The organism is Pseudonocardia ammonioxydans (assembly GCF_900115005.1).
GTDB lineage: Bacteria > Actinomycetota > Actinomycetes > Mycobacteriales > Pseudonocardiaceae > Pseudonocardia > Pseudonocardia ammonioxydans.
In genome coordinates this window covers 1-57,671 of record NZ_FOUY01000003.1, presented here as the reverse complement: position 1 = coordinate 57,671, position 57,671 = coordinate 1, and the positions used below count along the sequence as shown (strand labels likewise).

At 75.0% G+C, this 57,671-nt stretch carries 49 protein-coding genes and 1 pseudogene (1 of these 50 running past the window's edge); 35 read left to right on the top strand and 15 right to left on the bottom strand.

Translation table 11 applies throughout. The features are described 5' to 3' along the window. Nucleotides 1–102 carry the start of an IclR family transcriptional regulator gene (locus BM093_RS04610; RefSeq protein ID WP_093337683.1) on the bottom strand. 681 nt of this gene lie to the left of the window's left edge, so only the first 102 of its 783 coding nucleotides appear in the window; it begins with the start codon at nt 100–102; its stop codon lies beyond the left edge, outside the window. 392 nt (nt 103–494) lie between these two features. Between BM093_RS04610 and BM093_RS04605 the strand changes: the two genes are divergently transcribed. The 4 genes from BM093_RS04605 (at nt 495) to BM093_RS04590 (ending at nt 5,390) form a co-directional block, all read left to right on the top strand. Further along, entirely contained in the window at nt 495–1,445 is a 951-nt protein-coding gene (locus BM093_RS04605) for an MBL fold metallo-hydrolase (protein WP_218162658.1), read from the top strand. Between the two features lie 157 nt (nt 1,446–1,602). Further along, a complete protein-coding gene (locus BM093_RS04600; RefSeq protein WP_093337677.1) occupies nt 1,603–3,924 on the top strand; it encodes a xanthine dehydrogenase family protein molybdopterin-binding subunit in 2,322 nt (773 codons plus the stop codon). Nucleotides 3,925–3,993: 69 nt separating this feature from the next. Further along, nucleotides 3,994–4,572: a hemerythrin domain-containing protein gene (locus tag BM093_RS04595; protein ID WP_093337674.1), complete on the top strand. Its 579-nt coding sequence runs from the start codon at nt 3,994–3,996 to the stop codon at nt 4,570–4,572. 2 nt (nt 4,573–4,574) lie between these two features. After that, on the top strand, nt 4,575–5,390 hold the full coding sequence (locus BM093_RS04590) for a family 1 encapsulin nanocompartment shell protein (protein WP_093338084.1): 816 nt from the start codon (nt 4,575–4,577) through the stop codon (nt 5,388–5,390). Nucleotides 5,391–5,423: 33 nt separating this feature from the next. Here BM093_RS04590 and BM093_RS04585 read toward each other — a convergent pair whose 3' ends face one another. After that, the gene (locus BM093_RS04585; protein WP_093337671.1) at nt 5,424–6,545 is read right to left on the bottom strand and encodes a cytochrome P450 family protein; all 1,122 of its coding nucleotides are present in this window, start codon (nt 6,543–6,545) and stop codon (nt 5,424–5,426) included. Nucleotides 6,546–6,675: 130 nt separating this feature from the next. Beyond that, nucleotides 6,676–8,265, bottom strand: a complete 1,590-nt coding sequence (locus tag BM093_RS04580; protein WP_245773301.1) for a Na+/H+ antiporter — start codon at nt 8,263–8,265, stop codon at nt 6,676–6,678. Between the two features lie 91 nt (nt 8,266–8,356). Here BM093_RS04580 and BM093_RS04575 point away from each other — a divergent pair, with 91 nt between their 5' ends. The 3 genes from BM093_RS04575 to BM093_RS04565 all read left to right on the top strand — a co-directional run bounded on the left by BM093_RS04575 (nt 8,357) and on the right by BM093_RS04565 (nt 10,611). Next, a complete protein-coding gene (locus tag BM093_RS04575; RefSeq protein WP_093337668.1) occupies nt 8,357–8,890 on the top strand; it encodes a YbhB/YbcL family Raf kinase inhibitor-like protein in 534 nt (177 codons plus the stop codon). Between the two features lie 7 nt (nt 8,891–8,897). After that, on the top strand, nt 8,898–10,046 hold the full coding sequence (locus tag BM093_RS04570) for a hypothetical protein (protein WP_093337665.1): 1,149 nt from the start codon (nt 8,898–8,900) through the stop codon (nt 10,044–10,046). 100 nt (nt 10,047–10,146) lie between these two features. Further along, complete coding sequence (locus BM093_RS04565; protein ID WP_218162657.1) at nt 10,147–10,611, top strand: nitroreductase/quinone reductase family protein; 465 nt, start codon at nt 10,147–10,149, stop codon at nt 10,609–10,611. A gap of 25 nt (nt 10,612–10,636) precedes the next feature. On the opposite strand, the gene BM093_RS04560 is transcribed toward BM093_RS04565, so the two are convergent. Further along, nucleotides 10,637–12,328 carry a class I adenylate-forming enzyme family protein gene (locus BM093_RS04560; RefSeq protein ID WP_093337663.1) on the bottom strand — a complete coding sequence of 564 codons (1,692 nt, stop codon included), beginning with the start codon at nt 12,326–12,328 and terminating at the stop codon, nt 10,637–10,639. A gap of 135 nt (nt 12,329–12,463) precedes the next feature. Between BM093_RS04560 and BM093_RS04555 the strand changes: the two genes are divergently transcribed. From BM093_RS04555 to BM093_RS04530, 6 genes are all read left to right on the top strand, one after another. Continuing rightward, nucleotides 12,464–13,552 (top strand): AbrB family transcriptional regulator, encoded by a 1,089-nt coding sequence (locus BM093_RS04555; RefSeq protein WP_093337660.1) that lies wholly within the window; start codon nt 12,464–12,466, stop codon nt 13,550–13,552. A 120-nt stretch (nt 13,553–13,672) separates the two neighbouring features. After that, nucleotides 13,673–14,407 carry a 2OG-Fe(II) oxygenase gene (locus tag BM093_RS04550; RefSeq protein WP_093337657.1) on the top strand — a complete coding sequence of 245 codons (735 nt, stop codon included), beginning with the start codon at nt 13,673–13,675 and terminating at the stop codon, nt 14,405–14,407. Between the two features lie 5 nt (nt 14,408–14,412). Further along, entirely contained in the window at nt 14,413–15,066 is a 654-nt protein-coding gene (locus BM093_RS04545) for an RNA polymerase sigma factor (RefSeq protein ID WP_093337654.1), read from the top strand. Further along, nucleotides 15,063–15,920 carry a methylated-DNA--[protein]-cysteine S-methyltransferase gene (locus BM093_RS04540; RefSeq protein ID WP_093337650.1) on the top strand — a complete coding sequence of 286 codons (858 nt, stop codon included), beginning with the start codon at nt 15,063–15,065 and terminating at the stop codon, nt 15,918–15,920. Before BM093_RS04545 ends, BM093_RS04540 begins: the two co-directional genes overlap by 4 nt. A 254-nt stretch (nt 15,921–16,174) precedes the next feature. After that, entirely contained in the window at nt 16,175–16,846 is a 672-nt protein-coding gene (locus tag BM093_RS04535) for an alpha-ketoglutarate-dependent dioxygenase AlkB family protein (protein ID WP_093338075.1), read from the top strand. 78 nt (nt 16,847–16,924) lie between these two features. Next, complete coding sequence (locus tag BM093_RS04530) at nt 16,925–17,458, top strand: methylated-DNA--[protein]-cysteine S-methyltransferase (RefSeq protein WP_093337648.1); 534 nt, start codon at nt 16,925–16,927, stop codon at nt 17,456–17,458. A gap of 251 nt (nt 17,459–17,709) precedes the next feature. Here the strand turns inward: BM093_RS04530 and BM093_RS37830 are convergent, their stop codons facing one another. Further along, nucleotides 17,710–18,108 carry an amidohydrolase family protein gene (locus tag BM093_RS37830; RefSeq protein ID WP_093337646.1) on the bottom strand — a complete coding sequence of 133 codons (399 nt, stop codon included), beginning with the start codon at nt 18,106–18,108 and terminating at the stop codon, nt 17,710–17,712. 124 nt (nt 18,109–18,232) lie between these two features. Further along, nucleotides 18,233–18,934 (bottom strand): annotated as a pseudogene (locus BM093_RS38305) (amidohydrolase family protein); the annotation flags it as partial. 416 nt (nt 18,935–19,350) lie between these two features. On the opposite strand from BM093_RS38305, the gene BM093_RS37820 reads away from it, so the two are divergent. Continuing rightward, nucleotides 19,351–21,756 (top strand): HNH endonuclease signature motif containing protein, encoded by a 2,406-nt coding sequence (locus BM093_RS37820; RefSeq protein WP_093337643.1) that lies wholly within the window; start codon nt 19,351–19,353, stop codon nt 21,754–21,756. A gap of 165 nt (nt 21,757–21,921) precedes the next feature. Here the strand turns inward: BM093_RS37820 and BM093_RS04510 are convergent, their stop codons facing one another. Further along, the gene (locus BM093_RS04510; RefSeq protein ID WP_093337641.1) at nt 21,922–22,803 is read right to left on the bottom strand and encodes an ABC transporter substrate-binding protein; all 882 of its coding nucleotides are present in this window, start codon (nt 22,801–22,803) and stop codon (nt 21,922–21,924) included. Between the two features lie 151 nt (nt 22,804–22,954). Between BM093_RS04510 and pgm the strand changes: the two genes are divergently transcribed. From pgm to BM093_RS04495, 3 genes are read left to right on the top strand one after another with little or no spacing between them, the layout of a single operon-like run. Beyond that, nucleotides 22,955–24,598 (top strand): phosphoglucomutase (alpha-D-glucose-1,6-bisphosphate-dependent), encoded by a 1,644-nt coding sequence (gene pgm / locus BM093_RS04505; protein ID WP_093337638.1) that lies wholly within the window; start codon nt 22,955–22,957, stop codon nt 24,596–24,598. 13 nt (nt 24,599–24,611) lie between these two features. Beyond that, nucleotides 24,612–25,358 (top strand): polyphosphate--glucose phosphotransferase, encoded by a 747-nt coding sequence (ppgK, locus tag BM093_RS04500; RefSeq protein WP_093337636.1) that lies wholly within the window; start codon nt 24,612–24,614, stop codon nt 25,356–25,358. A 9-nt stretch (nt 25,359–25,367) separates the two neighbouring features. Next, entirely contained in the window at nt 25,368–26,111 is a 744-nt protein-coding gene (locus BM093_RS04495) for a hypothetical protein (protein ID WP_093337633.1), read from the top strand. A gap of 6 nt (nt 26,112–26,117) precedes the next feature. On the opposite strand, the gene BM093_RS04490 is transcribed toward BM093_RS04495, so the two are convergent. Continuing rightward, nucleotides 26,118–27,521 carry a carboxypeptidase regulatory-like domain-containing protein gene (locus BM093_RS04490; protein WP_143105256.1) on the bottom strand — a complete coding sequence of 468 codons (1,404 nt, stop codon included), beginning with the start codon at nt 27,519–27,521 and terminating at the stop codon, nt 26,118–26,120. A 136-nt stretch (nt 27,522–27,657) separates the two neighbouring features. Between BM093_RS04490 and BM093_RS04485 the strand changes: the two genes are divergently transcribed. Beyond that, nucleotides 27,658–28,323: a TetR/AcrR family transcriptional regulator gene (locus BM093_RS04485; RefSeq protein WP_177238260.1), complete on the top strand. Its 666-nt coding sequence runs from the start codon at nt 27,658–27,660 to the stop codon at nt 28,321–28,323. On the opposite strand, the gene BM093_RS04480 is transcribed toward BM093_RS04485, so the two are convergent. Further along, nucleotides 28,302–28,847 (bottom strand): dihydrofolate reductase family protein, encoded by a 546-nt coding sequence (locus BM093_RS04480; protein WP_093337626.1) that lies wholly within the window; start codon nt 28,845–28,847, stop codon nt 28,302–28,304. The two genes, BM093_RS04485 and BM093_RS04480, sit on opposite strands and share 22 nt — an antisense overlap. A 101-nt stretch (nt 28,848–28,948) precedes the next feature. Between BM093_RS04480 and BM093_RS04475 the strand changes: the two genes are divergently transcribed. Further along, a complete protein-coding gene (locus BM093_RS04475; protein ID WP_093338071.1) occupies nt 28,949–29,785 on the top strand; it encodes an MBL fold metallo-hydrolase in 837 nt (278 codons plus the stop codon). A 25-nt stretch (nt 29,786–29,810) separates the two neighbouring features. On the opposite strand, the gene BM093_RS04470 is transcribed toward BM093_RS04475, so the two are convergent. Next, nucleotides 29,811–31,280: a mannitol dehydrogenase family protein gene (locus tag BM093_RS04470; RefSeq protein ID WP_093337623.1), complete on the bottom strand. Its 1,470-nt coding sequence runs from the start codon at nt 31,278–31,280 to the stop codon at nt 29,811–29,813. A gap of 180 nt (nt 31,281–31,460) precedes the next feature. On the opposite strand from BM093_RS04470, the gene BM093_RS04465 reads away from it, so the two are divergent. The 9 genes from BM093_RS04465 (at nt 31,461) to BM093_RS04425 (ending at nt 41,098) form a co-directional block, all read left to right on the top strand. Then, nucleotides 31,461–32,372: a TetR/AcrR family transcriptional regulator gene (locus BM093_RS04465; RefSeq protein ID WP_093337619.1), complete on the top strand. Its 912-nt coding sequence runs from the start codon at nt 31,461–31,463 to the stop codon at nt 32,370–32,372. Continuing rightward, nucleotides 32,369–33,262, top strand: coding sequence for a beta-keto acid cleavage family enzyme (locus BM093_RS04460; RefSeq protein ID WP_093337616.1), 894 nt, complete (start codon nt 32,369–32,371; stop codon nt 33,260–33,262). Before BM093_RS04465 ends, BM093_RS04460 begins: the two co-directional genes overlap by 4 nt. Then, on the top strand, nt 33,255–34,235 hold the full coding sequence (locus tag BM093_RS04455) for a 3-hydroxyacyl-CoA dehydrogenase NAD-binding domain-containing protein (protein ID WP_177238259.1): 981 nt from the start codon (nt 33,255–33,257) through the stop codon (nt 34,233–34,235). Before BM093_RS04460 ends, BM093_RS04455 begins: the two co-directional genes overlap by 8 nt. A gap of 8 nt (nt 34,236–34,243) precedes the next feature. After that, nucleotides 34,244–34,759 (top strand): thioesterase family protein, encoded by a 516-nt coding sequence (locus BM093_RS04450; RefSeq protein WP_245773300.1) that lies wholly within the window; start codon nt 34,244–34,246, stop codon nt 34,757–34,759. Between the two features lie 50 nt (nt 34,760–34,809). Then, nucleotides 34,810–36,360 carry an ABC transporter substrate-binding protein gene (locus BM093_RS04445; RefSeq protein ID WP_093337612.1) on the top strand — a complete coding sequence of 517 codons (1,551 nt, stop codon included), beginning with the start codon at nt 34,810–34,812 and terminating at the stop codon, nt 36,358–36,360. Further along, nucleotides 36,357–37,337, top strand: coding sequence for an ABC transporter permease (locus tag BM093_RS04440; protein WP_093337609.1), 981 nt, complete (start codon nt 36,357–36,359; stop codon nt 37,335–37,337). The genes BM093_RS04445 and BM093_RS04440 overlap by 4 nt, the downstream gene beginning before the upstream one ends. A gap of 89 nt (nt 37,338–37,426) precedes the next feature. Next, complete coding sequence (locus tag BM093_RS04435; protein WP_093338065.1) at nt 37,427–38,263, top strand: ABC transporter permease; 837 nt, start codon at nt 37,427–37,429, stop codon at nt 38,261–38,263. Beyond that, nucleotides 38,260–39,846, top strand: coding sequence for an ATP-binding cassette domain-containing protein (locus BM093_RS04430; RefSeq protein ID WP_093337607.1), 1,587 nt, complete (start codon nt 38,260–38,262; stop codon nt 39,844–39,846). The genes BM093_RS04435 and BM093_RS04430 overlap by 4 nt, the downstream gene beginning before the upstream one ends. Nucleotides 39,847–39,994: 148 nt before the next feature. Further along, on the top strand, nt 39,995–41,098 hold the full coding sequence (locus BM093_RS04425; protein ID WP_245773299.1) for a serine hydrolase domain-containing protein: 1,104 nt from the start codon (nt 39,995–39,997) through the stop codon (nt 41,096–41,098). A 40-nt stretch (nt 41,099–41,138) separates the two neighbouring features. Here BM093_RS04425 and BM093_RS04420 read toward each other — a convergent pair whose 3' ends face one another. From BM093_RS04420 to BM093_RS04405, 4 genes are all read right to left on the bottom strand, one after another. Next, a complete protein-coding gene (locus BM093_RS04420) occupies nt 41,139–41,738 on the bottom strand; it encodes a malonic semialdehyde reductase (RefSeq protein WP_093337602.1) in 600 nt (199 codons plus the stop codon). Between the two features lie 101 nt (nt 41,739–41,839). After that, entirely contained in the window at nt 41,840–42,757 is a 918-nt protein-coding gene (locus tag BM093_RS04415; RefSeq protein WP_093337599.1) for an aldose epimerase family protein, read from the bottom strand. A gap of 26 nt (nt 42,758–42,783) precedes the next feature. Then, complete coding sequence (locus BM093_RS37815) at nt 42,784–46,542, bottom strand: AAA family ATPase (RefSeq protein WP_093337596.1); 3,759 nt, start codon at nt 46,540–46,542, stop codon at nt 42,784–42,786. After that, nucleotides 46,539–47,771 (bottom strand): metallophosphoesterase family protein, encoded by a 1,233-nt coding sequence (locus BM093_RS04405; RefSeq protein ID WP_093338062.1) that lies wholly within the window; start codon nt 47,769–47,771, stop codon nt 46,539–46,541. The genes BM093_RS37815 and BM093_RS04405 overlap by 4 nt, the downstream gene beginning before the upstream one ends. Before the next feature lie 238 nt (nt 47,772–48,009). Between BM093_RS04405 and BM093_RS04400 the strand changes: the two genes are divergently transcribed. The 5 genes from BM093_RS04400 to BM093_RS04380 all read left to right on the top strand — a co-directional run bounded on the left by BM093_RS04400 (nt 48,010) and on the right by BM093_RS04380 (nt 55,627). Beyond that, a complete protein-coding gene (locus BM093_RS04400; protein WP_093337595.1) occupies nt 48,010–48,198 on the top strand; it encodes a hypothetical protein in 189 nt (62 codons plus the stop codon). Beyond that, a complete protein-coding gene (locus tag BM093_RS04395) occupies nt 48,195–48,422 on the top strand; it encodes a hypothetical protein (RefSeq protein WP_143105255.1) in 228 nt (75 codons plus the stop codon). The genes BM093_RS04400 and BM093_RS04395 overlap by 4 nt, the downstream gene beginning before the upstream one ends. 72 nt (nt 48,423–48,494) lie before the next feature. Next, nucleotides 48,495–51,473: an AAA family ATPase gene (locus BM093_RS04390; RefSeq protein WP_177238258.1), complete on the top strand. Its 2,979-nt coding sequence runs from the start codon at nt 48,495–48,497 to the stop codon at nt 51,471–51,473. A gap of 157 nt (nt 51,474–51,630) precedes the next feature. After that, nucleotides 51,631–52,311 carry a hypothetical protein gene (locus BM093_RS04385; protein ID WP_093337587.1) on the top strand — a complete coding sequence of 227 codons (681 nt, stop codon included), beginning with the start codon at nt 51,631–51,633 and terminating at the stop codon, nt 52,309–52,311. 25 nt (nt 52,312–52,336) lie between these two features. After that, nucleotides 52,337–55,627, top strand: coding sequence for a bifunctional cytochrome P450/NADPH--P450 reductase (locus tag BM093_RS04380; RefSeq protein WP_093337584.1), 3,291 nt, complete (start codon nt 52,337–52,339; stop codon nt 55,625–55,627). A 13-nt stretch (nt 55,628–55,640) separates the two neighbouring features. On the opposite strand, the gene BM093_RS04375 is transcribed toward BM093_RS04380, so the two are convergent. After that, nucleotides 55,641–56,456 carry an IclR family transcriptional regulator domain-containing protein gene (locus BM093_RS04375; protein WP_093337581.1) on the bottom strand — a complete coding sequence of 272 codons (816 nt, stop codon included), beginning with the start codon at nt 56,454–56,456 and terminating at the stop codon, nt 55,641–55,643. 175 nt (nt 56,457–56,631) lie between these two features. On the opposite strand from BM093_RS04375, the gene BM093_RS04370 reads away from it, so the two are divergent. After that, nucleotides 56,632–57,183 (top strand): flavin reductase family protein, encoded by a 552-nt coding sequence (locus tag BM093_RS04370; RefSeq protein ID WP_093337579.1) that lies wholly within the window; start codon nt 56,632–56,634, stop codon nt 57,181–57,183. A 129-nt stretch (nt 57,184–57,312) separates the two neighbouring features. Further along, on the top strand, nt 57,313–57,671 hold a 359-nt coding region (locus tag BM093_RS04365), incomplete at its 3' end, for a 4-hydroxyphenylacetate 3-hydroxylase N-terminal domain-containing protein (RefSeq protein ID WP_281248689.1).

Genomic DNA, 57,671 nt, shown 5'->3' with positions numbered 1-57,671 from the left:
CTCGGTGACGCCAAGCTCCTCGGACTCCTCGAAACACTCGAGCACCGCCAGAGCACGGGTGACCGAGGCCACGTCTCCGCCGGACGGTCGAGCCGAGGTCATCGCAGCATCCTCCCCGGGGTCCGGCCGGCGGGCCCCTCGCCGAGCAGACGACCTGCACAGCGATAGCACATCTCGTCCTCCACGACACTGCCGTTGCGCGATGGCGAACAGAACTCCCCGGGCGCCTGCCCCGCGCCTACGGTCCCCAGCGTCGATCTCGTAACGGTCGATCTCGTCAAGGGTCGATCTCGTGAGGGGAAGTCCGTATGTGCACGTTGTGTGGGTCGAACGAGCGGGTCCCAGGCAGCCGGGGAGTCACTCGGCGCTCCGTGCTCGGGGCGTTGGGGGGCCTGACCGCGCTCGGCGGGCTCGTGGGGTGTTCGGGGAGCTCGATCGCGGCCGGCACCGCGACCTCGACAGCGGCCGCTCCGGAACGGAGCAGGTTGTCGGTCGTGCTCCTCGGTACCCAGGCGGGGCCGCCGGTCGACCCGGGCCGGGCCGGTATCGCCACCGCGCTCGTCGTCGACGACGCGACCTACGTCATCGACTGCGGCAGGGCCGCGACGACCCGTTACGTCGAGGCCGGACTCCGCCTCGACTCGCTGCGCGGGATCTTCCTCACCCATCTGCACGCCGACCACATCGCCGACTACTACAACTTCTTCCTGCTCGGTGGGCACATCAAGAACATCCTGGGCGACACCCTCGCCGGACCGGTCCCGGTGTACGGCCCCGGTCCCGCCGGCGGTCTGCCGCCCAAGTTCGGGGGCGGGACCGCGCCGACCGTCGCACCGGAATCGCCTGCACCCGGCACCGCGGAGATGACGGCGCGCCTCCACGAGGCGTACGCCTACAGCGACAACATCTTTCTGCGCGACATGACCATCCGCGACATTCGCGCACTCGCCGAGGTCCACGAGATCGCGCTCCCCCCGGTGGGTGCGGGGCATCGGAACACCTCGCCGCCCACACCACCGTTCCCCGTCATGGAGGACGACCGGGTGAAGGTCACGGCAACTCTGGTCCCGCACGGGCCGGTCTTCCCCTCGTTCGCGTTCCGGTTCGACACCGACCACGGTTCGGTGACGTTCTCCGGCGACACCCGGACGACCGACAACCTCACGACCCTTGCCCGAGGCACCGACATGCTCGTCCACGAGGCGATCAACGTCCGTGACGTCGAGCTACCACCGGCCGACCTCACGCACATGCTCGAGTCCCACGTCGAGGTACAGGAGGTGGGCGCCGTCGCACAGCAGGCGGACGCCGGCAGGCTCGTGCTCTCCCACATCTCGAATCTCGGTTCCCCGGTCGACCCGGCACGGTGGGAGCAGATGGCCGCTGTGGGCTACGACCGCCCGGTGATCGTCGGCGCCGATCTGCAACGACTGGTCATCGCCTGACCGCGATCGTCGGCCGGCCGCCCCTCGACGGCGGGATCACGATCACCTGAGCGGCTGCGGGGAGGGTTGGTCGGCGGTGCACCACCCGCTAGCGTGATCGTCGACACCCCTCCCCCGCCCCACGCGCCGACGCCGTCGCGTGAGAGGAGCCGCCACGATGTCGATCTCCACCCAGGGCTCGTACCTCGGCAACCGGGTACTGCGCACCGAGGACCACGAGCTGATCACCGGATCCGGTGACTACACCGCGGACCTGCCGCACCCCGACGCCTTCCACGTGGCCTTCGTCCGGTCCCCGATCGCGCACGGCACGCTCGGTGCCGTCGACGTCGCCGAGGCCCGGTCGCTGCCGGGTGTCGAGGCCGTCCACACCGTCGACACGCTCGGGCTGCCGCCGCGGCCCGGGCTGCCCGGGGTCGTCCCGGACGCGATGGCCCGCCCGCACCTGGCCTCGGGCAAGGTCCGCTTCGTCGGCGACATCATCGCCGTCGTGGTCGCGCGGACCGCAGCCCAGGCCCAGGACGCGGCGGAGGCCGTCGTCCCCGACATCGAGCCGCTCCCCGCGGTCACCGGCTACGAGCAGCCGCTCGCCGACGGCGCCGTCCTGCTGTTCGACGAGCTCGGGTCCAATGTGGCCGCCGCGGACGGCACCGGGCCGGTCGAGGGCCTGTTCGACGACGCCGACCACGTCGTGCGGGCCACGTTCGACAACCAGCGCATCGCCGGCGTCCCGATGGAGCCGAACGGCTGCGTCGCGGTCCCCGGCGGGCCCGGCGGCGGTGGCACCGACGGGATCACCCTGTGGCTGCCGACCCAGACCCCGCACGGGGCACAGGCCGCACTCGCCGGGGACCTCGGCCTCGAGCCGGAGCAGGTCCGGGTGATCGCCCCGCGGGTCGGTGGCGGGTTCGGGCCGAAGGCCTTCGAGTACATCGAGTGGTCGATCGTCGCCCGGGCGGCGCTGCTGCTCGGCCATCCCGTGCGCTGGACCGAGACCCGCTCGGAGAACATGCTCTCGATGGTCCACGGCCGGGCCCAGCGCCAGCACGTCGAGCTCGGGCTCACCCGGGAGGGCCGGATCGTCGGGCTGCGGGCCGACGTGACCGCCGACGTCGGGGCCTACCCGATGATCGGCACCATCCTGCCCAGCCTGACCCAGCTCATGGCGCAGGGCGTCTACGCGATCCCGCGGATCGAGTTCTCGTGGCGTTCGGTCGCCACCACCACGACCCCGGTCGGTGCCTACCGGGGCGCCGGTCGCCCCGAGGCCACCCAGATGCTCGAGCGCGTGCTCGACATCGCCGCCGACGAGCTCGACCTCGACCCGGCCGAGCTGCGCCGGATCAACTTCATCCCGCCGGAGTCGTTCCCCCTGACCACGCTGACCGGCGCCCCCTACGACAACGGCGAGTACGCCCGGACGCTCGACGCGGCGATCGAGGCCGCCGGCTACCGGGAGCTGCGCGAGCAGCAGCGCGCCCGGCGCTCGGCCGGGGACCGCACCCTGCTCGGCATCGGCGTCGGCTGCTACGTCGAGGTCACCGCCCCGCTCGGGCTCGACGGCGAGTGGGGCTCGGCACAGGCCCACCCGGACGGCACGTTCACCGTCATGGCGGGCACCAGCGCGCACGGCCAGGGCCACGAGACCGCGTTCGCCCAGGTCGCCTCGGCCGTGCTGCAGGTGCCGATGGACCGGATCCGGCTCGTCCAGTCCGACACCGCGCAGGTCCCGCGCGGCGCCGGGACCCTGGGGTCGCGCTCGTTGCAGACCGGCGGCAGCGCGATCCACTCCGCGTCCGGCGAGCTGGTCACCCGGGCCCGGGAGATCGCCGCGCACCTGCTCGAGGCCTCGGTCGACGACATCGAGCTCACCGAGCAGGGCCTGGGCGTGCGCGGTGTCGCCGACCGGGTCGTGACCTGGGCCCGGGCCGCGGCCGCCGCGGAGGACGGCAGCGGCCGGCCGGACGGCGACGGCGCGCCGCTGCGCGAGGAGCTGGACTTCTCCCAGGGCCAGTCCAGCTTCCCGTTCGGCTCGCACATCGCCGTCGTCGAGGTCGACGCCGACACCGGCCGGGTCACGCTGCTGCGCCACGTCGCCGTCGACGACTGCGGGAAGATCCTCAACCCGATGCTGGTCGAGGGCCAGCAGCACGGCGGCATCGCGCAGGGGATCTCCCAGGCCCTCTACGAGAGCGTCGCCTACGACGAGGACGGCAACCCCACCACCGGCAACCTGGCCTCCTACACGATCCCGTCCGCGGCGGACCTGTGCGGGTTCGAGGCGTCGAACACCGAGACGCCGACGCACCTCAACCCGCTGGGGGCCAAGGGGATCGGCGAGTCCGGGACGATCGGGTCGACGCCCGCGGTGCACAACGCCGTCGTCGACGCGCTGTCCCACCTGGGTGTCCGGCACGTGGACATGCCGCTGACCCCGCAGAACGTGTGGCGGGCGCTGTCCGCCGCGCCGGCCGGCTGAGACCCCGCAGCCCCCGCCCGGTGCGTGTTCGCCGTGCCGCGCGGGCGGAGCGGTCCTACGCTGCGGACCGTGCCCGACATCACGACGCTGATCCTCGACGACCACGCCTGGTTCCGGAGACGGTTCGCGGACCTCGACGAGCTCCAGGCCCGCGCGGACACCGACCCGCGGGAGCTGTCCCGGCTGTGGGACCCGCTCGCCGCCCGGCTCGACGTGCACGCGATCGCCGAGGAGAAGATCTTCTACCCGCAGCTGCTGGAGCACGGCGAGGATCCCGAGGAGGAGACGCTCGACGCGATCGGCGACCACAACGAGATCCGGGACGGGGTCGCGCGGGCCGAGCGCAACCCGGTCGGCTCCCAGGAGTGGTGGGCCGGGGTCTGGGACGCGCGCCGGGCCAACGACGAGCACATGGCCGAGGAGGAGAACGAGGGCCTGGCGAACTTCCGCCAGCACGCCGCCTCCGGGCTGCGCGACGCGCTCGGTCAGCAGTTCCAGGAGTTCCTCGACGCCCACCCCACCACCGCGGGCCTCGACAACACCGACAAGGACCCCGAGACCTACGTCGAGCGGATCGAGGAACGCCTCGACCCGTCCGGCCCGGCGGCCGGCCTCGGTATCGGCAGTCTGAAGGGACAGGACCAGTGACCGTGCAGGACCATCTCCTCCGCGACAAGGCGCCGATCCCGGTCACCGCCTGGAAGGCGATCGACGACGAGGCCCGCGAGCGGCTCACCCCGCTGCTGGCCGGACGCCGGCTCGCCGACTGGGGCGGTGCCGCGGGCTGGGAGACCTCCTCGGTCCCGCTCGGCCGCTCCACCCGGCTGGCCGGCCCCCCGCCGGGGGTCGACTCGGCGGGGGCCCGGGCCCGGCTGCGCCGGGTCCAGCCGCTGGCCGAGTTCCGGGTGCCGTTCACGGTGTCCCGCGACGAGATCGACGACCTCGAGCGCGGCTCCCAGGACCCCGAGTTCGACGACCTGGCCCGGGCGGCCCGGGAGGCCGCCGAGATCGAGAACCGGGCGATGTTCCACGGCTGGCCGGACGCGCTGATCGAGGGCGTCGTCGCCTCCTCCCCGTACGACGCGTTCTCCCTCGGTGAGGACACCGACCGCTACCCCGCGGTCGTCGCGTGCGCGGTGGACGCGCTGCGCCGCAACGGCATCGAGGGTCCCTACGCGCTCGCCGTGGCACCGGAGGGCTTCACCCGGATCGCCGAGACCGCCGAGCACGGCGGCTATCCGCTGTTCGACCACCTCACCCGGATCCTGGGCGGGCAGATCCTGCGCGCGCCGGGACTGGAGGGCGCGCTGGTGCTGTCCCAGCGGGGCGGGGACTTCGTGCTCGACGTCGGCCAGGACCTCGCGATCGGCTACTCCGACCACGATGCCGACACCGTCTCGCTCTACCTGGAGGAGTCGTTCACCTTCCGGGTCACCGAGCCGGACGCGGCGGTCGTGCTGCGCTGACCCACGTCCCGGCGACGATCGTCCCGGCGAGGATCACCGCAGGACCACCGGGAGTGCGGTCAGGCGCCCACCGACCGGGCCGGGCGGGTACGCCTCGACCAGATCGCCGGGCCGCACCGCGAGCCGCGCCTGCGGGAAGCTCGTCCGCAGCACCGTCAGGACGGCATGCAGTTCGAGGCGGGCGAGGTGGGCACCGGCGCAGAAGTGCGAGCCGTACCCGAACGACAGGCCGGGGCCGCCCTCGCCCGTTCCGGTCCCCCGGATGTCGATCAGGACCGGCGCTCCGGCGGGCAGCCGCACCCCGCCGAGGTCGACCGGCTCGGTCGCGAAGCGCCACAGCGTGAACGGCGCCGGCGGGTGCCGGCGGAGGACGTCGTGGACCAGCGTGTCCAGGTCGGCGTCGGAGGTGCCCGTGAGGCCACGCTCCAGTGCCGTGGCCAGCAGTGAGCCGAGTGCCGCGTCCGTGGTGAGCTGGCCGGCGAAGACGAGCCCGAAGACCAGGTAGCCGATCTCGTCGTCGTCGAGGTCGCCGAGGCGGTCCCGCAGCTCGCTCGCGAGCCCGGGCCGGCCGACCGCTGCGCGGCTCGTCCGCAGCAGTTCCGCGAACGCGCGGCCGTGCTCGGCCGGGTCGGGGCTCCACATCGCCCGGCACGCCTCGGCCGTCCGGTCGAGCAGCTCGGGTGGGGCACCCACCAGGTCGAGTACCACGGTCAGGGGGTAGCGGGTGGTGAAGTCGGCCATCAGATCGACCTCACCGGGACCGAGCGCGGTGAGCAGTGTCCGGGCGGTCGCCGCGGTCCGCTCCTCCCGGCCGGCGAGGGCGCGCTGCGACAGCAGCGGCGCGTGCGCGCGCCGGAGCCGGGTGTGCGCCGCGCCCTCGGCGGTGGTCAGGGACGGCCGCTCGGCGGCAGGCGGTTCGAGCCCGGGGATCCCGTGCGGTGCGTGGGCGGTGTCCTTGCTGAACCGCGGATCGGTGAGCACCCGGCGGGCCGCCGCCTCCTCGGTCACCACCCAGGCGGTCGCCCCGCCGGGCAGCTCGGCGCGGACCAGGGGGCCGGCGGCGCGGAGCGCGGCCCGCTCCGGGTCCGGGTCCTGTAGCCGGCGCCTGCCGCCCTCGAACGGCCTGACCGGAGGGATCGTCGTCGAGTCCGTCATGCCCCGAGACTGCCGGAGATCGCGGACAGCCCCGGTCCGCATCAGGACCGGGCGGCGTGGATCGGGCGGCGGTGGATCGGGCGGCGGTGGATCGGGTGGCGTGGAGCACGCGCGAGCGGCCACCTCGCGGTCAGTCCAGCAGCACCGTCCGCAGGTCCAGCCGGCGCAGCACCCGGTCGACCGCGTGCGGGTCCACCCCCGGCTCCCGGCGCGCGGCGAGCACCTCCTCCCGGGCCGCGGCGAGCGCGGCGGCCTGCATCTCGGCCACCTGCCCGCGCACGGCCTGCACCGCGGCGATCCGGTGCCGCTCCTCCTCGGAGTGCGTCTCGCCGGTCAGCACGGCGTCGAGGCGTTCCACCCGCTCGCGCACCCGGGACCCGACCTCGTCGGGCAGCTCCCGGATCCGCCGCTCGAACTCCACGGTCGCCCGCGCGGCGCGCCGGGCCCGCTGCACGATCTCCCGCTCGGCGCGCTGCTCGGCCTCCGCCTCGTCGTCCACCCCCAGCGCGTGCACGAGCACCGGCAGCGTGAACCCGGGCACGAGCAGCGTCACCACCAGCACCGAGACCGCGATGAGCACCAGTTCGGAGCGGTACGGCAGCGGGGCACCGGAGTCCAGTGTGGTCGGCAGGGACAGCGCCAGCGCCAGCGTGGCGAGCCCGCGCATGCCGCACCAGGCCAGCAGCACGGCCTCGCGCCCGGTCCGGGGCGCGGTGCCCGCGTCGTCGCCGCGGCGCACCACCCGCCGGGCCGCGAGCATCCACAGTGTCCGGACGACGATCACGACCAGGCACACGACGGCGGCGTGCCCGAGCATCCGGGGCAGGTCGTCCCCGGCGGCCACCACGACCTGACGCAGGTCGAGCCCGATCAGTCCGAACGCGACTCCGGTGACCAGCAGCTCGACCACGTTCCACAGGGACGACTGGGTGATCCGCTCGGCGGCCTCGTCGGCGTCGGCGGTGGCCCGCAGCTGCAGCGCCAGCACCACGACCGCGATCACCCCGGAGGCGTGCACCTCCTCGGCGGCCAGGTAGGTCGCGAACGGCAGCACCAGGGTGAGCGCGCTGCGGCCGGTGGTGTCGGTGAGCCGGCCCAGCACGGTGCGGGCGAGCCAGGCCACGACCAGCCCGATCGCGACCGCACCGACCGCGCCCGCGACGAACCGCAGGGCCAGCCCGAGCGGGCTCAGCTCCGCCCCGGACACCGTCGCCAGCACCGCCATCTGGAAGATCACCAGCGCGGTGGCGTCGTTGAACAGCCCCTCGCTCTGCAACACCGAGATCATCCGCCGCGGGATCGGGACCTGCCCGGCGACGGCCTCGACCGCGACCGGGTCCGGCGGCGCCACCATCGCCCCGAGCGCGACGGCAGCGGTCAGCGCGATGCCCGGGATCAGCGCCCAGGCCACCCCCGCGACGGCGGTCACGGTGACCAGCACGAGCGCGACCGCGAGCAGCGCGATCGTCCGCCAGCGGGCCCGGAACAACGCCCACGACGTGCGCTGGGCGGTCGCGAACAGCAGCGGCGGCAGGAACAGCGGCAGGATGAGGTCCGGGTCCACGGCGAACCCGTCGGGCAGCCCGGGGACCAGGGCGACGACCGCGCCCAGCACCACCATCAGGGCGGGCCAGGGCAGCCGTACCCGTTCCCCGACCCCGACCAGCACGACGGCGGCCAGCATCAGTCCCACGACGATCAGGAGCATCTGCACGATCATCAGCCTGCACGCTCACCGGCCGGACGGAACGCGACGCGCCGTGCCAGGATCTCCGGGAGATCCGTAACCGACACGAGGAGGTCGTCCACGCATGCCCCGCAACCCCTACGACGAGCTGCCCCCGGTCCCGTCGTTCACCGTGACCAGCGAGGACGTCCAGGACGGCGGCACGCTCGCCACCGCCCAGCTCTCCGGCATCTTCGGAGCCGGGGGCGAGGACGTCTCGCCGCAGCTGTCCTGGTCCGGCGCGCCCGAGGGCACCCAGTCCTATGTGGTCACCTGCTACGACCCGGACGCCCCGACCGGCTCCGGGTTCTGGCACTGGGCCGTGACCGGCATCCCGGCGTCGGTGACGTCGCTGCCGGCCGGCGCCGGTGACGACTCCGGCTCCGGGCTGCCCGCGGGCGCCGTGCAGCTGGCGAACGACGCGAGCCTGCGCCGCTACCTGGGCGCCGCGCCGCCGCCCGGGCACGGTCCGCACCGCTACTTCTTCGCGGTGCACGCGATCGACACCGCGTCGCTGGACCTGCCCGAGACCGCGACGCCGGCGTTCCTCGCGTTCAACCTGTTCGGTCGCACCCTGGGCCGCGCGGTGCTCGTCGGGACGCACGCCAACCTGAGCTGATCCCGTCGTGGACGCCGACGCCGTCGCCGAGCGGCTCTACCGGGTACCGCCCGGGGAGTTCGTCGCCGAGCGGGACGACGCCGCCGCCCGGGCCCGCGAGGCCGGGGACTCCGGCGCCGCCCGGGAGATCGCCGCGCTGCGGCGGCCCACCCGGGCGGCGTGGCTGACCAACCTGCTCGTCGACGCGGCGCCCGACGAGGTCGAGGGCCTGCTGGCGCTCGCCGGGCCGCTGGCCGAGGCGCAGCGCTCGCTGGACGGCCCGGCACTGCGTCAGGTGTCCGCCCAGCGGAACAAGCTGGTCGGGGCGCTGGCCCGGCGCGCGGCCCGGCTCGGCCGCGACGCCGGCCAGCGCGTCGACTCCGGTCTCGAGCGCGAGGTGCGCGGGGTGCTGGAGTCGGCGCTGGCCGACGACGAGCTGGCCGAGCGGGTGCGGTCGGGCCGGCTGGTGCGCTTCGAACGGCACAGCGGCTTCGGCACGATCGGGGGCGATCAGGACGGGCCTGCGTCCGGACGGGGTTCGCGCGCGACCACCGGAGCGACCGCGCGGGGATCGGCTACCGGCACCGGACGGGAGTCGGCCGCACCCGACGCCGCCGGGCAGGACCCGCGCGGGCAGGGCACGCGCCGGCAGGACACGCCCGGGCAGAAGACGCGCGGGCAGGAGACGCGCGGACAGGAGACGGCCGGGCCGGGATCCGCGGCGGAGCCGGGCGACGACACCGACCGGCCGGGCTCCGGCGAGCTGGACCGCAAGCGCCGCGAGGCGACGCGGCGCTCCCGCGAGCAGCGGGCGGCCGAACGGCGGGAACGGGAACGCGAGGCGGCCGAACAGCGCGAGCGCGAGCGCCGCGCGCAGGCACTCGCCGACGCCGAGGACCGCCTGGAGCAGGCCCGCCTGGCCGCCCACGACGCCGGCCGCGAACGTGACGATGCCCGCGAACGCGCGGACGCGGCCGCCGACCACCGCGACGCGGCCCACCGGCGCGTCGAGGACCTGCGGGCCGAGCTGGAGCAGGCCCGCACCGAGGCGACCGGGGCCGACCGCACGTACAAGGCCGCCGAGCGGGAGGCGGCCGACGCCGCCCGCCGCGCCCGGCAGGCCGACACCGAGGTCACCCGCGCCGAACAGGCCCTCGACGAGGCCCGCGACAGCTGAGCACCCCGGAAATCCGGTCGACCTGGCAGCTCGGCCCGTGGCACCCTGAAACTCCGTACGTTGTATCGAATACGCTGTACCGAGTAATGGGGGTCCACCCGTGACCGACGACCTGCGCAGCCGGATCCGCGCTCCGCACCACCTCAAGGAGATGAACGACGGCTTCCTGGCCCGCCGCGAACGCGGCGAGCTGCCGTTCGACCTGCCCGTCCTCACCGTCCCCGGCCGGCGCAGCGGCGCACCCCGCGCCACGCCGCTCACCGTCCACTCCGCCGGCGGTGCACGGTTCGTCGTCGGCGGTTTCCCGGGCGCCGACTGGATCGGGAACGTCCGGGCCGCGCGCGGCCGGGGGACGCTGAGCAGCACCAACGGCGCCGAACCCGAACCCGTGATCCTCACCGAGCTGTCCGCCGCCCAGGCCCGGCCGGTGCTGGAGGCGTGGCCGGAGATCGCCCCCGACGGTGTCGCGATCATGGTCGCGGCCGGCGTCGCCGCCGAGCCGACGCCGGCCGCACTGGGCGCGCTCGCCGGGGTCTGCCCGGTGTTCCGCATCGACCCGGCCTGACCCGGCCTGACCCGGCCGGCAGCGGTCAGGTGCCGGGGAAGGCCGCGCGCAGCTCCCGCTTGCGGATCTTCCCGGTCGCCGTGCGCGGCAGCGGCTCGTCGCTCCAGCGCACGTGGGCGGGGGCCGCGAACGCACCGACCCGCTCGGCGACGGCGGCGCGGACGGCGTCGTCGTCGCGGGGGGTGCCGGGGGTCGCCCGCACCAGTGCCGCCACCTCCTCGCCGAGCCGCGGGTGGGGCACCCCGAGCACCGCGACCTCGACCACCCCCGGCACCGCGTGGATCGCGGCCTCGACCTGCGCGGAGTAGATGTTCTCGCCGCCGCGCAGCACCACGTCCTTGAGCCGGTCGACGACGTACACCCAGCCGTCGGTCACGTGGCCCAGGTCCCCGGAGCGGAACCAGCCGTCGACGAACGCCGCGGCGTCGGCCTCCGGGTCGTTCCAGTAGCCGCGCACGACGTTCGGCCCGCGGAACCACAGCTCACCGACCTCGCCGTCACCGAGCGGTTCGCCCGCCGGGCCCGCGACCCGCAGCTCGGCCCCCGGCGCCGGGCGCCCGACACTGTCCGGGCGGGCCGCGTAGTCCGGGCCCGCGTTCGCGCAGATCGCCGAGGTCGTCTCGGTCAGGCCGTAGCCGTTCGCCGCGCCCGCGCCGAGCTCCCGCCCGATCCGGGTCACCAGCTCCGGCGGGATCGGCGCCCCGCCCATGCCGAACGTCCGCAGCGACGCCAGGTCCGCCCGGTCGGCGCCGTCGAGCAGCTCCGCCGTCGTCGACGGGACGCCGTTGGAGCGGGTCAGCCGCTCCTCGCGCACCACGGCGCGGGCCGCCTCCGGGTCCCACCGGTACAGCGTCGCCAGCTTCGACCCGACCAGCACCGCGCCGACCAGGCCGTTCAGCCCGGCGATGTGGAACATCGGGTACATCAGCAGCGTCCCGGGCTGCCCCGGCGGCGGTTCGGCACCGCTGAGCAGCGCCCCGGCCCTGGCCTGCAACGCCACGTTCAGCAGGTTCGTCACGTGGTTGCGGTGCGTGCCGACCGCGCCCTTGGGGCGGCCGGTCGTCCCGGAGGTGTAGAGGATCGTCGCCACGTCCCCGGGCGCCGGGGCGGGCAGGTCGTCGAGCGTGCCGGGGCCATCGGTGCGCAGACCGAGCGCGGACCACTCCACGACGCCGGGCGCCGCGTCCCGGCCCTCGCCGCGCACGCGCACCAGCGGCACCGCGGCGGACGGGTCGCCGGCCCGGGCCGACGCGAGTGCCGCGGTCCGCTCGGGGTCGGCGACGACCACCCGGGCGCCCGAGTCGGCGACGGCCCACGCCAGCTCGGTCGCGCTCCACCACGCGTTGAGCGGCACGACCACGAGCCCCGCGACCTGCGCGGCGAAGAAGGTCGTCGGCCACTCCGGCAGGTTGCGCATCGCGATCGCGACCCGGTCACCCGGGCGCAGGCCGAACCGGTCGCGCAGGCACCGCGCCAGGTCCGCGACCAGCGAGCGGTGCTCACCATAGGTACGCCGGTCACCGGGGTACACCGTGAACGTCCGCTCCGGCCACTGCGCGGTCGTCTCCCACAGCTCGCGCAGCGTGTGCGGACCGCGACGGTAGAGCCGCATCGGCACCCCGCCGACCTCGGCGGTCTCCAGCGCGAACTCCCCGCCGGGCGCGGTCAGGCCGGCGATCACCGGCCCCAGTCCGACCTCGTCGGCGTGCTCCCCCATCGGCGCACCTCCTCCCCGTCCGTCCTACCCGCTCCCGCACCCGTCCGGAAGTAGTTGGGCCGGGACAACGATCGTGGGCGGTTTCACCGGGACACGACGTGACCGCCCGCCTACCCTCGTGCGGGTGATCACACGGTGACGGCGGTCCGGCGCCTGCGGAACGTCCGCTGGTGGCGGTGGCTGCTGCTCGCCGCCCTCACCGTGGTGGGCACGGTCGCGCTGGACGCGATCGCGGTGCCCTCCCCCGCGCTGTTCGCCGGACTGTTCGCCGCGACCGTGGTGGCGCTCGCCGGGGCCGGGCCGGCCCGGGTCGCACGGCCCGCGACGTCCGGGGCCCAGGCCGTGATCGGCATCGTCATCGGGTTGCTGGCCCGGCCGGAGACGCTCGCGTCGGTGGCGTCCCAGTGGCTCCCGGTCCTGCTGATCAGCCTCGGGACCCTGCTGGTCAGCATGGCCGCCGGGCTGCTGATGGGCCTGCAGCGCGGGGTCACGCCGCTCACCGGGATGCTCGCGCAGACCGCGGGCGGTGCGTCCGGACTGGTCGCCATCAGCCGGGAGCTGGGCGGCGACGAACGCATGGTCGCGGTGATCCAGTACCTGCGGGTGGGGCTGGTGACGGCGACGATGCCGGTCGTCGCCGCGCTCGTCTACGGCGCACCGCACGCGGCGCCCACGGGCACCGCCCCCGCGGGACCGGCCGCGCCGTGGTGGGTCGGGCTGCTCGTGGCCGCGGTGTGCACGGCGGCCGGCATCCCGCTCGCGCGCCTCGCCCGGGTCCCCGCACCGTCGCTGCTGGGTCCGATGCTGGTCGCGCTCGTGATCAGCCTGGCCGGGTTCTCGGCCGACGCGACGGTGCCGGAGCCGCTGGTCGTCGTCGCCTACGCCGTGATCGGCTGGCAGGGCGGGCTCCGGTTCACCCGGGACGCGCTGGGCACCGTCGTCCGCGTGCTCCCGCTCGCGACCGGGCTGATCCTGGCCGTGGTCGCGGTGTGCGCGGGACTGGGGCTGGTGCTGTCCCGGTTCACCGGCATGACCCTGCTGGAGGGCTATCTGGCGACCACGCCCGGCGGGGTGTACGCGGTGCTGGCGACCGCGATCTCCTCCGGGGTGGACGTGACCTCGGTGATGGCCGTGCAGGTGCTGCGGGTGATCCTGATGCTGCTGGTGGCGCCGTGGATCGCCCGGCTGGTGGGACGACGGCTGGGCGCCGGGTCACCCACGTAGCCACTGTCCCCTGGACGGTGTGCAACCGGATCCCGCACGGTGGTGTTGGGAGTGCCGGGTGTGCTGTGCACCCTCGTCCCGGTGCGGCCGGGGCGTCGCCGTGGGAGAAGGAGACCGCCGATGGCACCCACCCCCCTCGACACCGGGCACGACACCGCGGGCCCGGACCTCGACGTCCTCGACTGGCCGCAGCTGTCGGCCCGGCTGGACACCGACGGCGTCGCGGTGACGCCACCGCTGCTCGGCCCGGAGCAGTGCGACGCGATCACCGCGATGTTCGACGAGCACGACCGGTTCCGGTCGACCGTCCGGATGGACCGGTACTCGTTCGGGGAGGGCAGCTACCGGTACTTCGCCGACCCGCTGCCGCCGCTGGTGCAGACCCTGCGCACCGCGCTGTACCCGCCGCTGGCCACGGTCGCGAACGGCTGGGCCCGCCGGCTCGGTGAGGACCCGTGGCCGGAGACCCTCGACGGGCTGCTGGCCGCCTGCGCCGAACAGGGCCAGACACGGCCGACGCCGCTGGTGCTGCGCTACGGCGAGTCCGGCTACAACTGCCTGCACCAGGACGTCTACGGCGACCTGACGTTCCCGCTGCAGTTCCTGGTGATGCTGTCCCGCCCGGACGTCGACTTCACCGGCGGCGAGAGCGTCTTCGTCGAGCAGCGGCCCCGCCGCCAGTCCCGGCCGATCGTGCTGCGCCCGGCCCAGGGCCAGGCGGTGATCTTTCCCGTGCGCAACCGGCCGCACCGCGGCACCCGCGGCGATCACCGCGTGCAGATGCGGCACGGCGTCAGCGCCGTGCACAGCGGCGACCGGCACGTGCTGGGGATCATCTTCCACAACGCCCGCTGACCGGCATGACCCACGACGCCGGATGGGGTGCGACGCCCGGGCCCGACCCGGTCCCCGGGCTGCTCGCGCGCGATCTCGACCGCGGTTTCGCCGAGGTCGTCCGGAGGCACCGGGACCTGCTGTACTCGGTGTCACGCACCTTCACGCCCTCCCCCGCCGACGCCGAGGACCTCGCCGCGGAGGCACTGCTGCGCGCCTACCGGGCGCTGTGCGGGTACTCCGCGCAGCGGATCGAGGCGCTGGCCGTGCGGCCGTGGCTGCTGACGATCCTGCGCAACACCGCCCGGAACCGGGCCCGGGACGCGGCCCGCCGTCCGGCCCCGCCACCCCGGTTCGAGCCCGTCGTCGACGACCCGAGCCACGAGCCGGGCCCGGCCGAACAGGCCGAGCGCGGCGACCTGCAACGCACCCTGCGGGCTGCGCTCGCCGCGCTGCCCGAGGTCCAGCGCATCGCAGTCGTCCTGCGGCACGTGCAGGGCCTGCCCACCTCCGAGGTCGCCCACGTCCTCGGGTGCAAGGAGGGCACCGCCAAGTCGCACGTCTCGCGCGGGCTCGCCCGGCTGCGCGACGTGCTCGGTGATCAGGCGGAACCGGTGCCCCGTGCACCCGGCCCGCTCGTCCCCGCACACCCGAACGCCCCCGGAGGGAGACACCGATGAGCACTCCGCCGACCGGCACCCGGCTGACCGGCGCACTTGAGAACACCGCCGACGCCCACAACACCGCCACCGCCGCCTCGCACACCTCCGGCGCCTCCGCCGGTGCCGGCCTCCCGGCGCTGCTCGCCGGCCTCGCCGACCCGGCCCCTCGCGGGCTCGACGACCGCGTGTTCACCCGGTGGGCGATCGCCCCCAGCCGGGTCGGCGAGGTCCGGGTCGCGTTCACCACCGCCGGGGCCCAGTTCGTCCGGCCGGTCGCCGACCTCGACGACGACGCGTTCGTCGCCGCCTACCGCCGGCGGTTCGCCCGGCCGCTGCGCCCGGCCGCGCGGGTGCCCGCCGGTGTCGCGCCGTCGCTGCGCGGACGCGCCGGCGCCCGTCCGGCACTCGACCTGGACGCCGGCACCGCCTTCGAACGCGACGTGCTCGCCGCGGCCCGGCGGATCCCACCGGGGCAGGTCCGGCCGTACGGCTGGGTCGCCCGGGAGGCGGGCCGCCCGGGCGCGGTCCGCGCCGCCGGCAGCGTCCTGGCCCGCAATCCGCTCCCGCTGCTGGTGCCCTGCCACCGCGTCGTCCGGGCCGACGGTGACCTCGGGGCCTACCTGTTCGGCACCGACCGCAAGGCCGACCTGCTGCGCGCCGAGGGGGCCGACCCGGAGCGTCTCGCGGAGCTGGCCCGGGCCGGCGTGCACTACCTGGCCAGCGACACGACCGGCATCGTCTGCTTTCCGACCTGCCGCGACGCCCGTCGCATCACCCCGGCGCACCGGCACGGTTTCGCCAGCGTCGCGGACGCCCGCAACGCCGGCTACCGACCGTGCCGCACCTGCCGGCCCGCCGTCGACGCCGCCTGATGCCACCGCCTGACGTCACCTGATCACACCACCTGACGACGCCGCCTGATCACACCGCCTGAGCCCACCTGATCCCGCCTGATCCCGCCTGATGACGCCGGCGACCCGGCCGATCGTCCGCGGCCGGCACCGCCCGCACCGCGATAGTGTTCGCCGACGAGCCGATACGCAGGCACCGCACCGCACCGCACTGCCCCGCACCGGGCGGGAGCCGTGGGGCCGCACACCACCCGTCCGGAGCAGACCGCGTGACCCTGGAGCTGATCCCCCGCGAGCGCCGCGAGCTCGCACCCGGCGCCGTCCACCTGCCCGGCCTGCTCGACCGGCCCCGGCAGCGTTTCCTGGTCGAACAGTGCCGGCGCTGGGCGGTCGAGGGCCCCGGCATCCGTGCTGCAGCGCTGCCGGGTGGCGCCCGGATGAGCGTGCGGACCGTCTGCCTGGGATGGCACTGGATCCCCTACCGCTACTCGCGTACCCGCGACGACCAGGACGGCTCCCCGGTCACGGAGTTCCCGGCCTGGCTGGGCGACCTGGGCCGCGAGGCCGTCGCGGACGCCTACGCCGACCCCGCCCGCGGCCTCCGCTACAGGCCCGACATCGCAGTGATCAACCACTACGGCGACGGTGCCCGGATGGGCATGCACCGCGACGGCGACGAGCTCGCCGCCGACCCGGTCGTGTCGATCTCCCTCGGTGCGCCCTGCCTGTTCCGGCTCGGCAACCCGCAGACGCGGGGACGCCCGTGGACCGACGTCGAACTGCGCTCGGGCGACGTGATCGTCTTCGGCGACCGGAGCAGGCTCGCCTACCACGGCGTACCGAAGCTGCTCCCCGACACCGATCACGACGGGCCCGGGATCGGCCTGGCCGGCGGCCGCCTGAACATCACCCTGCGGGTCTCGGGGTTCCCGGACGACCACGGCTGAACCCGCACCGCTGCAACCGGCTCCGCCCGGACGGTGTTCGGCCAGGTGACCGTCCCGCTCGCGAGAGGAACGCAGCCGATGACCACGACCGCAGGCATCCGTCCCACCCTCGTCCACGACACGACCCTGGGACCGGTGACGCTGTCGGCGTCACCACAGGGCCTCACCCGGCTCCGGTTCGGACACCCGTCCGACCCGGCCCGTACGTCCGCCCCGGTCGCCGGGTCACCCGAGCAGCGGCTGCTCGACCGGGCCGTCGAGGAGCTCGACGAGTACCTGCTCGGCCTGCGCACGGACCTCGAGGTCCCGGTCGACCTGTCCGGTGTCGGGCCACCGCACCGCGCCGTGCTCGACGCACTCCGCCAGGTCGGCTACGGCCGGACCGCCGCGTACGCCGAGCTCGCCCGCACCGCCGGGCTCGTCACCGACGGGCCCCGCCGAGCCGGTGCGGCCTGTGCGCGCAACCCGGTGCTCGTGGTCATCCCGTGCCACCGCATCGTCGCCTCCGACGGCGCACTCACCGGCTACGCCGGCGGGTTACCGATCAAGAGGGCGCTCCTCGCGCTCGAACGCGGGCAGTTCAGCCTCGACACCGCTGTCCCGGCCGGCTGACCGACCTGGCCGACGACCGGACAGTTCCGGGCGCCGCGACCTGCCCTCGGCGGAGCACGGACGAGCGCGGTCAGACCGACGTAGGCGTGCCCGGCCCGGGACCTCCGAACCCGGCTCGGTAGCGGGACGGGACGGCGGTGGGGATCGCGGGACTCGGACCACCCTCGGAGCGCTGCGCCGGCGCCGCTCCGATGTGGCGGGCGGCCCGTCGGCGCGAGCGTGGCGGGGCGCCGACCGCTGCCCGGGCGCTGCTACGCCACCGGCCCGGTGGCTGCGCCGGCGGGCGCGAGGTCTGCCTGCGAGTAGCTGCGGCCGCGCACGATCACGTGGCTCGGGCGGTGCAGGACATCGAGGTCGTCGAGAGGGTTGCCGTCGACGACGAGCAGGTCGGCATCCAGATCCTCGCGAACCGCGCCGGTGCTCGCGCCGAGCCCCAGCCGGCGTGCGGCTCCGGTCGTCGCAGTCTCGATGATCCGGGCGCGGTCGAAGCCCAGGTCCTCGTAGAGCTCCAGGCTCGTGCGGAACTCGTCGAACACGGCGTTGGGCATTCCGGAGTCGGTCCCGATGACATGAGCGACTCCGCGGTCGGCCATCCAGCTGATCTGGTCGCCGAATCGGGACCCGTCGGGGAAGGTGATCCGCTCGACCATGCGGCGCCACTGCGGGGGCGTGGTGGCCGGCGATCGTGCCCTGGGCGGCCATGCGGCGGACGGCGTCGTCGGGCCGGTCGCGTTGCTGCGGCCCGGAACGCCAGCCGCAGTGCTCGATCGTCGCGACGCCCGCCTCGATGCAGTCGAGGATCGGCGCGGTGCCGTGGGCGTGGGCGGCGACCGTGAGCCCGTGCGTGGCGGCGTGCTCGACGACGAGCCGGAGCTGCGCGACGGTGTACTGCGACTGGAACTCGCTCGGCCCGCCTGGTGTCATCTGGCCGCCGCCGGCCATCACCTTGATCAGGTCGGAGGACACGGCACATGAGTCGATGGCTGCGCGGATCTCGGCGTCGGTATCGGCGATGCCGCCCAGGAACCAGCAGTGCCCGCCGGAGACGGTGAGCGGGGTACCGGCCGCAAGGATGCGGGGAGTCGGGGCCGAGGAAACGGCCCGGTCGTGGTCGCGGACCTCTGCGACCACGCCGTGGGCGTCGCCCAGGTCCCGCACCGTGGTGCAGCCCGAACGCAGACACGCCTGCGCGTTCGCTCGCACCAGGGCGAGGACCTCGTCGCGGGACCCTCGTCGGACCGTGCCGAACGGTTCAGGGCTGAGGTCGGCTGCCAGATGCACGTGGCTGTTGACCAGGCCGGGCATGATGCTCGCCCCGGGGAAGCTCAGTCGCTCGGCGCCCGGGCAGCGCGCCGCCAGCTCGTCCGCGGGGCCGACCCCGGCGATCCGGTCGCCGCGCACGAGTACGGCGGCGCGGTCGCGGACCTCACCCACGGGACCGACGAGGACCCGGTCGGCTTCGACGATGCGGTCCATGGACAGTGCGCCTCTCCCCGTACTGAGCTACACGACTGTGGGCGGCGGCCGCGCGGTACTGCGCGAGCAGCTCGTCGTCCTGGTACTACGCGGATCACGCTACGTTCAGAACTCGCTTCATGATCGCTGGGGCCTGCACGATCCCGGTCAGCCGCCGGAACCGTCGCGGGAGCGTTGCAGCCGCGACCGACACTCTGCCTCGACCCGCATTCGCCGGATTCTCCGCGCCTCCCGGTCGTGAGCACGATCTCCCGCCGACACCGCACGGTCCGCGACCCGTCCCGCCGCCTGCGACCTGCTCAGGGTTGCGGCCGAACGGGTGATTTCACGCTCGCCGGGCGCACTGAGGTGTCTCTCGGTCGCTCCTGGCCGGTCGAGGCGCCGAAACTGTCAGGGGTCGAGCGTATGTTCGAACCATGGAGTTGGGGCAGGCGATCCCGGAGGGGCTGGCGGCGATGCCGCCGGGCCCCGGCCTGGGCGCTGTCCTGGCCGGGATCGACCTGACCCAGGTGTGCAACGACGACATCGACGAGGTCATGCTCGCCCACTCCCGGCAGCTGTCCCACCACCAGGCCCACATGTTCGCCGCCATCTCCGAGGTCGTGCACCGCCGCCCGTTCGCCGGGAAGATGGAGATCCGCCGCGGTGCCCTGCCCGATCAGTACGGCTCGGACGAGATCCGCTTCGCGCTGGCCTGGAACCGCCGCGCCGCCGAGTACGAGATGAGCCTCGCCGTCACCCTGGTGTCCGACCTTCCGCAGGTGCAGGCCGCCCTGTGTCAGGGCCGGATCGACCGCACCAAGGCCCGGGTGTTCGCCCAGCACCTCGCCGACCTGCCCGCAGCCCAGCGCGCCGCGATCTGCGAGGCGGTCCTGCCGCACGCACCGAAGCTCACCACCGGGCAGATCGGGGAACGGATCAAGCGACTGATCCTGGAACTCGATCCGGCCTACTACGAGCGGCGCTATCGCAAGGCGATCCGGGACCGGCTGGTCGTGGCGTATCTGACCGAGACCGGCACCGCCGTCATCTCCGCCGAAGGACTGCCCGCCGACGAGGCCGCCGCCGCGTGGGAACGCCTCGACGCCCTGGCCAAGGCCGCCCGGCGGGACGGGCACCCGGGAACCATCGACCAGATCCGCGCCGACCTCGTCCTCGGCCTGCTCGACGGGACACTGCACGGGCTCGACCGCGCCGGGATCCTGCGCGCGCTGATGGCCCGTTTCGCCGGGCACGCCGACGGGCCCACTGCCGGGAATGACATCGACAAGCCCGCCGCCGGTAGCCCGGCCGCGGGCCGCGCCGCCGCCGACAGCGCCACCCCCGGCAGCCCCGCCCCCGGCGGCACCGGCTCCGACAGCGCCACCCCCGGCGGCTCCACAACCGACACTCCGGCGCCCGACGCTCCCGAACCCGATGCACCAGCCCCGGCTACACCCACGCCGGACGGACCCGCGCCCGACGGACCCGCGCCCGACGGTCCTACGCCCGACGGACCCGACACCGGTGGGCCCACACCGAACGGCTCGGAGTGCGACAGCACCGCTACCGGGGCACCCGCAACCCGCGACTCGGACGCCCCCGCCCCGAACAACTCCGGCACACACAGCCCCGTTGCCGACGATGTCGAACCCTCCACGCCGAACGCGGGCTCGAGCGGCGCTGGCTCCGAGTCTGACTCGGACTCGGACTCGGACTCGGACTCGGACTCGGACGATCCTGACACCGACGACCAGGGGCCGAGCGGCCCCGGGCACGGCCCAGGCCCTGGCCCCACAGATCCCGGGCCCGGCGACCCGAACGGCGGCGCAGCCGCCACCCCTGAGCCCGACCCCTCAACACCGACTGCCGCTGCCCCACCACCGAGCGCGAGCGGCAACCACACCAGGGCCCGGAACACCGCCGGCATCGGGACCGAGGTCCGCGTCCCCTTGAGCACCCTGCTCGGCCTCGACCAGCGCGCCGGCGAACTCCCCGGCTGGGGACCCATCCCCGCCAGCGCCGCGCGACGCCTCGTCGCCCGCCAGCACCGCGCCCAATGGCGCTGGGTCGTCGTCGACGACCACGGTCACCTGCTCGCCGAAGGCATCACCCGACACCGCCCCGTGCCGCGCAACCGCAACGGGCCACCCGGCGGGATCGTCGAACTCCACATCCCGGAAGATCAACTCGCTGCCCTGGCTGCCGAGGCCGCCGAGCACGGCGGGTGGGCGAAAGTGATCACCGACATCGCCGAGCAGTACCGGCACCACACCGCACAGGACGACCCCGGCGCCGCCCTCGACAACCGCCCCGACGCCCGGTTCCCGCACGCCGCGCTACGCCGCCATACCGAGGTGCGTGATCGCACCTGTGTCGGGCCCGGCTGCCGGACCTCGTCGCGGCGCTGCGACCAGGACCACACGATCGACCACCACCACGGCGGCCCGACCGTGCGGGCCGGGTTGGGGCCGCTGTGCCGCCACGATCATCTGTTGAAGACCGAGGGCCACTGGCGCCTCGAACAACCGGAGCCGGGGCGGTTCGTCTGGACCAGCCCGTTGAAACGCCGGTACCGGGTCGAACCGGAACCGATCCTGCCCCCACCGATCACACAGGCGCCGCGCGCGGACGACCCCCGCTTCGACGAGCCCGCACCCGGCCCGGTCTACGCCGAGGACGAACAGCCCAACCTACGCCGCCCGGATCGCGGCCCGCCCGAACGCGACGATGCACTGCCCTCCGAAGGCACACGCCGCAACGGTGTGCCGAAGAAGAACGGTGTGCCGAACACGGACACCGGGACCGGCAACGGCCTGGATGAGGACCCGCCCCCGTTCTGACCCTCGACACCGCCTGCCGGCACCGGTGGTGTTCCGGGCCCCGTGTCGTCACCGCGTCACGGCGGCGGTCGACGAGGCTTCTCCCCCGGTGCCGGAGTGACATCTGGCCTCGGCGTGCGGACGGTGGCCGAAACCGGGGAGCACGGCCGGTTCTTCTGCGCCCGGCTACCGGACCCGGACGATCCGGCCGGCAGGCGGTTCCGGGACCGCGTCCGGATGCAGCGCCGACGCGATCGCCTCGACCCCGTCCACCAGCCGCGGCCCGGCGCGCACGACGAACGACGCCGAGTCGACGGCGTGCACCGGCACCCCGGACGGCAGCCGGTCCAGTACCGCGCGGGCCTGGGCCACCGCGTCGTCCAGACCGAACCCGCACGGCGCGACCAGCACCGCGTCACAGTCGCCGAGGTCCGCCCAGTCCGCGGCGACGCTCCGGCCGCCCGGATCGGCGGCGACCGGCGTCGCCCCGGCCGCGGTGACCAGGTCGGGCACCCAGTGCCCCGGCAGGAACGGCGGGTCGGTCCACTCCAGGACCAGCACCCGCGGCGCCGGCCGTCCCCGGACCGCCGCGGCGACGGCGTCCAACCGGCCGGACAGGTCCTCGACCAGCGTCGCAGCCACCTGCGGCACACCGGCCGCGGCGCCGACGTCGGTGATCATCTGCAGCACGTCCGGGAGCCGCTGCGGGTTGAGCGAGAGCACTTCGGCCCGGGTGCCGATCGTCTCCTGCGCCTGGGCGACCGTCGCCCCAGGCAGGGCGCAGACCGCGCACAGGTCCTGGGTGAGGATGAGGTCGGGGTCGCCGGCGGCGAGGGTCGCCCGGTCGAGCTCGTACATCGGGAGCCCGTCGGCGGCCCGCCGGCGCACGATCGCGTCGATCTCGGCGGGCGTCGCGCCGGACGGCAGGGCGGTGTCGACGACCACCGGCACCCGGTCCCGGACCCCGGCCGGGTCGTCACACTCGAACGTCACCCCGACCAGCCGGTCGGCCAGCCCCAGCCTGCCGGCGATCTCGGTTCCCGCGGGCAGCAACGACGCGATGCGCACGGAGCCGAGCGTAGGCGGTACCCCCGGACCCGGGACGCTCACGCGAGCAGGGCGCGGCGAGGCAGGCCTCGCCAGCAGGTCGTGGCTGCGGCCGCACCCGCGGTGCGGCAGGGTGTGTGCAGGATCCGATCCACCACGGAAGGAACGCTGCATGTCCGTGCACGAGCGCGCCGGCACCCCGGCCCGCCCCGAGGACCTCGTCGACGTGGCCGCGCTGCTCGCGGCGTACCGGGACACCCGTCCCGATCCTTCGGTCGACGTCCAACGGGTCGCGTTCGGCACGTCCGGCCACCGCGGCTCGGCACTGACGGCCACGTTCAACGACGACCACATCGCCGCGACCAGCCAGGCCATCGTCGAGTACCGGGCCGCGCAGGGCACCGACGGGCCGCTGTTCCTGGGCCGCGACTCGCACGCGCTCTCCGAGCCGGCCTGGCGCACCGCCGCCGAGGTGTTCGCCGCCAACGACGTCGACGTCGTGATCGACTCCCGGGACGGGCTCACCCCCACCCCCGCGATCTCGCACGCCATCCTCGTCGCCAACGCGACCGGCCCGGCCCACCCGGCCGACGGCGTCGTCGTCACCCCCTCGCACAACCCGCCGGCCGACGGCGGCTTCAAGTACAACCCGCCGGACGGCGGCCCGGCCGGGACCGAGGCCACCTCCTGGATCGCGAACCGCGCGAACGAGCTGCTGGAGGCCGGGCTGCAGGGGGTGCGGCGCCGCGGGTTCGACGCCGCGGCCGCGCACCGCTACGACTACCTCGGCGAGTACGTCGCCCAGTTCGACCAGGTCCTCGACATGGCCGCCATCCGGGACGCCGGCGTCACCATCGGCGCGGACCCGCTCGGCGGCGCGTCGGTCGACTACTGGGGCGCGATCGCAGAGCGCTACGGCCTGGACCTGACCGTCGTGAACCCCGACGTCGACCCGGCCTTCGGCTTCATGCCACTGGACTGGGACGGCAAGATCCGGATGGACTGCTCATCGCCGCACGCTATGGCCCTGCTGCGCGAACGGATGAGCACCGTGCCGGCCCCCTTCCGCATCGCCACCGGCAACGACGCCGACGCGGACCGGCACGGCATCGTCACCGCCGACGGCGGGCTGATGAACCCGAACCACTACCTGGCCGTCGCGATCGGCTACCTCTACGCACACCGCCCCGGCTGGCCGGCCACCGCCGGCATCGGCAAGACCGCCGTCAGCTCGTCGATGATCGACCGGGTGGCCGCCGACCTCGGGCGGACGCTGGTCGAGGTGCCGGTCGGCTTCAAGTGGTTCGTGCCAGGCCTGCGCTCCGGTGAGATCGGGTTCGGCGGGGAGGAGAGCGCGGGCGCGTCGTTCCTGCGCCGTGACGGCTCGCCCTGGAGCACCGACAAGGACGGGCTGCTCCTGGCGCTGCTCGCCTCGGAGATCACCGCCGTGACCGGCCGGACACCGTCGGAGCACTACCGGGATCTGACCGGTCGTTTCGGCGAGCCCGCCTACGCCCGTACCGACGTCGCCTGCTCCCGCGAGGACAAGGCGGCCCTGTCGAAGCTGGACGCGTCCGCGGTCACCGCGACCGAGCTGGCCGGCGACCCGATCACCGCGAAGCTGACCCGGGCACCCGGCAACGACGCGCCCATCGGCGGGCTCAAGGTCGTCACCGAGGCGGGCTGGTTCGCGGCGCGCCCGTCCGGCACCGAGGACGTCTACAAGGTCTACGCCGAGAGCTTCCGCGGCGCCGACCACCTCACGCTGATCCAGTCGCAGGCGCGCGACGTGGTCGCCGCCGCACTCGGTTCCTGACAGGATCGGCGCCGTGAGCAGGAAACACGCACTCGGTTTCGGCATCGACATCGGCGGGTCGGGGATCAAGGGAGCCCCCGTCGACCTGGCCCGGGGGAAGCTGGCCGAGGACCGGGTGCGGATCCCGACCCCGCAGCCGTCGACCCCGGAGGCGGTCGCGGACACCGTCGCGCAGATCCTCGATCAGTTCGGCTGGAAGGGGTCGTTCGGCTGCACGTTCCCGGCCGTCGTCCAGCACGGGGTGACCCGCACCGCAGCGAACGTGGACCCCTCCTGGGTCGACTGCGACGCCGCCGCCGTGCTGCGCAAGATCACCGGCCGGGACGGTCTGGTGGTCAACGACGCCGACGCCGCCGGGGTCGCCGAGGCCGAGTTCGGTGCCGCAGGGGCCCGCGCCGGGGTGGTGCTGCTCGCGACCCTCGGCACCGGTATCGGGACCGCGCTGATCGTCGACGGGCACCTGGTGCCCAACACCGAGTTCGGGCACCTCGAGCTCGACGGCCACGACGCCGAGACCCGCGCCGCGGACTCCGCCCGCGACCGCGAGGACCTCGACTGGGCACAGTGGGGCGAGCGACTGACCCGCTACTTCACCCACGTCGAGAACCTGCTGTGGCCGGACCTGATCATCGTCGGCGGCGGGGTCAGCAAGAAGTTCGACAAGTGGTCCCCGCACGTGCACACCCGGACCCCGATGGTCCCGGCGAAACTGCTCAACGAGGCGGGGATCATCGGCGCCGCGCTGCTCGCGCACGGCTGACCGCGTGCGATGACCCTCGAGGCGACCGGCATCCGGCTGCTGCCGCTGTGGATGCTGGTCGCCTACCTGGTCACCTTCGTCGCGACCCGGCTGGTCACCCGCGCGATCCGGCTCGGGCGCGGGCCGTTCCGCGACACCAGTGTCGGCGGGGTGCACGTCCACCACCAAGTGTACGGGATCTTCCTGCTGCTGGTGGCCGGCGCGGCCGAGTTCACCTGGCGGCCGGGACCACCCGCCGACGTCGTGCTCGCCGTCCTGTTCGGCATCGGCGCGGCACTGACCCTCGACGAGTTCGCGCTGTGGCTGCGGCTCGACGACGTCTACTGGAGCCCGGAGGGCCGCCGGTCGGTCGACGCCGTCCTGGTCGCCGGGGTGCTCGGCACGGCGCTGGTGCTCGGGGCCGACCCGATCGGGGACGCCCCGGGCTCACCGTCGTGGACGGTGGCGATCACGGTGACCGCCGGGCTGGTCGTCGCCGTGCTGGCGATCCTCAAGGGACGGATCGTGCTGGGTCTGATCGGGGTGCTGGTGCCGGTGGTCGCGCTCGTCGGCGCGGTGCGCCTCGCGCGTCCGGGCTCGTACTGGGCGCGCCGGTTCTACCGGCCCGGGTCGCGGCGGTCCCGCCGGGCGCTGCGCCGCTTCCCGCCCGGGCACCGCACCCGGTGGGACCGGCTGGTGGACCTGTTCGCGGTGGTCCCGGCGCGGCCCGCACCGGATGAGCGGACCGGCACGGATCCCGGACAGCACGGGTAGGGCGTCTCACGCGGTCGACGCCGGCACCGGGGCCCGGGCACCGGCCCGCTCGGGCGGCACCCCCAGCAGGAAGCTGCGGTGCGCGACCGGGCTGTCCAGGCGCAGCCGCTGTGACACCGGGTCGAACCCGGGCGCGGAGACCAGCACGGTGACCCACTCGCCGTCCCGCCCGCGGACCGCGAACCGGCCGTCCTCGGACCCGGCGGCGACGTCGACCTGCGCACCGGCGCCGTCCACCACGGTGACCCGGGCCCGCGGGACCGGGCAGCCGCGGGCGTCGGTGATGCGCCCGATCAGCGTCGGCACCGGGTGGGCCAGCAGCCGGGCGTCGGCGAGGGAGTCCGGGTGCGCGCCGCCGACCGCGGCCTCGTCGGCGACGGCCTCGGCGATCCGGCGTTCCAGCTCCTGCTCCGACTCCTGCCCGGAGTCCTCGGCCGGGGCGGTGTCGGCGGCACGCCGCTCCCGGCGGGCACCGAGCGCGACCAGCACCGCGCCGAACGCCCACCAGGCGAGCAGACCCAGGATCGGGCCGGTGACCGCGGTGCCCTCGAAGTACAGGATCCCGCGGGCCGCGTCGACCGCCTGGCCGAGCGGCATGACGTGGTGCAGCGCCTGGAAGAACCCGGGCACCATCTCCTTCGGGATCGCGCCGCCCGACGACGGGATCGACAGCAGCACGAACATCCCCATCGCCACACCGGGCAGCGCGCGCCGCACGAACGGCGCCATCCCGTACGTCGTCCACGCCACGGCCTGCGAGAGCAGGAAGCCGACGAGCAGCACCGCGGGGTGGAACGGGATGGCCGAGATCGACGTCCCGATCACCCAGCAGACGACGGCGGCACCGGCGCCGAAGCCGGCCAGCGCCAGCAGCTTGGTGCGCCGGGACAGCGTCACCGCCTGCATCATCATCATGACCGCGATGTAGCCGGAGATGTTCCAGGCCATCGCGATGTAGAACAGCGACGTGCCGAACCCGTCCCCGGGCGCGGTCGGCGCGAGGTCGACGACCTGCAGCGGTGCGCCGCCCGCCGTCGAGAGCGGCGCGAAGATCCCCTGCAGGATCTGCACCAGCTGCATCCCGTCGGCCTTGGCCACGAAGAGGGTGTGCGTCCCGGGGTCGTAGCCGGCGACCACGTCCCGCTCGAACACCGCCTGCCGGATGTCGTCGGCCGCGGCGATCGAGGTGACGTCGAACCCGCCCGGCACCGCCGTGGCGAGCTCGTCGCCGACGGCCACCGCGGCCTGCTCCCCGACCACGGCGACCGGGATGTCGTGTGGCGCGGGGGCGTGGAAGGGCAGCAGGTAGAAGAGCATGAACCCGAGGACGAAGAACGCCGGGAACCACAACGCCAGCGCCAGGTCCTTCGCCGTCCGGCCTCGGCCCGGCCGCTCGTCGACGTCTGCCACGCGTCCTCCTGCACACACCTCGGACGACGCACCGCAGAGGTTACGCCGCGCAATAGTTTGCTGTGCTCACGACCTTACGCACATACTGCAGGGACTGCACATCTGCACTCCCCGCACGAAGGAGAGGTGGCTCACCATGATCGCCACCGACGTCACGGTCGCCGCCGACGACGCCGGGCAGGACCGGGAGTGCCCGGGCCGGCGGGAACGCAAGAAGCTGCGCACCCGCCGGGCGCTGCGCTCCGCGGCCCTCGAACGGGCCCGGGTCCAGGGGCCGGCCGCGTTCACCGTGGAGGAGATCTGCGCCGACGTCGACATCGCCCCGCGGACGTTCTTCAACCACTTCCCGTCCAAGGACGCCGTGCTGTTCGACTGGGACGGCGCCGCGCTGGCGGAGCTGACCGGCGAGGTACGCGACCGGGCGGGCGGATCGCCGCTCGCCGCGGCGACGGCCGTGGTCGGCGAGCTCGCCGCGGCGCTCACGACCAGCCCGATCTGGCACCGGCAGCTGGAGCTGCTGCGGGCACACCCGGAGCTGCACGGGCGGATCGCCCACGTCGGTCGTGCCGTCGAGGACGCGCTGGCACTCGGCCTCGCCGCCCGGGAAGGCGCCACCGTCCCCGCGCTGGACCACCGGGTCGCGGCCGCGGCCGCGATGGCCGTCCTGCAGGTGGCGATCTCGGCGTGGCTGGCCGACCCGGCCGGTCCGGATCCGCGCGCCGTCCACGACGACGTGCTCGTGCGGGCTCGGGACGCCTTCGCCTCGCTACCGCCGCCCGGTCAGGGCGCCGGCGGCCCGTAGGTGGTCCGCACGACGCCGTTCTCGTAGGCCTCGGACTCCAGCAGCCGCAGCCCGACCCGCTGCCCCCCGTCGAACAGCCGCAGTCCCGTCCCCCGCGTCACCGGGTAGACGAACAGGTTGAGCGTGTCGACCAGGCCGTCGGCCAGCAGGGCACGCACCAGCGTGACGCTGCCGCTGACGTAGATCCCGCCGTCGACGGAGTCCTTGAGCTGCTGGATCCGCGCCGGGTCGTAGGGCCCGAGCACGGTCGCGTTCTCCCACTCCAGCGGGTCGGCCAGGGTCGAGGTGACGACGTGCTTGGGTGCGCCGTTGAAGAACGCGCCGCCGGACTCGACGTCGTGCCCGCGCGCCGACCACGCCGGGTAGAACCCGTCGTAGGTGGTCCGGCCCAGCAGGATCGCCTGGTCGCACAGCTTCCCGATGGCCGCGCCCATCGCGTCGGTGAAGCCGTACTCGGCGGTCCACGACGGGTCCTCGACGACGCCGTCGAGACTCATGAACTCGTGCACGTCGATGGTGCCCATGATGTTCCTCCTCGCTCCGGGGTGGACTCCTGCAGCTCCGACCGGCCGGGGCCGCACAATTCATCGCACGCCCGCTCCCCGATCGAGAAGGAAGAGTGCCGATGCGCGTCCACCACCTCAACTGCGGCACCATGCGCCCGTTCGGCGGCCGGCTGGTCGACGCCTCCCCCGGCCTGCTGCGCCGGGCCGAGATGGTCTGTCACTGCCTGCTCGTCGAGACCCCGCAGGGCCTCGTGCTGGTCGACACCGGACTCGGCACGTCCGATGTCGACGATCCCCGCTCGTCCCTGCCGCGACCGTTCCGGATGATCACCGCTCCGGTCCTCGACCGGGCGGAGACGGCCGTGGCGCAGGTGTCGCGGCTCGGGTTCGACCCCGCCGACGTGCGTCACGTCGTGCTGACCCACCTCGACCTCGACCACGCCGGTGGCCTGCGCGACTTCCCGCGGGCACGGGTACACGTCCACGGCCCCGAGCTGCGGGCGGCCACCGGGCGCCGGGCGCCCGTGCGCTACCGCCCGGTGCACTGGGCGCACAGACCGGACTGGGTCGGCTACGACCAGCCCGCCGGGGAGCGCTGGTTCGGTTTCGACGCCGTCCGGAGCCTGCAGGGGCTCCCCGAGGAGATCCTGCTGCTGCCCCTGCCCGGGCACACCGTGGGCCACGCCGGCGTCGCCGTGGACACCGGCGACCGCTGGCTGCTCCACGCCGGTGACGCGTACTTCTCCCACCGGCAGCTGGCCCCGGCCCCGAGTGCCCCACCCGGGTTGCGCGCCTTCCAGGCGAGTGTGGACACCGACCGGGCCACCCGGGTGCGCAACCAGCAGCGCCTGCAGCAGCTCGCCGTCGAGCACAGCGGCGAGATCGACATCATCTGCGCGCACGACCCCGTGGAGCTGCACCGCCACCGGCCCGGCGCCGCGCACCGGGACGGGTGAGACGACGGCCGGCGACGACAGTCAGTCAGGCGAGGTCGGCGACGGTCGGGGCGGCGCCCCGCGTGTAGAGCGACTCCAGTGCGCGCCGGAACGCCCCGGCGAAGCGCTCGTCGTCGGCCAGGTCGCCGAAGACCGGCCGGTGGCGCAGGAACGCCAGCGGCTCCTCGCGCTCCCGGCGCGCCAGCGCGGTCAGCTCGTCGGCCAGCCGGTCCTGCTGCGCGACCGGCTGCCCCTGCTCGTCGGTGCCCTCGGCGTAGCGGCACCACCCGGCGACGACGGCGGCGGCGCGGTCGACCGGCCCGCCGGCGGCCAGCTGCTCCCGCACGACCGGCAGCAGGAAGATCGAGATCCGGTCGGAGCTGCCGAAGTTGATCCGCATCAGGGTGTCGGCCACGCCCGGGTTGGCGAAGCGCTCGATCAGCGTGTCCTTGTAGGCGTCGAGGTCGATGCCGGGCACCGGACGCAGGGTGGGCGTGGCCTCGTCGTTCATGTAGCCGCGCAGGAACGACGCGAACGTCGGGTCCTGGGCGACCTCGTGCACGTACCGGTGCCCGGCCAGGTACCCCAGGTAGCCCAGCGCCTGGTGGGTGGCGTTGAGCAGGCGCAGCTTCATGAACTCGTAGGGCACCACGTCGTCGACGACCTGCACGCCCACCCGTTCGAACTCCGGGCGTCCGGCGGCGAAGTCGTCCTCGAGCACCCACTGGGTGAACGGCTCGCAGACCACCGGCCAGCCGTCGTGCAGGCCGAACCGCTCGGCGAGGGCCTCGCGGTCGGAGTCGGCGGTGGCCGGGGTGATCCGGTCCACCATGGAGTTCGGGAAGGTGACGTTCTGCGCGACCCAGACGCCGAGGTCGGCGTCGCGCAGCTGGGCGTAGCCGGTGAACACCCGGCGGGCCACGTCGCCGTTGCCCTGCATGTTGTCGCAGCTCATGATCGTCAGCGGGCCGGTGCCGCGCTCGCGGCGCAGCGCCAGCCCGGCGACCACCAGGCCGAACGCGCCGGTCGGGACGTCGGCGGCCAGGTCGTCGGCGATGCCGGCGAACTCCGCGTCGAACTCGCCGGTCTTCTGGTCGATCGCGTAGCCGCCCTCGGTGATCGTGAGCGAGACGATCCGGGTGGCCGGGTCGGCGATCCGCTCGATCACCGCCTGCGGGTCGTCCGGGGCGTAGAGGTAGTCCACGAGGGACCCGACGACGCGCGGCGAGAGCGACCCGTCGGCCTCCTTGCGGACCAGTGTGTACAGACCGTCCTGCGCGCGCAGCACGTCGCGCATCCGGTCGTCGGCCGGCAGGACGCCGACCCCACAGATCCCCCAGTCACGCGCCTCCCCCGCGGTGAGCAACGCGTCGACGTACATCGCCAGGTGCGCGCGATGGAACCCGCCCACACCGATGTGGACGATGCCGGGACGCACGCCGGCCCGGTCGTACCCGGGGACGTCCACCCCCTCGACGCCCTCGCTCCAGATCGCGGTCTCCTCCAGCGAGCGCATGGGCTCTCCCATCCCCGGGGTCGGCTTCGTCGGCCGACCCTACCGCCCGCGACCGGCGGCGTCGGGCCCTGCGGCGCAATCTGAACGGCGCCCCGACCAGCGATCGCAAACACTCTGTTTCCAGCAGCTCCGGTGACCACTGCTTGCGACTATCGCAAACCACCCACTACGGTCCTCGCCATGTCCGCACCCCGTCCCGCCGCCCGGGGGGACGACGCCGTCGCCTCCCGGGTGCGCGAGCTGCTCGAGCGGGACGGGTGGACCCAGCGCCGGTTCGCGGCGGCCATCGGGCTCGACGAGACCAAGCTGTCGAAGTCGCTCGCCGGGCGCCGCCGGTTCGCCGCCGGCGAGCTGGTCGCGATCGCCGACGTCACCGGCGAGACGGTGAACCGGCTGCTGCACGGCCGCGACGACGCGCGCACGCACACCGCCGTGCCCGGCGGCACGGCCGTGCACCGGGACGCGCCCGCCGGGACGCGCGGCGCGCTGCAGACCCGTCGCCGCATCCTGGACGCGGCCTGGCGGCTGATCGCCGACCACGGCTACCACCGGGTCCGGACCGCCGACGTCGCCCAGGCCTGCGGCACCAGCCCGGCCGCGATCCACTACCACTTCCCCACCCGCTCCGAGCTGCTCGACGAGGCCCTGCGGCACAACGTCAAGCTCGCGTTCGACCGGCAGGTCGCCGAGCTCGGGGAGGTCGCCGACCCCTACGGCCGGCTGCTCGCGCTGATCGACCTGCAGCTGCCGGCGGGCGAGCTGCTGCGCCGGGAGTGGTCGATCTGGATCCAGGTCTGGGCCGAGTCGGCGATCGACCCGGCACGGCGCGAGCTGTACTGGGACTCCTACGACCGCTGGTACCGCAGCGTGGCGATGACCCTCGCCGACGGCGCGCGGGCCGGGACGTTCGTGCCGTCCGCCGAGGGCCTCGCCCGCCAGCTGACCGCGCTGGTCGACGGCCTGGGGATCCAGGTCATGGCCGGCACCCCGGGCACCGGGCCGGACGAGATGCGCGCGGTCCTGCACGACTTCATCGACCGGGCCGTGCTCGCGGTACCGGGAACCATCACCGACCGGACGGAGACCGGATGAACCGTGACGTCATCATCACCTGCGCGGTGACCGGGGCCGGGGACACCGTGGGCCGTAGCCCGCACGTGCCCGTGACCCCGGCCGCGATCGCCGCCGACGCGATCGCGGCCGCCCGCGCGGGCGCCGCCGTCGTGCACATCCACGTGCGCGACCCCGAGACCGGCGACCCCTCGCGGGCCGTCGAGCTGTACCGCGAGACCGTCACCCGGATCCGCGACTCCGGTGTCGACGTCGTGCTGAACCTGACCGCAGGCATGGGCGGCGACCTGGTGATCGACGCCGACGACCCGCTCAAGCCGGTCGACGGCACCGACCTGGTCAACGCCCTGGAGCGGCTCCCGCACGTGGAGGAGCTGCTGCCCGACATCTGCACCCTCGACTGCGGCTCGCTGAACTTCGGCGAGGGCAACCAGCTCTACATCTCCACCCCGGACATGCTGCGCACCGGGGCGAAGCGGGTCCAGGAGCTGGGCGTGAAACCGGAGCTGGAGATCTTCGACACCGGGCAGCTGTGGTTCGCCACCACCCTGGTCGAGGAGGGGCTGATCGACGCACCGCCGCTGTTCCAGCTGTGCATGGGCATCCCCTACGGTGCCCCCGCCGACCCCGGCGTGCTGGCCGCGGAGGTGAACCTGCTCCCCGAGGGTGCCAACTTCGCCTCGTTCGCCATCGGGCGCAACCAGCTGCCGTGGGTGGCCCAGTCCATCCTGGCCGGTGGGCACGCCCGGGTCGGGCTGGAGGACAACCTCTACCTCTCCCGCGGGGTCAAGGCGACCAACGAGCAGCTCACCGAGCGCGCGGTGCAGATCGTGCAGGACCTGGGCGCCACCGTGGCGACCCCGGACCGGGCCCGCGAGATCCTCGGCCTGACGGAGCGTTCCGGTGCCTGAGCCGCAGCAGGCCGGGCCGGTGTCCGGGATCCGCACCGTCGCCGCCGTCGGCACCGGGGTGATCGGGGCCGGGTGGGTCGCGTACTTCCTGTCCCGCGGGCTGCGGGTGCGCGCCTGGGACCCGGCACCGGACGCCGCGGACACGCTGCGCCGGATCGTCGACGCGGCCTGGCCCGCGCTCACCGAGCTCGGCCTCGCCGAGGGCGCCGACCCGCACGCGGTCGAGCTGTTCCCGACCGTGGCCGAGGCCGTCGCCGGTGCCGGGTTCGTGCAGGAGAGCGCGCCGGAGGACCTCGCACTCAAGCGGTCGCTGCTGGCCGAGCTGGCCGCCGCGACCGGGCCGGACGTGGTCGTCGCGTCCTCGACGTCGGGGTTCCCGATGACCGACATGGCCCAGGAGATCGACGACGCGGCCGGCGCCGCGCGCCTGGTGGTCGGTCACCCGTTCAACCCGCCGTACCTGATCCCGCTGGTCGAGGTCGTCGGCGGCGAGCGGACCGCGGCGTGGGTGGTCTCGCGGGCGGCGGAGTTCTACCGCCACATCGGCAAGTCGGTGATCGAGATGGACCGGGAGCTGCCCGGCTTCATCGCCAACCGGCTCCAGGAGGCGATCTGGCGCGAGGCGCTGCACATGGTCGCCGAGGGCGAGGCCACCCCGGAGGAGATCGACCGTTCGATCACCGACGGGCCCGGCCTGCGCTGGCCGGTGCACGGGCCGTGCCTGACGTTCCACCTGGCCGGCGGCGAGGGCGGGATGGCGCACATGCTCGACCACTTCGGACCGTCGTTGAAGGCGCCGTGGACCCGGCTCGACGCGCCCGAGCTGACCACCGCGCTGCGCGACGACATGGTCGCCGGTGCCGAGGTCAGTGCCGGCGGGCGGCCGATGGCCGAGCTGGTGGCCGAGCGGGACCGGGCCGTGATCGCGGTCCGGCGGGCGGTCGAGGCGGCCCGCGCGGCCGGTCGATCGTGACCACATCGGTGCACACGGACCGTGTGCGTCCGGAGTGGATCGACTACAACGGACATCTCTCCGAGCCGTACTACGTGCTCGTGTTCGGGGACGCGACGACGGCGCTGATGGACCGCGCCGGGCTGGACGAGCACTACCGGTCGACGACCGGCTGCTCGCTGTACACGGTGGAGGCACACGTGCGCTACCTGCGCGAGGTCGGCCCGGACGCCGGCCTCGAGGTGCGGACCCGCGTGCTCGGCCGCGACGCCAAGCGGCTGCGGCTCTGGCACGAGCTCCGGGTCACCACCGGCAGCAGTGACACCGGCAGCAGTGATACCGACGGCGGTGATACCGGAGGCCGGCTCGTCGCCACCGAGGAACTGATGTGCCTGCACGTCGGCCCCGAGGGCGCCCGGCCGTTCCCGGACGCGGTCGCCGCCGCGCTGGACCGGTTCGCCGACCCGGCGGCGCCGGAGCCCGAGCAGGCCGGCCGGTCGATCGCACCGGTGGGTGACGGGGTGGTGCGTCGGCCCCCGAACTGAGCCCCGACCGCGGCCCGGAGCCTCCGGGCCCTTCCCGAGGAGACAGTTACATGATCAGCCCGACAGCGGCGCCGTTCACCCGGCGCCGCCTGCTCGGCGGAGCGGCCGGTCTGGCCGCGGCGGCGTTCCTGGCCGGCTGCGGCGGACCCGCCGCGGCCCGGGACGCCGGCCCGCCGCGACGCGGCGGTGTGCTCCGCGTCGGGGTGACCGGGGGCGGCGCCTCCGACACCCTGGACCCGCACAGCCCGGCCACCAACCCGGACATCGCGCGCACGCTGAGCCTCTACGAGCCGCTGTTGCACTGGGACGACGCCTACACCCTGCAGCCGGCCGTCGCCGAGGCCGTCCGTCCCGAGCCCGGCGCCCGCGCCTGGACCGCGACCATCCGCGAGGGGATCGTCTTCCACGACGGCCGCCCGGTCACCCCGGACGACGTCGTCGCCACCTTCGCCCGGATCACCGACCCGGACGACCCGAAGTCCGGCGCGTCCCAGCTGGGCGTGCTCGACCGGGTCGTCGTCGCCGGTGACCGGCAGGTGCGCTTCGAGCTGAGCGAGCCCTCGCCGGTGTTCGACCAGTACCTGGCCGAGTACTCGTGCGGGATCGTGCCCGCCGACTTCGACGTGTCCCGCCCGGTCGGTACCGGGGCGTTCCGGTTCGAGGCGTTCTCGCCGGGCCAGCAGAGCGCCTTCGTCCGGCACGACGGGTACTGGCGTCCCGACGAGCCGCACCTCGACCGGCTCGAGCTGATCAACTTCGCCGAGGACGACGCCCGGATCAACGCACTGCTGTCGGGCCAGGTCGACGCGATCGACCAGGTCCCGCTGTCGCTGACCGAGGTCGTCGGCTCCTACGAGTCGGTCCGGCTGCTCACCTCGGAGACCGGGGCGTGGCTGCCGTTCACCATGCGGGTCGACGTGGCGCCGTTCGACGACGTCCGGGTCCGGCAGGCGCTGCGGCTGATCGCCGGGCGCGACGAGATGGTGAACCAGGTGCTGTCCGGGCTGGGGGCGCCCGCGGCCGACCTCTACGGCCGCTTCGACCCGCAGTACCTCGACCCGCGCCGCGAGCAGGACATCGAACGGGCCCGCGACCTGCTGTCCGCGGCCGGGAAGCCGAACCTGTCGGTGGAGCTGGTGACCTCCCCGATCCAGGCCGGCACCGTCGAGGCCGCGCAGGTGCTCGCCACCCAGGCCCGGGCCGCGGGTGTCGAGATCGGACTGCGCCGGGTGGACACCTCGACGTTCTTCTCCGACCAGTACCTGCAGTGGGAGTTCGCGCAGAGCTTCTGGAACACCCGCAACTACATCCCGCAGGCATCGCAGTCGTCGATGCCGGACGCACCGTTCAACGAGACGCACTGGGACGACGCCGAGTACCAGGCCGTCATCCGCCGCGCCCGGTCCGAACTGGACCCGGCCGTGCGCGCACAGCTGGTGCGCCAGGCGCAGCGGATCGAGTTCGACCGCGGCGGCTACCTGATCTGGGGCTGGCCGGACCGGGTCGACGCCCACCAGGCCTACGTCGGCGGGCTCGTCCCGAACCGCACCGGGCTGTCGCTGTCCGGCTACGAGTTCCGGAAGGCATGGGTTGCCGTATGACCAGCACGAGTCCACTCACCCGCCTGATCCTCAAGCGCCTGCTGGTGTCGGTGCTGGTCCTGCTCGTCGTCTCGCTGCTGATCTTCGGGGCGACGCTGCTGCTGCCGGGCGACCCGGCCCGGGCGATCCTCGGCCAGCAGGCCACCCCGGAGCGCGTCGCCGCGCTGACCGAACAGCTCGGCCTGGACCGGCCGGCGTGGGAGCGCTACCTGTCGTGGCTCGGCGGGGTGCTGACCGGGGACCTCGGGTTCTCCGCCGCCACCCAGGGACCGGTCACCGAGCTGCTCGGCGGGCGGATCGCCGCGTCGGCACTGCTGCTCGTGCTGACCGCGGTCATCTCCACCCCGGTCGCGCTGGCGCTGGGCGCCTGGGCCGCGGTGCGCCGCGGCACCCGCACCGACTCCGCGCTGTCCGGGATCAGCCTGGTCCTGGCCGCGCTGCCCGAGTTCGTCATCGGTGTGCTGCTGGTGGTGCTGTTCGCGACCTCGGTGTTCCAGATCCTGCCCTCGGTGACGATCGCGCGGCCGGGCGAACCCGTGTGGGCCCGGCCCGACCAGCTGGTGCTGCCGGTGATCACCCTCGCCCTGGTCGTCATCCCGTACGTGATCCGGATGACCCGGGCGACGCTGTCCGAGGCGCTCGACGCCGGCTTCGTCGAGATGGCCCGGCTCAAGGGCATGCCCGAGCGCACCGTCCTGCTCCGGCACGCCGTGCCGCACACGATCGGGCCGGTCGCACAGGTGATCGCGATGCAGCTGGCCTGGCTGGCCGGTGGCGTCGTCGTCGTGGAGTTCCTGTTCCGCTACCCCGGGATCGGGCAGGCGCTGATCGACGCCGTCGCCAACCGGGACGTCCAGGTCGTGCAGGCCATCACACTGATCATCGCGGCGTTCTACGTGCTGGTGAACCTGGCCGCGGACGTGGCCGGGATCCTGGCCGACCCGCGGATCCGTACCTCCGGGGGTGTTGCGCAGTGAGCGCGTCCACCGAGAACACTGAGAACACCGAGCACACAGGAAACACCGAGAATGTCACCGAGAACACCGCCTACGCCGCTCCGGCCGGCCTGATCCGGCGCACGTTCCGGCGCCGCCAGGCCCGGATCGGCGCCGTGCTGACGCTGGTCGTGGTCGCCGTCGCGCTGCTCGGGCCGCTGCTCGGGCCGGTGCTCACCGGCTACGCCGTCGACGACTTCGCCGGTCGCCCGTTCCGGCCCGACGGCCTGGCCGGCACCGACGACCTGGGCCGCGACGTGCTCACCCGGTTCCTCGCCGGCGGCGGGCCGGTGCTGCTCTACGCACTGGCCGCGACGGCGATCGGCATCATCGGCGGCGCGGTCGCCGGGATGCTCGCCGGCTACTCGCACTCCGACGGCAGCCGGCTGGACACGCTGATCATGCGCGGCGGCGACGTGCTGCTGTCGTTCCCGCAGCTCGTGCTCGCCCTGCTCGCGGTCGCCGTCCTCGGCTCGTCCGGGCTGCTGCTGGTGCTGGTCATCGGCATCACCCACATCCCGCGGGTGGCCCGCGTCGCCCGCCAGGCGACGCTGTCGGTGGTCGGCCAGGACTACGTGCTGGCCGCGCGGATGTACGGCGTGCCGCGGCGGCGGATCCTCGCCACCGAGGTGCTGCCGAACATCACCGGCCCGCTGATGGTCGAGCTCGGGCTGCGGCTGACCTACTCGATCGGCTACGTGGCGTCGCTGTCGTTCCTCGGCCTCGGCGTGCAGCCGCCGGCCGCGGACTGGGGCCTCCAGATCAACGAGAACCGGATCGCACTGATCATCGCGCCGTGGGGCGTGCTGCTGCCGGTGCTGGCGATCGCGGTGCTGACCATCGGCACGAACATGATCACCGACGCGCTGGCCAAGGAGTCCGCGGACACCACCGGGGAGGCGGCATGACCGGCACGAGCCACACCATCGACTGCACCGGGCTGCGGGTGGCCACCATCGGCGGCCGGGAGGTGCTGCACGGCGTGGACTACGCCGTCGAGCCCGGCGAGATCCTCGCGCTGGTCGGCGAGTCCGGCTCCGGGAAGACGACGGCCGCGCTGGCCGCGCTCGGCCACTTCCGCACCGGGCTGACCCACACCGGCGGGACGATCGCCTTCCACGGGCACACCGAGTCCCACGAGGACCTGCTGACCCTGCCCGCGGCAACGATCCGCGGGGTGCGGGGCCGGCTGGTGTCCTACGTGCCGCAGGACCCGGCGCTGTCGCTGAACCCGTTGCTACGCATCGGGACGCAGGTGTGCGAGGTGCTCGAGGCGCACGCGTTCGACGGCGACGCGACCGCCCGGGCGCGGGAGGTACTGGCCGACGTCGGGCTGCCCACCGACGACGCGTTCCTGCGCCGCTACCCGCACCAGCTCTCCGGCGGGCAGCAGCAGCGCGTCGGGATCGCGGCCGCGTTCGCGAACCGGCCCGACGTCGTCGTCCTCGACGAGCCGACCACCGGGCTCGACGTCACCACCCAGGACCTGGTGCTCGACACCGTCAGGGAGCTGGTGACCCGCTCGCGGACGGCGGCGCTCTACATCACCCACGACCTCGCCGTGGTCGCCGGGCTCGCCGACCGGGTCGCGGTGATGCAGGCCGGTGAAGTGGTGGAGACCGGCCCGGTCGGACAGGTGCTGACCGAGCCGACGCACCCCTATACCCGCAGCCTGATCGCCGCGGTGCCCGACCTGGACCGGGCGGTGCAGCGGGACCCGTCGCCGACCGGCGACGGCGCCCCGCTGCTGCGGGTGACCGGGGCCGGGAAGCGCTACGGGCCGAAGACCGTGCTCGACGGCGTCGACCTGGAGCTGTGGCCGGGCGAGTGCCTGATGCTGCTCGGCGAGTCCGGCTCCGGCAAGACGACGCTGGCCCGCGGGCTGTCCGGGCTGCTCCCGCTGGACTCGGGCACGCTCCGGCTCAAGGACGAGGACCTCACCACGCCCCGCAGCTACGCGCAGCTGCGCAGCGTGCAGTACGTCTTCCAGAGCCCGTTCGCCTCGCTCAACCCGCGGCGCACGATCGCGAGCTCGCTGGAGGTGCCGCTGCGCCACCTCACCGACCTCGACGTCGACGCCCGCCGCGCGCGGGTGCTCGACATGCTCTCCCAGGTGCGCCTCGACGGGTCGTTCGCCGGGCGCTACCCGGGCGGGCTCTCCGGTGGTGAGCGCCAGCGCGCGGCGATCGCGCGGGCCCTGGTGACCGCGCCGGACGTGCTGGTCTGCGACGAGGTGACCTCGGCGCTGGACGTGTCGGTGCAGGCCTCGATCCTGGAGCTGCTCGCCGTGGTCCGCCGGGAGCTGGGCACGGCGATGCTGTTCGTGACCCACAACATCGCGCTGGCCCGCGAGGTCGCGGACCGGATCGCGGTGCTGCAGGGCGGGCAGATCGTCGAGCAGGGCACCGTCGAGGAGGTGCTGGCGAACCCGCAGCACGCCTACACCCGCGAGCTGCTCGAGCACACGCCCTCGATGGCGGCGGTGCGGTGACCGCCGCGGGCCGGCCGGGCCCGTCCGTGCCCGGACCATCCGCACCGAGATGCGGCTCAGCGCGATATGTCGATCTCCACCGAACCGTGGGCTGCATCTCGGCGGGTGGGCACGGCGGCGCGGTGACCGCCCCGGGTGGTGCGTACCGGTGAGCAGAGCAGGGCCGGTGCGCGGCACGGTCGCGCGCGGGTTCGAGGCGGTCGCCGACGTGTTCGCCGGCCTGCTCGCCGACGCGCGCGGCGGCATGGCGTTCTCGGTGGTGCGCGGCGGTGAGCCGCTGGTGGAGCTGCACGGCGGGCTCGCCGACCCGAGTACCGGGCGCCCGTGGGACGGCGGCACGGTCGCCGTGCTGTTCTCCGGCACCAAGGGGCTCACCGCGGCGGCCGCCGCGGACGTCCTCGACCCGGAGGCGCCGGTGGCGGCCTACTGGCCGGAGTTCGCGGCGGCCGGCAAGGGCGGGATCACCGTCGCCCAGGTGCTCGCGCACACCGCAGGCCTGCCCTACGTGGACCCGGAGCCGGACGCGGGGGCAGTGCTGGACGACCGGGCCGGGGCCGCGGCGCTGGCCCGGCAGCGACCGCTGTGGGAACCCGGCAGCCGGGTCGCCTACCACGCTCTGACCTGGGGACACCTGGTGGCGGAGCTGCTGCGGCGGGCCACCGGGCGGGACCCGCGCTCGGTCGTCGAGGACGTCGTCGCGCGGGTGCCGGGAGCCCGGGTCCACCTCGCGACCCCGCCGCCGCAGCCGGCCCGGATCGTGCAGGCGCCCGGCTACCGGATCTCCACGTTCCTGCACGACGAGGCGCGACGCCGCGTCGTCGAGCGGATGTACCGCGGCCTGCTCGACGACACCGACACGGTCAACTCCCCGGCCTGGTACCGCTCCGGGGCGCTCGCCGCAGCCGGTGTCGCCGGGGCTCCCGCGGTGGCGCGCTGCTACGCGGCGCTGGCCGACCCCGGCCGCTCCCCCGTCGCCGCGTCCGCCCTCGAGCGGGCCACCCGGACCCACGCCGCGGGAACCGACGCGATCAACGACCGGCCGCTGCGGTTCGGGCTGGGGTTCGAGCTGGCCGACCCACTCGGCACCTACGGGCCGGAGCCGGTCGCGTTCGGGCACAGCGGCGCAGGCGGTGGGCGGCACGGCGCGTGGCCGGAACGCGGGATCGGCTTCTCGTTCCTCACCAACGAGATGCGCGCCGAGGACGTCGACGACCGCGCGGCGGCGCTCCTCGGCGTGCTGCATGGCTTGTGAGTGGTTTTCGCGGCTCTGACCGCGAAAACCACTCACAGGCCTACGCGAATCGGAGCACGTCCTCGGTGGCCAGACGCGGCAGGCGGGGGAACCAGGCGCCGTCGCCGGGGTGGCCGAGGTTGACCACGAGCAGCGTCGAGTGCCGGCCGCCGGGGAAGAACTCGGCGGTGACGGCGTCGGCGTCGAAGCCGGCCATCGGGCCGGTGGCCAGGCCGTGCGCGCGGGCGGCGAGCAGGAAGTAGCCGGTCTGCAGGCTCGCGTTGAACCGGGCCATGCCCTCGCGGCCCTCGCGGCCCTGCTCCTCGAGGCTGTCGCGCATCTCCGGGCGGATCGGGAGGACCACCGGGATGTTCTCGTGGAAGTCCAGGTCCGCGGCCAGCAGCGCGACGACCGGGGCCGCCTCGGACTTGGCCCGGTTGCCCTCGGCCAGCAGCGGGACCAGCCGCTCCTTGCCCTCGGCCGAGCGCACGAACGTCACCCGCAGCGGCTGGGTGTTGGCCGCCGTCGGCGGCCACTGGGCCAGTTCCCAGACCGCGCGCAGCGTCTCGTCGGTGACGGGCTCGTCGGTGAAGGTGTTCGCGGTGCGGGCCTCGGTGAACAGGGCGGCCCGCCCGGCGTCGTCGAGCAGGGGCAGGCGCACGCGGGTCGCGGCCGAGGGGGAGGCGGTCGAAGCTGTCACGCACGGTAGAGCGTTCAACTTCCCGCCCGCGATTCCCGCTTACCCGGTGAAACAGATCACTCTCAGCCGGTCGCGCAGACGCCCCACCGCAGGACCTGGACCTCCCCCGGCACCAGCTCGATGAGGTCGGTGCGGCTGTTCAGCGCATCCGGCGGGCAGGTCATCGGTTCGACCGCGACCGCCCGGGACGCGACGACGGCGCCGTCGGGCCCCTGCCGCGGGAAGTCGGCCGGGGTGAACACCTGCACCCAGCCGAAGGCCGGCTCCGCCCACAGCTCGGTCCCGCCGCCGTCCGGCACCGCGACCCGGTGCCGGACCAGCTCGTCGTCGTGGCCGGGAGCGCAGCCGCCGAACGTGTCGTCGAGCTCCAGCCCGGCCAGCGGGGTCGAGGAGAACGGCCGCTCCAGCGCCGTCGCCGGGCCGTCCGGCAGCCGGTCGCGCGCGGGCAGCGCGGTCCGTGCGGCGAGGGTCAGCTCCAGCTCGTCGGTCGGCACGTCGCCGACCCGCAGATACGGATGGAAGCCGAGCCCGAACGGCACCGGCGCGGACCCGAGGTTCTCCGCCGCCGTCTCGACCGTGAGGCCGCCGGCCCCGACGAGGTAGGTGACGGTGAGCCGGACCGGCTGCGGCCAGCCCGGCTGGACGGGTGCGACGGCGGTCAGCACGACGTGGTCGCCGCCGCGGTCGGTGAGCGTCCACGGCACGTGCCGGAACAGGCCGTGGATGGCGTTGCCGGCGTCGGGCTCGGTCAGTGCGAGCCGGTACCCGGTGCCCCGGTCGCTCCAGCGGCCGTCGCGGACCCGGTTCGGCCACGGCGCCAGGACCGCGCCGGACCCCTTCGGGGGCCGGGCCGTGGGCGGGTGCGGCTCGACCCGCACCCGGCCGCCCTGGGCGAACCCGGCGAGCCCGCCACCGATCTCGTCCACCTCGGCCCGGGCGTCCCCGCTGACGATCACGAACCGCTCACCGCACGCGTCCATGACGGCAGTCTGGGGCCCGGACGGGTTTAGCCCGCCAGCGGGGTGGCCCGGGCCGCCTCGGCGTCCAGGACCGACTCGACCGCAGCCGGTGGGCCCAGCTCGGCGACGGTGAACTCGACGCCGGTGTCGCGGGCGAGGGTGACCAGGTGCTCGTGGTGGGTGAACAGCAGCACCTGCTGGGACCCGGCCAGCTCGGCGAGCACCCGGATCGCGGCGGGGGCGCGCTCGTCGTCGAAGGTCATCAGGACGTCGTCGAGCACCACCGGTACCGGTGGCAGGCCGCTCGCCGTGCGGTCCGCCTGCAGCGCCTCGATGCCGGCCAGTCGCAGCGCCAGGTGCACCTGGTCGGCGGTGCCCTCGGAGAGCTTCTCCGGTGGCAGCTCCTCGCCGTCGCCGCGGACCGCGACCAGGGTGCGGCCCCCCGCGCCGGGCTCAGCAGGCGGGCGCAGCGCGACGAACCGGCCCCCGGTCAGGCGCTCCAGCAGCGCCCCGGCCCGCACCAGCAGCGGGGAGGCGTGGCTGCGCTCGTAGGCCTCGAGCTCGCGGCGCAGGATCTCCCGTTGCAGGTGCAGCACCAGGTAGCGCTCGGCCGCCTCGGCGACCCCGGCCAGCTCCTCCTGGGCCCGGGCGTGCAGCTCCGCGGCGCCCTCGGCCTCCTCCAGCTCCCGGCGCCGGGCACGCAGCTCGCCGAGCTGCTCGCGCAGCGCGTCCTGCTCCGCACCGAGCTCGCTCTCGTACGCCTCGGCCCGGTCGAGGGCCTCGGCGAGCGCTCCCGGCTCGGTCTCCGGGGCGGCGGCGACGAGCTCGTCCGGGTCCAGGTCGGGTGCGGCGGCGGCCAGCAGCCGGGCCTGCTCGGCGATCCGGTCGTCGAGGTCGGCGACGGCGGCCCCGCGCTCGGCCGCGGCCGCCAGCCCGCCCGGCTCCATCGCCTCGGTCAGCGCCAGCTCCACCGCGAGCCGGTCCAGCACCGCACCGGCCGCGCCGGCGTCGCGCGCGGCGCGGGTCGCGGCATCCTCGGCGGCGACGATGCCGTCGTCGAGGTGCCCGGCAGACACCGCGCCCTTGGTGACCTCCCGGACCCGGTCGGCCAGCTCCCCGAGCCGGTCGGCGGACGCCGTGCCGGTGGGCGCACGATCCAGGTGCCGCTCGACCAGCGCCGTGACCGCGCGGCGGTGCGCGTGGACGGTGCGTTCGAGACGCTTGGCCTCGGCGTCGTCCTGACGGGCGGTCGCGCCGGCCTGCTGGGCGTCGGCGACGGTGTCCCGGCGGGTGTCCCATCCGGACGGTCCCAGGTCGGTGGGCAGCCCGGCCCCGCGCAGCGCGAACCGCCACTGCGACCGGGCGAGCTCGCGTTCGTGCCGGGCGGCGTCGGCGGCACCACCGGCCCGCTCGGCCTCGCTGCGCAGCCGCTGCAACAGCACCCGGCGGTCGCGGGCGTGCTCGGCCTCGGTGGCCAGGTCGTCCGCGGCGACCAGCAGCACGTCCAGCGGCGCCCCGTCGCGGGGCCGCCCGGCCGCGGCCAGCGCGGCGGCGAGGGCGCGTTCCTGCTCGTCGGCCTGGTCGCGCAGGCGGGCGAGCCGCTCGTCGGCGCGGTCGACCTCGTCCTGCGCGCGGGCCGCTTCGGCGAGTGCGGCGACGACCCCGTCGGCGTCGTCGGGGTCGGGGACGGCGACGCCGTGCGAACGCCACAGCGTCGCCCAGGCCGTGCCCGCCTCGGTGCCGCGGGCCCGCGCGGCCTCGACGGCGTCGGCGGCCTCCGCGGCCTCCGCGGTCGCGGCCTCCAGCTCGGCCTCGCGGTGCGCGAGCTCGGCGACCCGGTCCGCGGAGGCGATCATGTCGTCGGCGACCCGATCGGCCGCGGCGACGGCGGCGGCGACCCGTGCGGCGCGGGCGGCGGCGGGCCCAGTGGTCCCAGTGGTCCCAGCGGTCCCGGCGGTCCCGGTGGTCCCAGCGGTCCCGGTGGTCCCAGTGGTCCCGGTGGTCCCGGCGGTCCCGGTGCCACCGGCGGCGAACAGCTCCCGGACCGCCGTGTCCCGCTCCGCGCGGGCGGCCGCGAGGGCTTCGGGACCGACCGGGCGGCCCCGGGCGGCGACGCCGTCGCGGGCGGAGCGGGCGCGGTACTCGCGCTCGGCGGCGTCGGCCGCGGCACGTTCGGCGCTGCGCAGGTCCTGCTCGGCGGAGCGCACCGCGCTGCGCAGCGACCGGACCTCCCGCATCGGGGGCGCCAGCACGGCGGCACCGGCCCGATCAGCCCCGTCCCGATCAGCCCCGGTCGGATCAGCACCGGCCCGGTCGGCCGCGGTCGGATCAGCCCCGCCGGAGCCGCCTGTCCCCGCCGCCCCACCGGGCCCGCGGTACCCGGCCGCGGCCAGCGCCTCGGACCGGCGGGCCAGCGCCGCGTCCCGCTCGACCACCGCCGCCCGGCACAGCGCCGCAGCCGACCCCTCGGCCTCGATCGCGCGACGGACCTCGGCGACCCGCCCCACCCGCTCCGGGTCCAGCCCGCCGGGCACGTCGGCCGCCTCCCGCACCTCGGCGAGGGCGTCGGCGTGCAGCCGCTCGGCGCGCTCGGCCTCGACCACGGCGTCGTGCAGCCGGCGGGCGATCGCATCGAGGTCACGGGCCCGGTCGGCGGGCAGGTGCACGGCGGCGAGCCGCTCGTCGGCGCTGCGCCCGTCCTCGGCGACCAGCCCGGCCAGCGCGGTCTCCGCGCGCCGGTGCAGCTCGGCGGCGTCGGCGCGCAGCCGGGCCGCCCGCTCGGCGTCGGACCGGCGTGCCTCGGCGGCGGACTCCAGCTCGCGGATCCGGGTGGCGTCGGCGAGCAGGGCCTCGTCGAGGTCGAGCTCGGCGCGCCGGGCACGCAGCTCCTCGGCACGCTCGCGGTGCTCGTCGCGCTGCCGCTCGGCGGTCTCCCGGTCCGCGGTGGCCCGGGTGTACTCGGCCAGCGAGTCGGCGCCGAGCGCGGCACCGGCGGCGCACAGCGCGGCGCGCTCGGCCCGGAGCCCGGCCAGCTCGCGGGCCGGTTCCCGGGCCCGGACGGCCTGGCGGGCCCGGTCGGCGTCGTCGGCGGCGGTGCGCCGGGTCCGGGCGAGCTCGGCGGCCCGCCGTTCCAGCCGGGCGATCTCGTCGGCGATCGCGGTGACCTCACCGGCCCGCGACGTGCGGTCCGCGGCGGCCTGCTCGGCCTCGGTGAAGCGGGCGAACGCGGCCCGCACCTGCACCGACTTGCTGCCGCGGTGCTCCTTGTAGAGGGCGTCGGCCTCGACGTCGAGCGCGGCGATGAGCGCGCGGGCGTCGCGCCCGCTGCGCGCGGTGAACACCAGCTCGGCCAGGTCGCCGCCGCCGGCACAGAGCCGGCGCCCGCCGGCCCGCAGCTGCTCGTGGCCCAGGCCGAAGCCCTCCCGCCAGCGCTTGCGGGCCTCCGCCCCACCGGTCCCCCAGGGTGCGTCGACGCTGCGGTCCTCCGCGTCGTGCAGGCCCCGGGTGGTGCGGCGCAGGATCCGCTCGCCTGCTGCGCCCTGACCTGATGTGCCCTCGACGGCCGGGCCCTCGTCTGCCGGGCCCTCGACACGCGCGGAGACCGCCAGCCGGGCCGGGCTGAACGCGTAGGCGTGCTGGACCGGCCGGGGCATCCCCCACAGCAGGTCGGACAGCGCGTCGAGCAGCGTCGTCTTGCCGGCCTCGTTCGGGCCCGCCACGAGCGTGAGCCCCGCGCCCAGCTCCAGCGAGCGCCCTTCGTAGGCGCCGTAGCGTTCGAGGACCAGCGTGCGCAGCCGGGCGGTCACGACCGCTCCCCCGCCATCCGGGCCAGCAGCTGCTGCTCGGCCTGGTGGGCCAGCGCGGCGAGACGCTCGCCGTCGCGCAGGTCCAGCAGCCCGGCCTCGCGCAGCCGGCGCCCGACCTCGCGTTCCAGCGGCGCCGCCAGCTCCCGGATCCGCTCCGGATCACCGGCCAGCCCGGTCGCCGCCGCGGACACCGCCGCGGTCAGCTCGGGGTCGACGGCCTGCGCGTCGGCCGGCGGGCGGGTCCGGTTGCGGATCTTCTCCAGTACCGCGCCCGCGTTCTCCGCGGCCAGCTCCAGCTCCGTGCGGACCCGGTCGGTCTCGGTCAGCGCCGCCGCGGCCGGACCGGATCCGTGCAGCGTCACCTGGGCGACGACGGCCCGGGGCGCGGCCGCCGCGCTGCGCTCCCGCACGGCGGCGGTGACCGCGTCGAACACCTCGTCGGCGTCGGCGAGGCCACCGATGTCGACCTCCACCAGCTCCCAGCGGGCGACGTCGAGCTCCACCGGTGTCAGCTCGGCCCGCTGCCCGGGCTCGACGTCGACCAGCAGCGCCCCCTTCGCGCCGCGTTCCTGGGGGTGGCGGCCCTGCAGGTTCCCGGCGAACGCGGCCCGGTGCAGGCCGTCGCAGACGAGCTGCTGTTCGTGCACGTGGCCGAGCGCGAAGTACTCGTAGCCGCAGCCGGACAGGTCGTCCGGACGGCACGGGGCATAGGTGTCGTGCCGGTCGTCGCCCTGCACCGAGGTGTGCAGCATCCCGGCGTTGACCAGGCCGGGGACCCGGTCCGGGTAGGCCGGGACCAGGTTCTCCAGCACGGCGCGGCGGGCGAAGCCCTGGCCGTGCACCGCCAGCCCGAGGTCGTCGAGCACCACCGTCTCCGGGGCCTCCACCGAGAGCCGGTGGGTGTTCGGGGGCAGCCGCAGCGAGCGGGTGATCTCGGACTCGGCGTCGTGGTTGCCGTTGATCAGGAAGACCGGGACGCCCTCGTCGTGCAGCCGCGACAGCTGCCGGACGAAGAAGGCGCCGGTGGCGTAGTCCTTCCAGTCCCCGTCGTAGACGTCACCGGCCAGCAGCAGCGCGTCCGCGCGGTGGTCGACGACGGCGTCGACCAGGTTCTCGCAGGCCCGGCGGGTGGCCGCCCGCAGCGTCCCGGCGAGGTCGGAGTCACCGAGCCGGGACAGCCCGCGCAGGGGGCTGTCCAGGTGCAGGTCGGCGGCGTGGACCAGGCGCAAGCAGGGGCTCCGTACCTCGGTGATCAGGCGGACCGGACGAGTGTAGGAGAGGGCACCGACAGCACTGCCGAGGCGACCCGGCGCGTCGCCGCCGTGGGCGCACACCGCCGTAAGAGACGACGCAGCGGCCGTAAGAGACGACACAGCGGCGCCGGTCACGATCCGGTGTCCGGGCGGCGACCGCCGGGTACAGCATGGATGCATTCCGATCACTTGGCTCTAGAGAACTGATGCGACGATGATCCTTCTGTGCGAGCGCTGCTACGCCCCGGTCGACCCCGCGGCCGACCGCTTCTACCGGCTGGCCCACATCGACCACTCCGATGCCGACGGCAACGTCTTCTGGCGCCACACCGTGGTGCACGTCGAGGCGTGCCCGGCGGCCGGGACCGTCGACCCGGTCGAGCAGCACGGGTGGGCCGCATGACCCCGGACCTGCTCTGCGAGGTCTGCTTCCACCCGATCGACCGCACCCGCGAGCCGCTCCGCTGCCGCACCCACGGCGGTGTCACCCCCGACGGCAGGGCGGTGCGCAGCTACGTGCACGCGCTCCCCTGCGAACCGCCCGACACCGGTGAGTGGGACGGCGCCCGCCGCGGCCTGTCACCCGCCGCCGTCGAGCACGCCGCGGCGCAGGCCGACCACCGCTGACCCCGGGCCCGGTGACGGGAACCGTCGAAACTGGGTATGGACCCGCGCGCCGGGGTGCGCTCTGGTCGACCGATGACCTCCTCCGCCGCATCCGGCCTGGTCGTCGAGCGTCCGGCTCGTCCGGACGACGCCGGTGACCGTGCCCCCGGTGAGCCCGCCTCCCAGGATCTCGGGGACCACGAATCCGGTGACGACGTGTTCGTCGGGCGCCGCTCCGAGCTCGCGGTCCTCGGTGCGGCCTGGGCCGCCGCCCGGTCCGGCCGGCCCGGCCTGGTGTGGGTCCAGGGGCCCGCGGGCTGTGGCAAGACGGCCCTGCTCACCCGGGCCACCGCCCGCGCCCGCGACGCGGTGGTGCTGTCCGCCGACGGCGCCGAGGACGAGGCGCACCTGCCGTACGGGCTCGTCGACCAGCTGAGCGCACAGCTTCCTGCGGGCGCACCCGGCACCGGACGCACCGGTGCCCGCCACGCGGACCCGCTCGCGGCCGGGGCCGAGCTGCTCACCGCGATCGGCGCGCTGCCCGGCCCGGACCCGGTCCTGCTCGTCCTCGACGACCTGCAGTGGGCCGACCGTCCCTCGGTCGGCGCGCTGCTGTTCCTGGTGCGACGGCTGCGGCACGACCGTGTCCTGGTGCTCGCCGCCGCCCGCCCCGGCGAGGCGGACGGCCCGGCCCCCGATCCGCGCTGGGAGCGCCTGCTCGGCCCCGGCCGCGGCCGGCGGCTGCCGCTCGACGGCCTCGCCCCGGCCGAGATCTCCGACCTCGCGGCCGCGCTCGGCCGCCCTCTCGGCTCCACCGGGACCGCCGACCGGTTGCGCCGGCACACCGGCGGGCACCCGCTGCACACCCGCACGCTGCTCGAGGAGCTCACGCCGGAGGAGCTCGCCCGGACCGGGCAGGTCCTGCCCGCGCCGCGGTCCTTCGCCGCGCTGGTGGCGGCGCGGCTGGCCCGGGCGGCCCCGGCCACCGAGGAGCTGGTCGTCGCGGCCGCGGTACTCGGGCCGACCTGCCCGCTGGGGCTCGCCGCCGCGCTCGCCGGCGCCGGTACCGGTTCCCCGGTGTCCGCGGCGCTGGACGGGGCGGCAGCACTGGGCCTGCTGCGGGCACAGGACGGTTCCGCCCCGGTCCGGATCGCCTTCACCCACCCGCTGGTCCGCGCGGCCGTGCACGGGGACCTGCCTGCCGCGCGGCGCCGGGCGCTGCACGCCCGCGCCGCCCGGCTGACTACCGGCCGGGAGGCGCTGCTGCACCGGGTCGCGGCCGCCGACGGCACCGACGCCGGGCTCGCCGACGAGCTGGAGGTGCTCGCCGCCGACCCGGTCGCCGTGCCCTCCGGCGGCGAGGCCGCCGACCTGCTGCACGCGGCGGCCGATCTCACCCCGTGCCCGGCCGGGCGGGAGCGGCGCACGCTCGACGCCGTCCGCCGGCTGCTCGACGGCGGCGAGATCGCCCGGGCGGTCGCCGGGGAGGCCGGTGTCGAACAGTGCACGCCGGGCCCGGCCCGGGACCGGCTGCTCGGTGAGCTGGCCCTGCTGACCGGCCGGTTCGCCCGCGCCCGGGTGCTGCTCGACACGCCGGGCCCCGGCGGCGTTCCCGGCTCCGGCAGTGTTCCGGGTCCCGGCAGCATTCCCGGCCCCGGCAGCGGCCCCGGCCCCAGCGGCGGCCCCCGCCCCGGCCCCGGCGGTGGCCCCGGCTCCGGCAGTGTTCCCGGCCCCGGTCCCGGCGATGCCGATGCCGCCGACCGGGACGCCCGGCTCGCCCTGCTCGACGTGCTGGAGGGCGCCCCGGAACGCGCGGTCGTCCGGGGCGGTGCCGCGCTCGCCGCCGGCCCCGCACCGGGCGGGCGGCGCCTCGCCGGCGCCGCCGTACTCCTCGGGCTCGCCGCGACCGGGCGGGCCGGCGCGGCACAGGACTTGCTGGAACGGCTCGCCCGTCCCGGAACCGGGGCGCCCGCGACACCGCCCGACGCGCTGGTGGCCCGTGGGGTCCTGGCCGCGCTCGCCGCGGACGACGCGACGGCGGCCGCGCAGCTCGACGAGGCGGTGCGCCGGGCCCGGGCGGGCGAGCCGGTACGCGGACTCGCGCTCGCGCTGGCGTTCCGCGCGGATGCCCACGACCGGCTCGGCGAGCCCGGCGCCGGGCCGGAACCGGCCTGCGCCGCCGCCCGGGACGGCGGCACCCCGCTCGCCGGCGCCCTCGCGCACGCACTGGCCGCCGAGGCGCTGGCCGTGCGCGGGCAGCGCGAGCAGGCCCGGGCGCACCTCGACGAGGCGGCGGCCGGTCCGGACTGGTGGGGCGCGACGATCCTGCTCGCCGTGGCCCGGGCCGTGCTGGCCGGCGTCGAGGACGACCCGGACGCGATGCTGCGGGCCCTGGCGCCGCTGGAGGATCCCCGGGTCGCGTCCGCCGCCGACGGGCTCGGCCTGCTCGCCCCACGGGTGCTGCGGACCGAGGCCCTGCACGCCTGCGGTCGGCACACCGCCGCCGTCGCGGAGCTGGCCGCCCTGGACGCCCGGCTCGCGGACCGGCCCCCGACCCGGCACGGCATCGACGCCGCCCGGCTGCACCTGCTCCTGGCCCCGCCGGACACCCCGCTCCCCACGCTGATGCCGCCGCCCCTGCTGTCCCCGGCCTTCCCGGCCCCGTCCGGCCCGGCGGCACCGCGGGCGCCGCTGGCCCGGGCGCGGCTGGACCTGGAGGCGGGGCTGCGCGCGCTCGCGACCGGCTCCCGCCGCGCGGGCGTGGACCTGCTCCGCGCCGCGCGCGACGCGTTCACCGCGCTCGGCGCCGACCCGTACCGGAGCCGCTGCGAGGCCGCGTTGCACGAGGCCGGCCTGACCCCGCCGGACGGGGACGACGCCCTGGGCCTGACCCCGCACGAACGCGCCGTGGTCGCCCTGGTGGTGCGGGGTCTCACCAACCGGGAGGTCGCCGAACACCTGTTCGTGACGCCCCGGACCGTCGCCTACCACCTCAGCAACGTCTACGCCAAGCTCGGCGTCACCTCCCGGCGACGGCTGCGCGAGGCGCTACCCGCTGTCACCACCCGCTGACGGCGGGTCGGCTGGAAGGCCGACTGGTCACTCCGGACAGGGTGCGCCGCCGGGCGTCCCCGGCAGCCTCGAGCAGGGCCCACACCCGCCGGGTCGACGCCCACCCGGTCGTTCAGGAGGCACCGATGCTGCGCAGCGCCCCGCGCCGGGGACCACGATGAACAGGCAGCGGGCGCGGCTCGCGGCCGGTACCGGTCTGCTGTTCGCCGCGCTGTTCGTCGTCGCCCTGCTCCTGCTGCGCCGCGCGCCCGGCCTCGCGGCCCCCGACGACCGCTACGCCTCCTTCCAGGCGGGTGGCGGCGACGGGCTGCTGGTCGCGGTCGGGCTCTACCTCGCCCCCCTGGCCGGCATCGCGTTCCTCTGGCACATGACCGCCGTGCGGGCCCTGCTCGACACCCTGGTCCCGGCACCGCCCGCCATGGCACACGGGCTGAACCTGCTCTCCGGCGTGCTGTTCGTGGCCATGCTGTTCGCCGCCACCGCGTCCGTCGCGGCACCGGCACTGGCGTCGTGGCTGGGGCAGGCGCCTCCGGTCGCGCCGGACGTGGCGCGGGCGCTGACCGCCGTCGGCTACGCGTTGTTCTTCGTGTTCGCCGTGCGCGGCGCCGGGATGTTCGCCATCACCACGACGACCCTGCTTCGGGCCGGTGGGGTGCTGCCGGGCCCGGTGGCGCTGATCGGCTACCTGCTCGCCGCGTTCCTGCTGCTCGCCGCGAGCACCGAGCCCGCGACCACGCTCGTGCTGCCCGCGTGGGTCGTGCTGATCGCCGTGAGCCTACTCGTGCACACCCGCCGCGACCGGCCGGCCGCCCCGGCGGCCGAACCCGCACCGTCCTGATCCCTCCCCGGACCGAGGAGCCGTCATGGCCGCACCGTCCCGTCCCTCCCCCTCCGGGAGCGGTCCCTCCGGCAACCGTTCCCCGGGGACCACAGCCGTCCCGGGGCCGCGCCCGCTACCGCTGATCGGCAACGCCCTCGACGTCCCGTCCGGCCGCACCATCCAGGCCCTGATGGAGCTCACCCGCCGCTACGGCCCGATCATGCGGCTGCACACGCCGGGCGGGGACCGCTACGTCGTGTCCGGCCTGGACATGGTCGACGACCTCTGCGACGACGAACGCTTCACCAAGCTGGTCGGCGGCGGGCAGCTGATCCTGCGCAGCCGCTTCACCAGCGCCGGGCTGTTCACCGCCGACACCGACGACCCGCTCTGGCACAGCGCGCACGACATCCTGCTGCCGGCGTTCAGCACCCGCTCGATGCGCGGCTACCTCCCGCAGATGATCGACGTCGCGCAGCAGCTGATGCTCAAGTGGGAGCGCACCAACCCCGGCGACCCGGTCGACGTCACCGCGGACACCACCCGGCTGACCCTCGACACGATCGCCCTGTGCGGGTTCGGCTACCGCTTCAACTCCTTCTACCGCGAGACCAACCACCCGTTCGTCGACGCGATGCTCGGGGTGCTCGCCGAGAGCCAGGCGCGGTCCCGGATGTTCCCGGCGCTGATCCGGGCCCGCCGCGGCGCCGAGCACCGCTTCGCCCGCGACCTGCAGCTGCTGACCGGCACCGTCGGCGCGATCCTCGACGAGCGCAGGCGCTCGGCCGACCCGGGCGACGACCTGCTGGCCCGGATGCTGACCGGCACCGACAAGCAGGGCCGCCAGCTGCCCGACCACAACATCGTCTCCCAGTGCATCACGTTCCTGATCGCCGGGCACGAGACCACCAGCGGCCTGCTGTCGTTCACCATCGCCTACCTGATCAAGCATCCGGAGGTGGTCGCCCGGGTCCAGGACGAGGTCGACCGGGTGCTCGGCACCGACCCGGGCGTGATGCCGACCGCGGAGATGCTCGGCCGGCTCACCTACGTCCGGCAGGTCCTCGACGAGACGCTGCGGCTGTGGCCGACCGCGCCCGCCTTCACCCGGCAGCCCTACGCCGACGACACGGTCGGCGGCTACCCGATGGCCCGCGGCACCGCGATCGTCGCGCTGACCCCGATGCTGCACCGGCTGCCCGAGGTGTGGGGCCCCGACGCCGACGACTTCGACCCCGAGCACTTCGCCCCCGAGCGCCGCGACGCGCTCCCGCCGAACGCGTTCAAGCCGTTCGGCTCCGGGCAGCGGGCCTGCATCGGGCGCCAGTTCGCGATGCAGGAGGCCGTGCTCGTGCTGGCCATGCTCGTGCAGCGGTTCGAGCTGGTCGACCATGCGGACTACCGGCTGCAGATCCGTGAGTCGCTCACCCTCAAACCGGAGGGCCTCACCGTCACGCTGCGCCCGCGCACCGGCCGGACCCCGGGCGCGGGCGCGGCGGTCCTGCAACCGGGCGGCACGGGGACGGGCGGCACGGGGACGGCCGTCGCCGAACCGCAGGCCGCCGGCGACCGGCACGGCACCGGGCTGCTGGTGCTGTTCGGCTCCAACCTCGGCACCGCCGAGGACATCGCCGGACGGATCGCGCGCGACGCCGCCGACCGCGGCTACGCCGCCCGCACCGCCCCGCTCGACAGCGCCACCCGGGACCTGCCCGCCACCGGTGCCGTCGTGATCGTGTCGGCCTCGTACAACGGCACCCCGCCGGACAACGCGGCCGCGTTCTGTGCCTGGCTGCGCGACGAGGCGACCCCGCCCGGCGCGGCCACCGGCGTGCGGTTCACCGTGTTCGGCTGCGGCAACCGGGACTGGGCCTCGACCTACCAGGCGGTGCCGACCCTGATCGACGAGCGGCTCGCCGCGCTCGGCGGCACCCGGGTGCACCCGCGCGGCGAGGGCGACGCGCGCGGTGACTTCGACGGCCGGTACGCGGCCTGGGCCGGCGGGCTGTGGGACGACCTCGCGACCGCGCTCGACCTCGGCACCCGGGCCGCGGCCGCACCGGCGGCGGCCGGGCCACGGCTGCGCCTGGAGTACGAGAACCGCCGCGCCTCGGCCCCGGTCGTGCGGTCCTACCGCAGCGTGCCCGCACTCGTGCGGGCCAACCGCGAGCTGACCTCGGGTACCGGGACCCGCTCGGTGCGCCACCTCGAGATCGAGCTCCCGGCCGGGACGTCCTACGGCACGGGCGACCACCTGGGCGTCCTGCCCCGCAACGACGCCGCGCTGGTCCGGCGGGTGCTCACCCGCTTCGGCCTGGACGCGGGCACCTACCTGACCGTGACCGCCTCCGGGACGGCGCCGACGCACCTGCCGACCGGCGAGCCGTACCCGCTGCTGGCCGTGCTCGCCGGCTGCGTCGAGCTGCAGGACCCGGCCGGGCGGGCGGGCATCGCGGCACTGGCCGCGCACCTGCCCGCCTCCCCCGAGCGGGCCGCGCTGGAGGGGCTGACCGGCACCGACGAGGCCTCCCGCGCGCGCTACCGCGAGCAGGTCGCGGCGCCCCGGCGGTCGCTGCTGGACCTGGTGGAGGCCCACCCGGCGAGCACGCTGCCGTTCGCGGAGTTCCTCGACGCGCTGCCGCCGCTGCGGCCCCGCTACTACTCGATCTCCTCGGCGCCGCAGGCCGACCCGCACCCGTCGCTCACCGTCGGGGTGCTGGAGGCCCCGGCCCGCTCCGGGGACGGCGTCCACCACGGCGTCTGCTCGACCCACCTGCGCGACACCGAACCGGGCGGGACGGTGTTCGTGCTGGTCCGGGAACCGTCGATCCCGTTCCGGCCGCCGGAGAACCCGCACCGGCCGATGCTCATGATCGGGGCCGGGACCGGGATGGCCCCGTTCCGCGGGTTCTGCCGGGAACGGATGGCGCTGCACGCCCAGGGCGTGCCGGTCGCGGAGTCGCTGCTGGTGCTGGGCTGCCGGGACCCGCACGACGACCTGCTCTACGCCGACGAGCTGACCGACTACGCCGACGCCGGCGTCGCCCGGCTGCTGCCCGCGTACTCCCGGGTCCCCGGACACCCGTACCGCTACGTCCAGCACGCGCTGGCCGGTGAGGCCGAGCAGGTGTGGACGCTGCTGGAGCGGGACGCCGTGGTCTTCGTCTGCGGGAACGCCGCCACGATGGCGCCCGCCGTGCGGGCCGCGCTGACCGGGATCTTCCGCGACCGGGCCGGGGCGGACGAGGCCGCCGGCGAGCAGTGGCTGGCCGGGCTGCGTGCCGAGGGCCGCTACCTGGAGGACATCTGGGGCGAGTCGGCGGTGCTCGGCTGAGGAACCGCCCGTTCTAGAAGAAGCCCTCGCGGCGTTCGCGGGCGTCGGCCCCGCGCGGCTGGCCGAGCTCGGTGCTCAGCCGGGATGCGGTGGCCAGCATCGGGTCGAGCACCTTCGCGGTGAGCTCGTCGGCGGTGAACCGGGCGGCGCTCGTCGACGCGGCCAGCGCCGCGACCACCTCGCCGGTGTGGTCGCGCACCGGGACCGACAGCGAGAGCAGGTCCAGGTCGAGCTCGCCCGCGACGACCGCCCAGCCGCGTGCGCGCACCTCGCGCAGCTCGGCACGCAGCCGCCGGGGGTCGGTGACGGTCCGGTCGGTGTAGGCGGGCAGCTCCGCGGCCAGCACGCTCGCGATCACCGGCTCGTCGTTCCAGGCCAGCAGCACCCGCCCCGCCGACGTCGCCGGGGCGGGCACCCGGCTGCCCGGGGAGATGTCGATGCTCAGCAGCCGCCGGACCGGGACCCGGGCCACCCAGACCGCGTCGCCGCCGTCGAGCACGGCCAGCGAGACCGACTCCCCCGTCCGTTCGGCCAGGGCCGTCAGGTGCGGCTGGGCGATGTCGGCGACGGAGTTGGTCGCAGTGTAGTGCTGCGCGAGCGAGAGCACCCGCGGCGTCAGCCGCCACCGGTTCCCGACCGGGCGCACGTAGCCCAGGTGCTGCAACGTCAGCAGGATCCGGCGCACCGCCGGGCGCGACAGCCCGGTCGCCTCGGCCACATCGGTGCTGGTCGGGCGCGGCCGGTCGGCGTCGAACACGCGCAACACGGCGAATCCGCGCTCGATGCTCTGGATCCGGTCCCGGTCCTCGGCGCCCTGCGGCGAGCCCATTCAGTCACTCCTCCTCTGAATCCAGCGGTTATCAGTCCTGCTCACGGGGCATTCTTCCGGGTCCGTGCCTTGACTCGTGACCGCGCCCACGCGACAGTGATCCGCGTTCCGAACGCATAGCGGGCAGCAGGTACGCAGAGCGTACAGCAGCAGAGCGTACCAGGAGGTGGGATCAATGGCGATCGATCCGAAGGAACTGAGGCAGTGCCTCGGTCACTTCACGACCGGCGTCACCGTGATCACGTGCCTGGGTGCCGACGGGGAGCCGCACGGCGCGACGGTGAACGCGTTCACCGCGGTGTCGCTGGACCCGCCGCTGGTGCTCGTCTCGCTGGACCGGCGATCGCGGCTGTGCGGCCTGGTCGAGACCGAGCAGCGGCCGTTCACCGTCAACGTGCTCGAGGCCGCCCAGAAGGATCTGGCGATGCACTTCGCCGGCCGGCCGAACCAGGAGGTGGCCTGGCTACCGGACAGCGCCTGCGGCGCGCCGCGGCTCGACGGCGCCCTGGCGCACGTGTCCTGCACCCCGTGGCAGGCCTACGACGGCGGGGACCACGTGCTCTACCTGGGCGAGGTCCAGGAGTTCGTGATCAACCCCGGCAAGCCGCTGCTGTTCCACACCGGCAAGTTCCACCACCTCGGCGCGGACCATCAGCCCCTGCTGTGGGCCGGCTCCGCCGACGGCCCCGAGGGCCAGGCCTGGATCCCGAACCGGGCCGCCCACTGAGCCGGGCCGTGCACCGGGCCGGACAGTCCCGGGCCGGACAGCCCACCGAGCCGGGCTGCCCACTGAGCCGGGCTGCCCCTCATGCCCTCTGTCACCAGCACGAACTCATCAGTCACGAAGGAGTCGACGATGACCCTGCAACAGGATTCCGTGCCCACTCCCACCGGCGAGGACGGCCGCGTGTCGCGGCCGATGACCGGTGAGGAGTACGTCGAGAGCCTGCGCGACGGCCGCGAGGTCTACCTCCACGGCGAGAAGGTCGACGACGTCACCACCCACCCCGCGTTCCGCAACGCGGTCCGGATGACCGCCCGGCTCTACGACGCCCTGCACGACCCGGACAAGCAGGACAAGCTGACCGTCCCCACCGACACCGGCAGCGCCGGGCTCACCCACCCGTTCTTCCGCACCCCGCACTCGGTCGAGGACCTCAAGGCCGACCAGACCGCGATCGCCGAGTGGGCCCGGATGACCTACGGCTTCATGGG

Excerpts from the sequence above, each read along its gene's own strand:
- BM093_RS04465 (WP_093337619.1), top strand. The coding sequence starts at position 31,461 with ATGTCCGCACCCCGTCCCGCCGCCCGGGGGGACGACGCCGTCGCCTCC.
- BM093_RS04485 (WP_177238260.1), top strand. The coding sequence starts at position 27,658 with ATGATCGCCACCGACGTCACGGTCGCCGCCGACGACGCCGGGCAGGAC.
- BM093_RS04575 (WP_093337668.1), top strand. The coding sequence starts at position 8,357 with ATGCCCCGCAACCCCTACGACGAGCTGCCCCCGGTCCCGTCGTTCACC.
- BM093_RS37830 (WP_093337646.1), bottom strand. The coding sequence starts at position 18,108 with ATGGTCGAGCGGATCACCTTCCCCGACGGGTCCCGATTCGGCGACCAG.
- BM093_RS37820 (WP_093337643.1), top strand. The coding sequence starts at position 19,351 with ATGGAGTTGGGGCAGGCGATCCCGGAGGGGCTGGCGGCGATGCCGCCG.
- BM093_RS04445 (WP_093337612.1), top strand. The coding sequence starts at position 34,810 with ATGATCAGCCCGACAGCGGCGCCGTTCACCCGGCGCCGCCTGCTCGGC.
- BM093_RS04460 (WP_093337616.1), top strand. The coding sequence starts at position 32,369 with ATGAACCGTGACGTCATCATCACCTGCGCGGTGACCGGGGCCGGGGAC.
- BM093_RS04370 (WP_093337579.1), top strand. The coding sequence starts at position 56,632 with ATGGCGATCGATCCGAAGGAACTGAGGCAGTGCCTCGGTCACTTCACG.
- BM093_RS04400 (WP_093337595.1), top strand. The coding sequence starts at position 48,010 with ATGATCCTTCTGTGCGAGCGCTGCTACGCCCCGGTCGACCCCGCGGCC.
- BM093_RS04540 (WP_093337650.1), top strand. The coding sequence starts at position 15,063 with ATGAGCACTCCGCCGACCGGCACCCGGCTGACCGGCGCACTTGAGAAC.
- BM093_RS04470 (WP_093337623.1), bottom strand. The coding sequence starts at position 31,280 with ATGCGCTCGCTGGAGGAGACCGCGATCTGGAGCGAGGGCGTCGAGGGG.
- BM093_RS04415 (WP_093337599.1), bottom strand. The coding sequence starts at position 42,757 with ATGGACGCGTGCGGTGAGCGGTTCGTGATCGTCAGCGGGGACGCCCGG.
- BM093_RS04480 (WP_093337626.1), bottom strand. The coding sequence starts at position 28,847 with ATGGGCACCATCGACGTGCACGAGTTCATGAGTCTCGACGGCGTCGTC.
- pgm (WP_093337638.1), top strand. The coding sequence starts at position 22,955 with ATGTCCGTGCACGAGCGCGCCGGCACCCCGGCCCGCCCCGAGGACCTC.
- BM093_RS04440 (WP_093337609.1), top strand. The coding sequence starts at position 36,357 with ATGACCAGCACGAGTCCACTCACCCGCCTGATCCTCAAGCGCCTGCTG.
- BM093_RS04390 (WP_177238258.1), top strand. The coding sequence starts at position 48,495 with ATGACCTCCTCCGCCGCATCCGGCCTGGTCGTCGAGCGTCCGGCTCGT.
- BM093_RS04375 (WP_093337581.1), bottom strand. The coding sequence starts at position 56,456 with ATGGGCTCGCCGCAGGGCGCCGAGGACCGGGACCGGATCCAGAGCATC.
- BM093_RS04475 (WP_093338071.1), top strand. The coding sequence starts at position 28,949 with ATGCGCGTCCACCACCTCAACTGCGGCACCATGCGCCCGTTCGGCGGC.
- BM093_RS04395 (WP_143105255.1), top strand. The coding sequence starts at position 48,195 with ATGACCCCGGACCTGCTCTGCGAGGTCTGCTTCCACCCGATCGACCGC.
- BM093_RS04600 (WP_093337677.1), top strand. The coding sequence starts at position 1,603 with ATGTCGATCTCCACCCAGGGCTCGTACCTCGGCAACCGGGTACTGCGC.
- BM093_RS04380 (WP_093337584.1), top strand. The coding sequence starts at position 52,337 with ATGGCCGCACCGTCCCGTCCCTCCCCCTCCGGGAGCGGTCCCTCCGGC.
- BM093_RS04385 (WP_093337587.1), top strand. The coding sequence starts at position 51,631 with ATGAACAGGCAGCGGGCGCGGCTCGCGGCCGGTACCGGTCTGCTGTTC.
- BM093_RS04580 (WP_245773301.1), bottom strand. The coding sequence starts at position 8,265 with ATGATCGTGCAGATGCTCCTGATCGTCGTGGGACTGATGCTGGCCGCC.
- BM093_RS04495 (WP_093337633.1), top strand. The coding sequence starts at position 25,368 with ATGACCCTCGAGGCGACCGGCATCCGGCTGCTGCCGCTGTGGATGCTG.
- BM093_RS04585 (WP_093337671.1), bottom strand. The coding sequence starts at position 6,545 with ATGACGGACTCGACGACGATCCCTCCGGTCAGGCCGTTCGAGGGCGGC.
- BM093_RS04545 (WP_093337654.1), top strand. The coding sequence starts at position 14,413 with ATGACCCACGACGCCGGATGGGGTGCGACGCCCGGGCCCGACCCGGTC.
- BM093_RS04550 (WP_093337657.1), top strand. The coding sequence starts at position 13,673 with ATGGCACCCACCCCCCTCGACACCGGGCACGACACCGCGGGCCCGGAC.
- BM093_RS04560 (WP_093337663.1), bottom strand. The coding sequence starts at position 12,328 with ATGGGGGAGCACGCCGACGAGGTCGGACTGGGGCCGGTGATCGCCGGC.
- BM093_RS04430 (WP_093337607.1), top strand. The coding sequence starts at position 38,260 with ATGACCGGCACGAGCCACACCATCGACTGCACCGGGCTGCGGGTGGCC.
- BM093_RS04530 (WP_093337648.1), top strand. The coding sequence starts at position 16,925 with ATGACCACGACCGCAGGCATCCGTCCCACCCTCGTCCACGACACGACC.